Annotated in this window: 37 protein-coding genes; 21 read left to right on the top strand and 16 right to left on the bottom strand. The window is 43.5% G+C overall.

What is annotated here, in order from left to right; genetic code table 11:
• From ABN764_RS02515 to ABN764_RS02490, 6 genes are all read right to left on the bottom strand, one after another.
• A partial coding sequence (locus ABN764_RS02515) for an HflX-like GTP-binding protein (protein ID WP_446670808.1) occupies nt 1-441 on the bottom strand: 441 nt, incomplete at its 3' end.
• A gap of 556 nt (nt 442-997) precedes the next feature.
• Complete coding sequence (locus tag ABN764_RS02510) at nt 998-1,144, bottom strand: hypothetical protein (RefSeq protein ID WP_161627385.1); 147 nt, start codon at nt 1,142-1,144, stop codon at nt 998-1,000.
• A 30-nt stretch (nt 1,145-1,174) separates the two neighbouring features.
• Nucleotides 1,175-1,810, bottom strand: a complete 636-nt coding sequence (locus ABN764_RS02505) for a transglycosylase SLT domain-containing protein (RefSeq protein ID WP_446670807.1) — start codon at nt 1,808-1,810, stop codon at nt 1,175-1,177.
• Nucleotides 1,811-1,864: 54 nt separating this feature from the next.
• Nucleotides 1,865-2,242: a hypothetical protein gene (locus tag ABN764_RS02500; protein ID WP_142542915.1), complete on the bottom strand. Its 378-nt coding sequence runs from the start codon at nt 2,240-2,242 to the stop codon at nt 1,865-1,867.
• Between the two features lie 361 nt (nt 2,243-2,603).
• On the bottom strand, nt 2,604-3,605 hold the full coding sequence (locus ABN764_RS02495; RefSeq protein WP_446670806.1) for a phage lytic cycle repressor MrpR family protein: 1,002 nt from the start codon (nt 3,603-3,605) through the stop codon (nt 2,604-2,606).
• A 5-nt stretch (nt 3,606-3,610) separates the two neighbouring features.
• The gene (locus ABN764_RS02490) at nt 3,611-4,912 is read right to left on the bottom strand and encodes a DNA sulfur modification protein DndB (protein ID WP_446670805.1); all 1,302 of its coding nucleotides are present in this window, start codon (nt 4,910-4,912) and stop codon (nt 3,611-3,613) included.
• 406 nt (nt 4,913-5,318) lie between these two features.
• On the opposite strand from ABN764_RS02490, the gene ABN764_RS02485 reads away from it, so the two are divergent.
• The 21 genes from ABN764_RS02485 (at nt 5,319) to ABN764_RS02385 (ending at nt 34,281) form a co-directional block, all read left to right on the top strand.
• Entirely contained in the window at nt 5,319-8,105 is a 2,787-nt protein-coding gene (locus ABN764_RS02485) for an RNA dependent RNA polymerase (protein WP_446670804.1), read from the top strand.
• Nucleotides 8,105-8,902, top strand: a complete 798-nt coding sequence (locus ABN764_RS02480) for a hypothetical protein (protein WP_446670803.1) — start codon at nt 8,105-8,107, stop codon at nt 8,900-8,902. The genes ABN764_RS02485 and ABN764_RS02480 overlap by 1 nt, the downstream gene beginning before the upstream one ends.
• A 109-nt stretch (nt 8,903-9,011) precedes the next feature.
• Nucleotides 9,012-9,284 carry an HU family DNA-binding protein gene (locus tag ABN764_RS02475; protein ID WP_021261376.1) on the top strand — a complete coding sequence of 91 codons (273 nt, stop codon included), beginning with the start codon at nt 9,012-9,014 and terminating at the stop codon, nt 9,282-9,284.
• 21 nt (nt 9,285-9,305) lie between these two features.
• Nucleotides 9,306-10,022: a hypothetical protein gene (locus ABN764_RS02470; protein WP_446670802.1), complete on the top strand. Its 717-nt coding sequence runs from the start codon at nt 9,306-9,308 to the stop codon at nt 10,020-10,022.
• 48 nt (nt 10,023-10,070) lie between these two features.
• Nucleotides 10,071-10,838 (top strand): YomU family phage tail tube protein, encoded by a 768-nt coding sequence (locus ABN764_RS02465; protein WP_268623404.1) that lies wholly within the window; start codon nt 10,071-10,073, stop codon nt 10,836-10,838.
• A 96-nt stretch (nt 10,839-10,934) separates the two neighbouring features.
• The gene (locus ABN764_RS02460) at nt 10,935-11,420 is read left to right on the top strand and encodes a YomO family phage-derived protein (protein WP_251483184.1); all 486 of its coding nucleotides are present in this window, start codon (nt 10,935-10,937) and stop codon (nt 11,418-11,420) included.
• 72 nt (nt 11,421-11,492) lie between these two features.
• Complete coding sequence (locus tag ABN764_RS02455) at nt 11,493-11,903, top strand: hypothetical protein (protein WP_446670801.1); 411 nt, start codon at nt 11,493-11,495, stop codon at nt 11,901-11,903.
• A gap of 76 nt (nt 11,904-11,979) precedes the next feature.
• Complete coding sequence (locus ABN764_RS02450; RefSeq protein WP_446670800.1) at nt 11,980-17,379, top strand: phage tail tape measure protein; 5,400 nt, start codon at nt 11,980-11,982, stop codon at nt 17,377-17,379.
• 47 nt (nt 17,380-17,426) lie between these two features.
• Entirely contained in the window at nt 17,427-20,906 is a 3,480-nt protein-coding gene (locus ABN764_RS02445; RefSeq protein WP_446670799.1) for a phage tail spike protein, read from the top strand.
• Nucleotides 20,907-20,963: 57 nt separating this feature from the next.
• Nucleotides 20,964-21,416, top strand: a complete 453-nt coding sequence (locus tag ABN764_RS02440) for a hypothetical protein (protein ID WP_446670798.1) — start codon at nt 20,964-20,966, stop codon at nt 21,414-21,416.
• Nucleotides 21,417-21,437: 21 nt separating this feature from the next.
• Entirely contained in the window at nt 21,438-22,043 is a 606-nt protein-coding gene (locus tag ABN764_RS02435) for a phage tail domain-containing protein (RefSeq protein ID WP_268623399.1), read from the top strand.
• Nucleotides 22,044-22,058: 15 nt separating this feature from the next.
• Entirely contained in the window at nt 22,059-22,694 is a 636-nt protein-coding gene (locus ABN764_RS02430) for a hypothetical protein (protein ID WP_268623398.1), read from the top strand.
• Between the two features lie 15 nt (nt 22,695-22,709).
• Nucleotides 22,710-23,348 carry a hypothetical protein gene (locus ABN764_RS02425; protein WP_446670797.1) on the top strand — a complete coding sequence of 213 codons (639 nt, stop codon included), beginning with the start codon at nt 22,710-22,712 and terminating at the stop codon, nt 23,346-23,348.
• Between the two features lie 14 nt (nt 23,349-23,362).
• Nucleotides 23,363-24,514: a PspA/IM30 family protein gene (locus tag ABN764_RS02420; RefSeq protein WP_446670796.1), complete on the top strand. Its 1,152-nt coding sequence runs from the start codon at nt 23,363-23,365 to the stop codon at nt 24,512-24,514.
• Between the two features lie 39 nt (nt 24,515-24,553).
• Nucleotides 24,554-25,015, top strand: coding sequence for a hypothetical protein (locus tag ABN764_RS02415; protein ID WP_446670795.1), 462 nt, complete (start codon nt 24,554-24,556; stop codon nt 25,013-25,015).
• Nucleotides 25,016-25,089: 74 nt separating this feature from the next.
• Entirely contained in the window at nt 25,090-25,707 is a 618-nt protein-coding gene (locus ABN764_RS02410; RefSeq protein WP_446670794.1) for a hypothetical protein, read from the top strand.
• Nucleotides 25,704-27,806 carry a hypothetical protein gene (locus ABN764_RS02405; protein WP_446670793.1) on the top strand — a complete coding sequence of 701 codons (2,103 nt, stop codon included), beginning with the start codon at nt 25,704-25,706 and terminating at the stop codon, nt 27,804-27,806. The genes ABN764_RS02410 and ABN764_RS02405 overlap by 4 nt, the downstream gene beginning before the upstream one ends.
• A 56-nt stretch (nt 27,807-27,862) precedes the next feature.
• Entirely contained in the window at nt 27,863-30,001 is a 2,139-nt protein-coding gene (locus ABN764_RS02400; protein WP_446670792.1) for a WD40 repeat domain-containing protein, read from the top strand.
• Between the two features lie 41 nt (nt 30,002-30,042).
• Nucleotides 30,043-32,997, top strand: a complete 2,955-nt coding sequence (locus tag ABN764_RS02395) for a DNRLRE domain-containing protein (RefSeq protein ID WP_446670791.1) — start codon at nt 30,043-30,045, stop codon at nt 32,995-32,997.
• Nucleotides 32,998-33,092: 95 nt separating this feature from the next.
• Nucleotides 33,093-33,542: a phage holin family protein gene (locus ABN764_RS02390; RefSeq protein WP_446670790.1), complete on the top strand. Its 450-nt coding sequence runs from the start codon at nt 33,093-33,095 to the stop codon at nt 33,540-33,542.
• Nucleotides 33,529-34,281 (top strand): peptidoglycan DD-metalloendopeptidase family protein, encoded by a 753-nt coding sequence (locus tag ABN764_RS02385; RefSeq protein WP_446670789.1) that lies wholly within the window; start codon nt 33,529-33,531, stop codon nt 34,279-34,281. Before ABN764_RS02390 ends, ABN764_RS02385 begins: the two co-directional genes overlap by 14 nt.
• Nucleotides 34,282-34,346: 65 nt before the next feature.
• Here ABN764_RS02385 and ABN764_RS02380 read toward each other — a convergent pair whose 3' ends face one another.
• The 10 genes from ABN764_RS02380 to ABN764_RS02335 all read right to left on the bottom strand — a co-directional run bounded on the left by ABN764_RS02380 (nt 34,347) and on the right by ABN764_RS02335 (nt 49,428).
• Nucleotides 34,347-35,324, bottom strand: coding sequence for an AAA family ATPase (locus ABN764_RS02380; protein ID WP_446670788.1), 978 nt, complete (start codon nt 35,322-35,324; stop codon nt 34,347-34,349).
• Nucleotides 35,325-35,581: 257 nt separating this feature from the next.
• Entirely contained in the window at nt 35,582-38,299 is a 2,718-nt protein-coding gene (locus ABN764_RS02375; RefSeq protein ID WP_446670787.1) for a transglycosylase domain-containing protein, read from the bottom strand.
• A 207-nt stretch (nt 38,300-38,506) separates the two neighbouring features.
• A complete protein-coding gene (hfq, locus tag ABN764_RS02370; RefSeq protein WP_005549853.1) occupies nt 38,507-38,746 on the bottom strand; it encodes an RNA chaperone Hfq in 240 nt (79 codons plus the stop codon).
• Nucleotides 38,747-38,796: 50 nt separating this feature from the next.
• Nucleotides 38,797-39,738 (bottom strand): tRNA (adenosine(37)-N6)-dimethylallyltransferase MiaA, encoded by a 942-nt coding sequence (gene miaA / locus ABN764_RS02365; protein ID WP_268623387.1) that lies wholly within the window; start codon nt 39,736-39,738, stop codon nt 38,797-38,799.
• Entirely contained in the window at nt 39,731-40,522 is a 792-nt protein-coding gene (locus ABN764_RS02360) for a class I SAM-dependent methyltransferase (protein ID WP_065293007.1), read from the bottom strand. Before ABN764_RS02360 ends, miaA begins: the two co-directional genes overlap by 8 nt.
• Before the next feature lie 56 nt (nt 40,523-40,578).
• Nucleotides 40,579-42,927 carry a DNA mismatch repair endonuclease MutL gene (gene mutL, locus ABN764_RS02355; RefSeq protein ID WP_446670786.1) on the bottom strand — a complete coding sequence of 783 codons (2,349 nt, stop codon included), beginning with the start codon at nt 42,925-42,927 and terminating at the stop codon, nt 40,579-40,581.
• 42 nt (nt 42,928-42,969) lie between these two features.
• Nucleotides 42,970-45,753 carry a DNA mismatch repair protein MutS gene (gene mutS / locus ABN764_RS02350; RefSeq protein WP_446670785.1) on the bottom strand — a complete coding sequence of 928 codons (2,784 nt, stop codon included), beginning with the start codon at nt 45,751-45,753 and terminating at the stop codon, nt 42,970-42,972.
• A gap of 75 nt (nt 45,754-45,828) precedes the next feature.
• Nucleotides 45,829-47,469 carry a putative amidoligase domain-containing protein gene (locus tag ABN764_RS02345; RefSeq protein ID WP_446670784.1) on the bottom strand — a complete coding sequence of 547 codons (1,641 nt, stop codon included), beginning with the start codon at nt 47,467-47,469 and terminating at the stop codon, nt 45,829-45,831.
• A 287-nt stretch (nt 47,470-47,756) separates the two neighbouring features.
• Entirely contained in the window at nt 47,757-48,317 is a 561-nt protein-coding gene (locus ABN764_RS02340) for an outer spore coat protein CotE (RefSeq protein WP_021253939.1), read from the bottom strand.
• A 124-nt stretch (nt 48,318-48,441) separates the two neighbouring features.
• Entirely contained in the window at nt 48,442-49,428 is a 987-nt protein-coding gene (locus tag ABN764_RS02335) for an aromatic acid exporter family protein (RefSeq protein ID WP_028533063.1), read from the bottom strand.
• Nucleotides 49,429-49,453 lie beyond the last annotated feature (25 nt).

The raw sequence follows: 49,453 nt of genomic DNA, 5'->3' as shown, positions 1-49,453 counted from the left end.
GGATAGACGAGGGAGCAGATATGATAATTGTGCCAGCTCCACCTGAATGATACCTTCTCTCGTTTTTGCTCGTTGTGCGAAAATATCAAGAATCAACTGCGTACGGTCTACAATCTTCACATCCAACGCTTGTTCCAGGTTGCGAACTTGAGCTCCTGACAGCTCTTGATCAAAAATAGCGGTCGTTGCACCCATCTCATCAATGACCGCCTTGAGTTCTTGTACCTTGCCTTTCCCTATGAACCATCTAGGATCACGGAATTCACGCTGCTGTGTCATCGTGGTCAACACCTCAACGCCAGCCGTTTCCGCCAGCTGCACCAGCTCGTCAAGCGAATATTGGGGATCAACCCCGCTCCGCTTGACATCATCTGTTATTAAAGTCACGAGCACCGCTCGATCGGGTATATTTTGATTCGTTTGGTGAGGCTCTTTTCGCATTCGCGTACATTCTCCTTATCGGTTCATCATCCATCGTTCCATTGATCTATGATCATTGACCATATACGTTGTTCAGTATACCTCATTTTCGCTCCCATTTTAAATGCTTTGGAGCAGGAACGAATGATAATAAACACGCTTTTTCATTGCCTATTTTGTTGCTTGCAATATTTCTCATCAAATCTTCCTTGCCTATATGCGATATGGTAATGAACTTGTCTAACATCTTTAAACATTCGACTCCAGAACATGACCTCTACCACTCTTTCAAATAGTTTTATCAAAATAATTACTCCTGATTTGTATATTTTTATTTTATTGTTTTTTCATTTCCCATATCGCATATGTAAGAAAACCTATTTTGTGATAATCATTTTTCATCTCAATTAATTTATCAATACTTTGCGTATCTAATATTTGATCTAAAATTCTCTTTTTGGATTGTTCTGCTATCGTATTCAGTATACATTCTAGCTCTTCTTCACTTAAGTAATCGATCAAGCATTTAAATAATAACTCACACATAATATCACCCTAGTTCCTATTTTTATTGTCTTTACATCCTATAATGCCTGTCAATCAATCGCTCAACTTCATCCAACAAATCAATTAATATCTCCTTAAATTCACCCATATCACTAAGTGTCAATTCTCCTCTGCAATAATCTTCAAGCAGTTCTAACAAAATACTTATATTAATCACGCCAAAACACCTCATTATTTATGTATATTTTTATTTTATTAAAGTCTTCAATAATGTCTCTCTATTTTTCTTAAGCTTTTTTATATATTGACTGTCTATTAATCCATGTTTTTTTATAAACTTTCTACTTCCGTAATTGCCCATATTGTACGACATATACATAACCAAATCTAAGTTGTCTCCAGCATACTCTCGTTTCCAATACTTTCGAGATTCCATGAGTTCCTCTAATCCGAGCATAATATTATGATATGGATTGAACACATCCACTTTTTTAATATCTATTTTTTTGGACAAACGTTTTATATTGGCGGAGTTTATCTGAACAAGCCCATAGTCAATGGTACCATTATCATTATAATAAATAAGTTCTGGATTGAAATTGCTTTCGGTTTTTATTAGAGCAAGAAAAGATAAATAATCGACGCCTTTTTCATTTGTCTTTTCCCAAATAAATTTCAAAATATCCGCTGACAACGGTACGGAGGATATATTGGGCTGCCTATGATTAATTTCATCGGTGTTATCTACATGAACGATTTGTTTATTCCCTACCCCACGATTAATGCGAGTTAAATAATCTTTGTACCCTAACCATATATCATGATGATATAAAACAATATATCCTGCGTAAAAAGCGATAATTACAACTTTTATTCCTTTCATCCATTCCTCCATAAAATAAATCATTACTGTAATCAAATTCTATTTACTACCTACTCAAAGATATAGCAAAAACTTCATGAACCTAATATCACATGGTTGCTTACTATGTATTTGGAAAATTCGTTCTGAATGATCAATATTCATTTTCCTTAACTTACTCTCATGCAGCGGTTCTTGAAATAGACGCTCAAGCGCTTTTTTTCGACTTTCATTCCAGTATTCATTAAACTCTGTTATCGAAAAATACATTGTACTCTTTATTTTTTGTTTTCGATACTCAAATACATACTTATTAATATCCTTCATATTCATCTCCGCACACTCATGTATGAGTCTCTCCTTCTCGCCATTGGTTGGGAATAAGAATGTAATCATTGCGATTAGTTCCGTTGCTTTTGCATCGATTTTCAGACTCTTCATTACGCGCTCCATGTTTTGTCTCCCCTTCTACGAAGTAAGCACATGATGTCGTTTGTGATCAAGTATTCATATATATTGCCCCCATATCAATTACTATCTTGTAACATCCACATGTTTCCTTCATTCAAGCAGCTTATGTATGTATTGTACGTCAATTTGGACCCATTTTTTTAAACAATTATTCTAATAGATTTATAAATATTTTATTTGTTTATTTTTGGTTTATAGACTTTTTTTAAAAATTTTTTTCTCTTCCCCACAATTACATAAGCATATTTCTGTATTATATAAATAAATATATACATATTTAATATGTTATGAATATACCATTTCTATGTTATTCTGTCAACAAAAAAGAAGAATAAGTTTCCACCTATTCTTCTTCGTACACTTGTATTATTTTTTCGATGCTAAGAAACTCTTTTTTCAACCGTGACACATTATAAAATTCAGAGCCTTTCAGCTTGGCTATATTAAATTTATGGCATACATAGTCAATTTCATTCTTCTCCAGCTTTCCATTCTCTTTGTATAGCTGATATGCTGAATACAACATGCCGGAATTACGGATATTTATCGCGGTTAACGTCGGCTGGCCAAACCATTCAGCAACATTTTTCAGTCTGCGAAGAACAAGATGCTTGTCTGCCCGTTCGTAGCTCTTCACATTTAAAATAGATGACCGAAATACAAAATCATTGTCAACAAGCTTTGAGGTAGGCGCCTTGATATTAGGACTCGGGTTGCCGTTATTTTTGTAATATTCCGATTCTTCTGCCGCCTTGATAAGCATAAGCATTAATTCTTCAGAAATTTGTACTTCACGGTGAGTAGTCCTGTCCTTCTCTTCATTAACGAGCTGTAATAATAAGTGATGTGGATCCAATTGAACTTTTTTTAGATTTAGCAGCTCCGAGTATCCGTGCCCCATAATTCCTTCAAATATGCCCCTAATCATCGCAGCGTCTTGAAAATTCACTAAGCCACCAGTTATATTCTCAATTTCCTCCAAGGTAAATAAGTTCTTCCTTGATACGTCGATGACATTTTTGTAGAATTCATCCCCTACTACTGCATCCAGAGGATTCATATTTGAAACCCGTAATCCTTGTTCAATCGACCATCGTATATAATTTTGAATGATAGATGAAGAGGACAACGCAGAAGCATAAGATGTAGGTGACAGAAATCTAAGAAGCTGGACGATCTCATGTAGATTGAAGTCATACAAATCTTTTGATACCTGATCCTCTAAATACTTTGCTCTCTTCAAAACACGCGAATATGCCAAACGGGTGTTTTCTGGATAATCCTTTAGAAACATATTTTTTATATTTTGATTGAACATTTCGTCGCTGTATATTCGATTCGACACATGCTTCACCCTTTTTGGAAATAATCGATCATCATATCCCTGTTTTTCTTGTGATTTGGACCTTTAGGGCTTTCAAAGATAGCTACTAGTCGTTCGTCTTTAAAATTGATAGCATCGACATATTTCTTTATCTCATTTAGACGCTTATTCTCATCCAAAAAGTTCTTGGCAATCTGAATGTATCCAGCAAACATTAGGGGATGATTCAAATAAGTGTACTTATATTTGTCCGGATTCGTAATAAATTCCTCTGTAAAATTACCTACTAAGTAAGTAAAAAAATGAATCAAATAATTCGAGCACTCTCTAGCCTCTAGCGTGGTGGTGGGCCGAAAAACATTGTCAATAGCATAACTTAAAATATCAAAAGTAGTCAATTGCCCCGCTAACTTGCTTACCTTCGCCGCAGAGGCAATTTTGCCCTTCAAATCTGATTTCTGCTGCAAATCTCTCACAACGATATCCGAATATTTTTCTTGCTTAAGCTCACGAAGCCTTTCGGGTTTTACTACGTTGATTGTGTTGATTTGTCCAAAGTACTTCTTTGCCTTCTCCGTATCATAAGAACGTATCGATAGAATGAGTTCCAGGTCAAGCTCTGGATTGATTTCCATTGCTCTTACCCCACCGGTCAAACGATGGAATCCATCCAAGATAGATATGACCGCTCCTTCATTGATGGTAAGCTCCATGTTCTTCGCATGATACTGCACAGGTTCGACTTCATCTGAGTACACATTAAGCGTGATCATGTCCGATAAATATGTCTCATCTATCATTTTACGTGAAATTTCTTCTACACTTCTTCTATTTACATCAGGAACGGGAACGACACCGTCACTTCCTCTTTTGAATTTGGCGCTACGTTGTGTTTCAAAATCGTATAGGATGAGTTGAGAGTGATACATTTTCACTAAATATGACAATTTAATTTTCGTAATATAATGCTCTAAATCAACCATTATGACATTTTGAATTTTTAATGGGAGAAATAAATTATTTTTATTAAAAACAAATTCATTTTTGCTTTTATGTGCGATTTGCAACTCGGTCTCCGTAAAATATTCAAAAGGAGATAGTTCCATGTTTTCTGTTTCTTTATATATACTTAAACAAAGTTGGCAAAGTTGAATATTGCTCAATTCTTCCAGTTCCATCATGCCTGTTGCAATGGATTGTAGCGTCCCGACGGGTATATTGAAAAAAAGGGTGTTCTCATTTATCCGATGCATTGATTTTCTGCTTTGCGCTATCCGTTGCATTTCTTCATATATGCGCTCCTCGAGCATAACTCTATCTTTCTTCATACCGTTCCACCTCATATGTATACTATGTAATACAATGTAATACAATTGTATCACACAACCGAGAAAATAAAAATAATACATCATTCCTACTTTTCTTAAAGTTATTATTCATTATGGATTACAGCAAGATCACTTATAACAATTCAACATCAATATTCATATTCAATATCATTCGCGATTTTTCTTTTGTTTATAAAGTAAAAATAATGATTGACTACTTTTTGTTAAAATGCTATATTGAACTCGTCAACAATTGATTTTTATTTGAATTTTGATAAGGAGGGTAAGGGAATTTGGACTATATAGACTGCATTAACGCAACTAGGCATAGTAAAAACCATTCGTCTTGATTTGTCGAAAATTTTTATAGCTATTTAATAAAGTAAAAATAATAAGGATTGATAATATGAAAAGCAAACAATTTTATGTCATGAAGTTCAAGTCTTCCCGTCTCAAAGAGTTCAAGTATTCAATTGAGAATTTGACTCTTGAGCAGGCAAAAGATTACGGGGAATTAATTGCACTATTCGATAATCAATTTCTTCGCACAATTCGCCGTATTACGAACCGAAACATAGACATGCGAAAACTTGAGAAGTTGTGTGCGGAACGGGATAATCTGAAGAAGCAGAAGAAATCATCTACGAACTCTTCGAGAATTGAGAAGCTCCAATCTGATATCGACAATATGATGTTTATACCTGAATATATTGCGATCGTAATGGAGCATCCCGCTCATTATAAATATTTGCATCAACACGGTCTCCAGCTTAATGGAAAAAGATACATACGATTATCCTGTTCGGCAGGTCAAGCGCGATCGTCTACAGTCGTGTTCTGTGAGGAACAAACCTGCGCAAAGCTGATATCAATATTGGACAATGGAAGAAATCTATCCAAGCCGCTGACGCCATCCAAGTACAATGCCTATCTAGGGTTATATGGCTCGGCTACTAAGGTTGTCAGCCCTCCCCGGTTCTGTGTTGTGCCGGACTACCACAGTCCTCAAGATGTGCAAGTTAACTATGTCACGGAAACAACGGGGACGGAAGACGATATGATTGATGTCCGAACCATTACAGAGTACTTCAATCGATTCGATGGACAAGGATTAATTAGTTATGATAAAGCGAAGCAATGGGCCGAAGAACTAAAATTGGACTACGTACCTTCTACCTGGTGTATACGCCAAAGCTTCATGAAGGGAATGCTCTGCACCTTCCCAATTCACGAATTTTGCGACAAGTACAATAACGGGAGCTATATAATCCAGACGTCCTATAAAAATGAAGACGGTAGTCCCAAGTTAGTGGATCTGCGGAACATCGATGTCATCTTAACGGAAAGTCAGTTCAAACTGTGGGACTCCTTCGATAGTTCAGAAATATATGAAGAGAATTGCCGTAAAAATGAGCTGCATTGGGGAGTGTCCCTGTTCAGTCCGAAACAAGATAACGATATCTTGAAACTGAACTACCAATTTCTCCAAACGTTGAATCTAGATCGTACCGACATTGAAGACGTATGCCGTAAATTTGTAGATTGGATTAGCGGCGTGACTCTCGATAACATCTACTATACACTGCTTTTCTTGCTTGGCCGCAACGCTCATGCTGATAAGATCGCGGATTTTTTGCAAAATAGCGAAAATTATTGGGTCAAGAGCTTAATCATGAACCATGATTTGATCAAAGACCCTTACATACAGAAGAAAATCTACGATTTGATAAAAACACGAATTAATCAAGGTGCTTTAGGCCAAATCATCGTAGACGGCAACTTTCAAACCATTATTAGCGATCCCTTTGCCTTCATGCAGCATGCATGCGGCTTGCCTGTTACCGGATTGCTCGGACGTAAGCAATATTACTCTCATTATTGGAATCAGAAAAACGTCAACATTGTAAATTCGATGCGTGCTCCCCTCACCTATCGAAGCGAGCACGTCAAGCTGAACCTCATCCAAAACGAGATGACTTCATATTGGTACCGCTATTGTTACAGCGGAATTATTGTTAACGTTTTCGGCGAAGAAACAATGAAATGGGCAGGATCCGATTTCGACTATGATATTTTAGCGACTACATCGGATGCAACAATCATCAAAGGCATATATGAATCCGAGCTGCCTGTAGCTTATGAAGCACCGAAGCCGCAAGCAAAGCAAATATCGGAGGAGGATTTGTACCAAGCGGATCTATTCGCGTTCGGCTCTATCATCGGTTCGATAACAAACAAAAGTACGTCCGCCTATGCCCTACTGCCTATGTTCGATCCGGAGAGCACAGAACACCACACTTTATTAAATCGGTTAAAAATGTGTACGAAGCTGCAGTCAGCTCAAATCGACAAGGCCAAAATCGGAAGGAACGTTAAGGGCATACCTGAACATTGGACACAGTACAATCGAATACAAGAACATGATCCAAAGGAAACCGCAAGCGTCAAGCAATTCCATAATTCTATATTGCTAAATAAATATCCTTATTTCTTTATTTACTTGTACAAAGATACGAAAAATAAGTATGCCCAGCATGTAAACGGCTATGAGCTGTCATGCCAGCAAAAATTCGGTATTGAGCTTCAGCAGTTAATAGAGAAAGAAAATAAAACTGAGGACGAAAGAGCATTCGTAAATAAGTATAAAGAATTCATGCCAGTTATCGACAGCGATTGCGTCATGAATATGCTGTGCAAACATATTGAAGCTGTCCATTCACAAATTAAAACTAAACATAATGATAATAAATTAAAGAAATTCGATTATCAGGTGTATCTTGCCCCCAACGTGGAGGAACATGACAAAACCTATCTTGCCGTTAAGCGAGAAATGGCCAACTACAATAAACTTGTCAAGGAGATGGGCAATATAGGTGCACTACCGAATCATTACGGTGCCAAATATATCGAAGATATCGGAACACAAATCAATAACCGCTATGAATTGCTTAAGAACAGAATGAACCGGGTGTGTTCGAATGAGAGTGAACACGTCAATTATTTAATCAGGCTTTTTTATGAAGAAAAGAAGAATTCCAATAAGGACGTACTATGGAATACTTACGGAGATGTGATTTTTGAGAATGTTAAGCATAACAGAGCCGACTCTCCAATCCTGTTCCCTAGCCCGTCTCCATCTGGAGACATTAAATATTTGAATAAAACTTATTCCTTAAAGCAGGTGACCTTATAATGAATTATAAATATGATGAAGAAGCCTATGCCAAGTATCTCCTGGAGCATGGATTCATGACCAACTCGCATAATTACGAATTGAAAATTCTTGTGAAATATTTGAAATACTTAGGCTTCAAACCGAAAGAACGCAAGCAATGGCTGCTTGATTTCTGTGAGAAGCATATGGAAGGCTACGACTATGTGAAGCACTATAAATTGATTAACTCCGTGCTTGCTTATGGAAGCAAAAAGACGAATCAATTGATTGTTATTAAAAGCATGGATGTCACCGAGGATGAAATGGACTTTATCGGCAATACCGGACTTGATGAGTCTCATCAAAAAGTGCTGCTATCCCTGCTTGTCCTGCATAAAGTAAAGGTCGAGATTTGCAGAATTTGCTTCGATAAGGACAGCATTCAGAACCACTTTGGAGGCACGAAAAAAGCCTACCGGGAGCTAGCCGAAACAGCAGGCCTATCCTCCAAACAAAAAATTAACGCCATCATTAATGAATGTTCCAATACTGGCCTGCTGACCGTCCTTGATCGAGGTAAAATACAGCTTTCCTTCCTTGATTTGATTGGAACTCGATCGGCAAATACCGTATTGACTGTTAACAGCTTCGATAATATCGGCGATTATCTAGATTACTATAATGGAAGCAAGCGAATCGGGACATGCCACAATTGCGGCAAACTCATTCGACTGACTTCTAACCGTATGAAACACTGTAAAGCATGCGCCTTAGAATTAGAACGGCTGCAAACGAGGGCCCGAGTAGAAAAATTCAGACAACCGCGGAATGCGTAACGATTTAGAAATGACCAAAAATCCTTTATTTTTACTAGCTTTTTCATAACGTGCATATCGTTTTATATTATGATATTAAACTAAAAATAAGCATTATGGAGGTGATAATATGAACAAGCGTCAATTGATTTCATTAGTAGCAGAACATACAGGCTACAAGAAAAAAGAAGTCGAGGCTATCATCACATCATCATTAGATCATATCATTTCAAGTTTGGCATCTAATGATGATGTGAGCATTACGAACTTCGGCAAATTTTCGGTCAAGAATCGCGCGGAACGCACCGCTCGCAATCCCAAAACGGGAGCGACGGTCAAGGTCTCCGCCAAGCGAGTACCGGCCTTCACATTTGCCACTGCCGTTAAGCAAGCAGTTCAATAACAGATTCCTTAGGTGGCCGTTATGGTGATTGATCGTCTACAAGCATTCCTTGGCTATCCGTACATAACGGATACCGGAATTAAGCTTTACTCGCCTACAATTGCAGAGATTGCCGACATGGGCTACTTGGATTATATGATCCATCTGCAATTGAGCCTGTTCGACAAGAGCAAAATCTTGCTCGAGCTGTTTCGAATCAACTTCGAAAAATATGAATCATTGAAGGATGAAAACGATTATGATGTTCTCATCCAGAATCAAGCCATTCGCGATTACATTGCGAAGTCCTTATCGGTGTTCGTGAAGGATACTGTAGAATTTGATGAGAACAGACTTGCTTTTTATGTTGGCGAAGTTGAATTTATTAATAAAAATAATTATACAAAAATAAGTTCAGCGATTCAGGAGCTCAATGCGATCGTAGATGCCGCTAATCCGAATCCGAAGTTCAAAAACGGTAAGGCAAAGGAAATTCTCGACAAGCTGAATCATTACCGCAACCAGCATAAGCAGAAGGACAGTCTGGATCTTAAGGATATTCTGTCGATCCTGTGCGCAGCCGACGGCAATGGCATCAACGTGTTCAATGTTCATCAGCTTACCATCTATCAAGCGTATGAGCATTTTGAACGTACGATAGTAAAAGACAAATACCAAAGACTTCTTCCAGTCTGGGCAAACGGCTATTTGCAAGAAAATGCGCAGTTGCCCGAATGGATAAGCAAAACCAAATTTTAAAATACACAAACTACTACATTACAGTGTTGATATGGAGGAAATATTACTATGGCATTTAATCTTGGTCGTTACGGTTCCCGCGATGTTTTGAATCTTCAATTTTTCGATGCAGCTACGAACGCTCCGCTTATGACGATGGACTATGCGAAAACAAGCTCGCAAGAAATTCAATCGACTCGCGTCTATGCAATGGGTGCAGGCTCCCGCCGAATCGCTTGGGACGGCGAGAAAACAGCGACGCTTAAAGTGGATACGCAAATCTTCTCGATGGAACACCTTGCGATGCTTGCGGGCGAGGACATCAAAGAAGCCGCGCAAAACATTTACCGCACGGAAATCGCCAAAGTCGAAGATGACGGCTCCAATGGAATGATTGTGAATCTGCAGAAGGCTCCGGTTGGCGACATCGTCATCTATCCGTTCGTGAACGGCGTTGCCGTGAAGCAGAACCAAAAAGGCGCCGCAACCGGCAGAGTCGTGAAGTTGGATGCTTCTGCTACCGTTAAAATCGGTGACGAGGTCGAAGTATTCTATCAATCCGAAGTGAAATCCGCCCACAAGCTGTCCTTCACGGCGAAAAGCTTCCCGAAATACGTGAAGCTTGTCGGCGACACAATTTTCATGGACGAGGTGTCCACAGAAGCAGCAGCCGTGCAAACGGTATTCTATAAAGCGAAGCTGCAGCCTAACTTCACGCTCAGCTCCGGTTCCGAAGGAGATCCAACGACATTGAGCCTTGTCTTCGATCTGTTCCCACAAAAAATTAACGGAGAAGACACGATTGCGGACATGATCGTCTACGACTCCAAAGAATAATAATATTTGATGCATTGAGCGATTAGGAGAGGGCCTGTCCCTCCCCTAATCCTTCTCATGATACGAAACCATATCTTACATAAGGAGTGATTTGGCATGGCTAAAAAATTGACAGTCACAGGTCTGAAAAAAGCGGAATCCAAGTTTAATGAACGTAAAAAAATTATGGTTCACGATAATGAATATGAGGTCACTATTCATACGGTATTCAGAGAATCTCTTATTGAGAAGACTGTATTCGCCTACTTAACACTGCTCCATGATCTGAAGTCAAGATCGGAAGTCGACGATGAATTGATTCGGGGAACATTGGCACTTCTCTACACCTTGATTTTGCGGGAATTCTCGAACCTGCCGATCCCGAAGGAAAATCAAATCGAGGAATTGGTAACGGTATCGAAGTCCCTGCTCGACACCGGAATTATGAAAGAAGTATTCGATGCGTATCCAAAGGAAGAGCTTGCTAAGATAGACAAGAAGCTAACAGATGTTAGCAATAATATGGGCAGCATGATTGGGGAGATGGCCATTTCCTCCACTCTGCAAGATAGCAAGGCGGACGAATCAGAAGCTGCATTATAACGTAAACCTTCATATAGCATTGATAAGATGTTCACTCCCCTTCCCAATCATATCTTTTAAAAGGAGTTCTGCATGAAGCTATTTAAATACGAACTAGAGCCTTTTATTCAATTTCTCCATCGATTGCAGCTTGAACGGGAGCACAGTAGAATGCGCACCCGGTTTAAGAAGCTGCTTATGGAGCAATACCAACAGTTTACAGCGGATCTGAACGAAATCAACCAGTATTACCTTACAAGAGACGATGATGGCAATCCCCTATTGATCGATGATAAATATCAATTCTCTGACAATGACCAGCGCATTCAGGAGATTGAACAATTAGCTCGTGAAGAAGTCATCATCGAACAGAACGATAGCAATGCAACAATGCTCCAATCCATTCGGGAATCGGTTCTGCACCGTTCCCCTCTGGAATATGCCGGCGACGAAGCCGATCATTACGATCGCTTCTGCGAGATCGTGGAACAAATTCATGCGTAGGCAATAACACAACCAGCATCTCACAGGATGCTGGTTGTGTTATTTCTTAACGAACAAAAAGGAGGGATCATATATCGTGAACACTGCCGACTTAATAAGAGCATTGGGAAGACATCAATTAAATATGAATGTTAATCTCAACTTCAATATTCAATCCATTTTCCAAATCTTCGACCAAATAGAAGAACAAGCAGATAAATCGAGTGATAAATTAAAAGCTGCTTTCTCCAAAACGTTAACCTGGTTGTCCTCAACTACGACTGCGGCGTTGAAAAACACCATCTCCACCATCGAGCAAGTTGATAAAAAAATGAGCCAATTGAAAAAGGTAATGAGCACCGATACCAACTTTAATCGAATGCTCACTGAGTCAATCAAAACAGCGAAACAGTACGGCAGTACATTGAACGACGTATTGGATACTACCAAGGAGTTTGCACGCAAAGGGTTCGACGGGAATCAGTCAACGAAAATCACCAGGACGGCCATGCTTGCCCAGAACGTGACCGATCTTTCTTCGGAAGAAGCAATCACAACAATAACCGGCGCAATGGAAAACTTCAATATCGAAGCAAGTAAAAGCACCCACATTCTGGATGCATTAAATGAAGTCAACAATAAATTCTCTTATTCTACGAAGGATCTCGGTCTTGCCATGAATCAAGCTGGAGCAAACGCCAACAAATATGGCGTAAGCATGGAACAATTGCTTGGGCATGCAACTGCGATCGGAGCTGTTACTCAAGAATCGGGAGATAGCATCGGCAAGGCATTAAGTACGATTTATGCACAGGCAAATAACAAAGCTTCAGCCGAAGACCTAAGCGATGTCGGCGTATCCATTCGGGATCAAGTAACGGGAGAATTGAAAACCGCCTCTGATATTTTGGATCAGCTGGCGAATAAATGGAGCTCTCTCTCCCCTGGGAAACAATTTGACATTGCCAAATCATTGGGCGGAGATCAAATCAAGCCGTTTATTGCACTCATGTCAAACTACCAAATGGCCGTTGGTGCTACGGAGACCGCGTTGAATAGTCAAGGATCAGCCATGCGCGACAATGAAACGCACATGGATTCCCTTGAAGGACGAATCAATCGCATGCAAACTGCATGGCAAGAGCTTGCCCTCACCATGGGAGATGCCTTCTTGACAGATTCTCTTATCGGTTTGATTAATGCCGCTACTTCAGCAGGTACAAGCATATCCTGGTTAACCGAGCATTTCGGAACACTCCCTGTTGTGATATTTGCAGTAACTACGACACTGACCGTGCTTAATCTCGCTTTTAAATCTCTCATTATAGAAAATGCAAAAGCAGTTGCGGCGATGTTCGGCATTGTCCCCGCTGCAAACGCGGCATCAGCAGGCGTTGGCAGACTAGCCGCAGTAGCAAACGTATTAAAAGTAGGGTTAAAGGGACTTCTCATTTCGAGCGGTATTGGAATAGCATTTGCTGCAATTGGCTGGGTAGCAGAAAAGGTTATTGGCCTCTTTGGCGACACCAAAACCGAAATGGAAAGCGTAACCGAAACTTCGGATAAAATGATCCAGTCCATTTCCGATCAAAAAAATCTTGAAAAGTTAGCGCAAGGCTATGAGCAGCTTGCAAAAAAACAAAGCTTGACAACCGAAGAAAGAATGAAATTGTCAAGTCTCGAAAGTGAGCTCCAGTCTAAATATGGACTTACCTTAAACGCGTTAGATGGCAGCAATTCTGCTTATCAAGAGAATATTGAGTTTATAAAAATGAAGCTCTCTCTCTTAAAAGAAGAGACAGAAGCTTTGAAAGAAAAAGCAACCCTGGAATATAGAAGTAATCAAACAGAAATAGATTCAGAAATTGAGAAACAACTCGATAAAGTAGGAAAAGCTCGAGAGAAACAAACCGAGGCGCAAAGAACTTACCTCGATTTCCAAAAACAAAAGAATAGTCTTCCCAAGGAAGAGCTTGAGAAATACGGTACAGAAGCATATCTAAAGGATATGGGCGAAGGGCTTGCCCAGAAATTAAAAGAAGCCAATGAGGAACTTAGCAAAGAGAATAATGCCTTAAGCTCAGCTGTAGCAAAAAAAAGAGAGGCTCTAGCCAATGAATTTGCAACTTACCTTGACGAAATAGAAGCAAACGGAACTAAAGTCAGTGAGTCTACCCGAGGACTGTTCAATGTTTTTGCAGAGATTGCCGCAAATTCGAAAGAAGATATTTCACCAATACAATTTGATCAACTCTTTAGTACTTTTAAAAACTCCGATATTCAGACGGTGGATGACTTCAGAGCAGCTATTGAAAAAACATTTCCATCTATAAATTTTACAGATGATCTGTTAAATAAAATCAAGGTATCTCTCGCACAGATGCGAATGAATCCGGAATTACTTAATGATCTGGATAAGCTTAAAGAAAAAGCATCAAGCAATCCCTTCAAAACAGCATATAATGGATATTCTTCTGAGATTAAGAAACTAAATCTAACGATTAATGATCTGACAAATTCCCAGACATTATCTGCAGAACAAGTAGCAGAATTAATAAGCACTTATCCTGAACTAACAGACAAAATAATCAAAAATGCTAATGGTTACACAATTGAGAAGAAAGAACTTCAAGAATTGCAACAGGAACGAATCGATAAAGCAATTACTAGTATGGAGAGTGAATATAACGAGTCTGTCACTACGTTAAATAATACTTTAGCTCGTATAGGTTCGTATGGTGCCGAGTTGAGTACTATTACAAGCGTGAGTGAAGCCCGCAAAAAACTAGAGCAAGCAAAAAAAAAGAAAGACGACTGGGAAAAACTATATAACAATATGCCTTCTTCCTTTCATTTAGACCCATCTGTAATTAGGCATACCAACGAACTAAATGATGTACACGATACTCTTCAAAATTTTGTAGTTGACGCAGATAAACAAAAAGACTTTGTGAAGGGTTTATTTAATCAATTAAGCAATTCAAATACACGTTCATCTTCAAAATCATCATCTACTTCTCCGTCCAGTACTTCCTCTGGAAAGGATAGTCAGGAAAAAGAAGAAACCTTTACATCCAGCATTAAATTCAACAAAGAGGAGGAGGCCGTCAATAAGGTCAACACCTCCTTGGAAACGAACCAGCGGCAAATCGATGAGGCGATCTCATCGGGGAAAAGCTACAATCAGCATTTAACCAAACGCATCTCCTTATATAACGACCTGCTTACCGTGCTGAACAACCTACGCAAAGTTCAAAATGATGAGAAGTTTGCATTGAAGCAAAAGCTGGCCGCACATGGACTCGTTGACAAAAACGGCGAGGTTGTAGCAGATGTCGGGGGCAAGCTTGAGAAAATCGCAAAAGATAAAAAGAACGCTGAATTCGCCAAGAAGCTAGAACAGGATGTTGAGGATTATATCTCTGTCACCAATTCTTTAAATGAAACGAGATCCAAAATCGATCAAGCGGTCATGAGTTTGTCGGAGGGCTACAGCAAGAAATGGGAGGCCAATCAGAACAAGCACAAGAAGAAGCAGGATGACATCAAGCATAACATCGCCATGCTGGGTGAGATCGATACTCCGGAAGAGAAGAAAAAGTATGCCCAGTATGTTGAGTCAGGCTATCAGGATTCGCTCCAAGAGCGCCGTGAGCTCAATAATGAAATATACACCGCTCAACGTACTTTGAACAATCCCCAAAACACAGCAGAGCAAAAGCGCGCCGCTGCAGTTTATCTAGAAAGCCTCACGGGATTGATGAAGGGAAAAGATGAGGAACTCGTTAAGCAAGCGGAAGATACCGGTAAAGCGCAGGCTGAGGCGATGGTCGCTGGATATGAGCAAAACATCGAAGAGCTAAAGCAGAAGAAAGAACTGCTTGGTAACCTGGATACGGAAGAAAAGAAAAAAAGTGCGATTGAAATCGATAAGCAAATTGCCGAGCAGTATGTCCAAATGAATCTCAACATCAATACGCAATTAATCGAGCTCGAACGAAAATTGGGCACTGATCTGGGTCCCGCTGAAAAAGCAAGAATACAATTCAAGCTCCAACTCCTGCAAAAATACCATCAGGATGCCCGCAAGCAAATCGTAGACTTTCATGACGCCGAGGTTAGAACAAAATCCGAGCAGGCCGATAAGATCATTGATAATCTGAAAAAATTGTATCAGAAAGAAAAAGAACTTAAAGAACAGGCCGTCGAGGAAGAGATCAGAAAAGAAAATGAACGTTACGAAAAACGCACGAAGCTGCTGGACAAAGATCTCAAAAACTATGAGAAATATATCAATGCTCAGTTAAAATCCTTTGATCGGGCGAATGCGGAAGATGACTATGAGGAGCAGCTCAAAAAGCTGATTCAGGAAAGACAATTGCTGCAGGACAAGCTCAATGTGCTTGCAATGGACAGCTCGTTCGAAGCAAAGGTCAAGCGAAAAAACATTCAGGAGCAACTGGACGCGAAAAACGAGGAAATCTCGAAATATAAGCTGGATCATGAGCGTGAGCAGCGCAAAAACAGCTTGCAGGATCAACTCGAGGATCGACGAGAAATCATTGAGAAGCAAAAGGAAGTAGAAGAAGAAACACACAAAATAGAGCTTGAGAAGCTGGATAAAAAAAAGAAAGAGTATGATCAGTATTATAAAGGGCTTCTCGAGGATGAGGTAGGATTTCATAATTTGAAGGTCATACTGATGGGCAATGATACGGTTAAGATGAATGAAGAGCTCAGTAAAATTCGAGAATCTTATAACATATTCTTTAATTATCTCACTACTCAGAGTAAAACAATCGGTGAGAAAATGTTCGAAAATCTTAATAATTCCTTTAAACAAGATTTCAATGATTTTAACAAATTCACCAATCACGATAGCAAATCTAGTAGCGGCGCCCCTTCAACCAGTAACGGGAATTCGGGACAAAGCGGCGGCAGCTCCGATCAAAGTCAGCAGCTCAGGGATTGGAATCAATATTTGGACAATAAAAAAGAGGCGGAAGCACTCGCTCAGAAGGTAATTAAGAATAAAAATGATCCCAATATTAAAACTTGGAAGCAGGATATCGATAAACTTCGCAAAGCGAATGATATATTACGTGCCAAGCATCATTTTCTCGACGGTTCCTTTAAAGAGCTAGAGAACAAAAAACCACCATTTTCAGCTGAATCAGGCGGCATAACACCGCAGTTCTCTGGACCGAAGTGGCTCCTCGCCCATGAAAAAGAAATTGTTCTCAATAAATCGGATACCTCCAACATGCTGAAGATCGTGGACATGACACGCAATATCGTCGGATCGATGAAGGCATGGAAACCCGATGCTTTCTCTTTGAAGATGCCGAATCAAGGTGCCAGCATGAACTCCAGCAGTAGCAGCAGCATTAACATCAGCAAGGTCGAGATTAACGCTAACGACAGAGATACGGGTGAGAGCCTGCTGGACAAATTCAAGTCCGCACTCAATACAAGCCTGCGTCATCGTACTATATAACATATCTTTCTCTCCCCTACTTTTAACAATGAAAGGATGTGAGACAATTGCTAGGAGATATAGATTGGCAGCGCAAGCCGGATAAGCCTCAATACTTCATCGCCAAGCCTAACCGCGAAATTATCGCCAAACTCAGCGAAGCAACTGATGACCATATCCGGAGGAAGCTGAATGATGTGGACGAGCTTGAGCTATCCGTCCCTTATAAACTAGACGTGAACCATTTGTGGATCGATAACCGTAATATTGAACTCCTGAAGGAGCGTTATTTGATCAAGGTTGTGCACCAGAATCAGACAGAATGGTTCATAATTAATGAAATCAGCGAAAATGTAGGCACTGATAAAGACAGCAAAACAATCAAATGTTATTCAGCCGCCCATGAGCTGACCGACAAAGCCATCCGCATGTATGAAGCGGAATCGTATCATGCAGAACAAGTGCTTACCGATCTCTTGAAAAATACGATATGGAGCATCGATTATTTAGATGCCGATTTCAAGCTTACTTACCGGGCGTTCGAGTTCCCGAACACCAACGTCTTGTCAGCAGTGCTTTCCGTTGCCGAGACCTATAACGCAATCGTACATTTCGATACGGACAAACGCATGATTAGCATGACGAAGCCGGAACTAACCGGCATCAACCGCGGACTTACCTTCTCTTACGGCAAATACATGAAGGCATTGGGGAAAAACATAAAGACCGACGAGATGGTTACTCGTCTGTCGGCAACGGGTCATGACGGCCTTGGCATTCAGCGAGTAAATCCGACAGGGCAAAATTATATCGAGAATTTCGGCTTCTTCATGTACCCATTCGAACGTGATCAACAGCATCGGGTTCTCTCCTCCAGCTATCATATGAGTGACTCATTGTGCCATGCTCTTAAGGACTATGAGGCCTTAGTGGAATCGAAGAGAGGACAGTTTGATGCTTTTTTAAAAGAGAGGAAATCGCTAGAACTGCAGCTTGGCAGTCTTGAAGTAGAATTGGATCGCCTGAAAAACAATGAGGTCGTCGTCACGGACAGAGTCATTAGTCAGCAATTCGACCAAAAGATGTTCTTCGAGCGATACCTTCACAGCGGCAGCAGCACCCGCTCCTTCACGTTGAATCCCATTTACCCCTACGCTATATTAGCAAAAATAGACAATGCGCAAGGCGTGAACATACAGATTAATGGTACATCCGTATCCTCTTCGTCGGGTAAATGGGTTCTTCTTCACAAAGTTAAGGGCGATGATCAGGTTACCGTCAGCTTCGATGGCGGCAATGCCAGCGTTTTTCTTCAAATTGCGAGCATTACACTAGATGAATGGAATCTTGCTGGAGCCGACCGCGACATCGTGGAACGGTATAGTCTCGATAATACAGAGAATCAGATTCGACTGAAGCAACTGGAGATCGACTCTGTAAACCGTCAATTGCAAGCGGTGCAAACCAAGATAAGCGAACTTCAGGCAACGCTTGCTCATGATCAGAACTTCACCCCGGAGCAGCTGCAGGAGCTTAACTTGTTCGTCATCGAAAGAGAATTCAGCGATGAGAAATACATCGAAGAGGAAGATCTATATAAGGCAGGGCTGGAAAAATTCAAGGAGTTGCAGCAGCCGTCGCTTTCCATCGACATCGATATCGTAAACTTCCTGGAAGTCATCGAGGAGCAGCACAATTGGGATAAGCTCAAACTGGGGGATTTCGTCAATATCAAGTACGAGCCTACGAAAACCTCTGTTGTCGCGCGTATCTCTGAAATCAATTATGATTTCGAATCTTCCAATATCGGCATCGTCTTAAGCAATTTTAAAAATGTGAATGATGAAGCTTCACGCATTGAAAAATTCCTTAATGAATCCAAAAACACTTCCATCATCGTTGACGCAAGCAAAAATAAGTGGGGCAAGGCCGTAGTGGATACATCGAGTATGAGCAAGCTGTTCGATAACTTCTGGGATAAAATTACGAACCAAATCAACATGAGCATCAACAATACGGTCGACATCAACAACAAGGGAATTACCATTACCGACCCAAATGATCCGCTGCGCTTCCTTCGCTTGACGAACGGTCAGGTCGGCTTGACCCGCTCTGGTGGGCTCCGCTACGAGACGGCTATCTCCGCAGATGGCGTCATTGCCGAGATGGTGCTCGGCAAAATCATTCTAGGTCAACGCGTCGTAATCGGCGATACGACTGGTGTGTTTACGATTGAGGGCTCGCGCCTCATGATTGACGACCGCTGCGGCCGGGAAGTCGTGAAGCTCGGGCTTCTTTCAGAGACACCGGACAAATTCGGATTCTATCTAAATCGCTATGCCAGTAAGAACTGCGGAGATACGAGCATCATGAACCGAGTATCGATGACCGCAGATGAAGGCTTTGTCATTGAACGCAAGCGAGACGGCGATTACCAGAAAACATTGTACACCACCCTGGATGGAGACTTGATGTTCATTGGCGATTTGCAGGTCGGCGAGGGAGATAAAGTTTTCAAGGTCAACAAGCAGCAAGGCTTGAGCCTAGGGGCTTCCACCTGGTCTTCCGCACCGTTCCGGGCCGATATGTACGGCAATGTCTGGATGAACAAGCTATTTGCGGATGACGCGCAAATCGAAAACTCATTTTTCAAAAACGGCGAAATTGAAGGTTCTAAGCTCACCCTGCGAGACGGCGGCGGCATCATGAAAATGTACCCACAAACCGGATTTTGGGCAGGTGCCGAAGAGGCAATTGACGCCCCTGTATGGATCAAAATGGACGGTACTGCCATTGTTAAAAAGCTGATCGTGACGGATAAAAATAACACCCTGCTCATGGATTCCGAGAACAAGAAAATTTTCATGAACCAATGGGACGTAATTGGAGCCGGTGCAATCGACGCCGGGCTTATAGCGGCCAATATCATTACGAGTCAGGACGGATTTATTTCCGATCTGACGGCAGGCAAGCTATCTACATTGACCAATGTGGCTAAAAATGAGTGGACGAACTATATTCGCGTCGAAGGCAACAGCATCAAATTCATTACAGGCAAGGTCAAGGATGGGAGCGAAAAGCACAAAACACTTGAGGATGGACGCTATCTGTACTGGAAAAACCCCGAACAAAAAGGGCAAATGACCATAGAAAAGACAAATTATCCGGTCATGGAATATGAGATGGACGAAAAGATTAAGCAAGAGATTTCGTTCGATGGCACCGGTGATCAGGCAGAGCCTAGAAGATTCATTGGCTTAGGCGACGGTTCCCCTAATGACGGCGGCAGAGCCATTGAAAGAAAGTACAAAGGCGGCTACGAACTGAAATACGGGGCCAGCAATACGGGAAGGGAAAGAAGCATCAATCTGTCAGACCAAGGAATATTCCTTAAAGTGGAATCCGGCGGAGCAAAAATTAGCCACAGCTCCGGTTCCTTCATCGAAATTACGTCAGACGGCGCCATTCATATTAAATCGACTAAGGACATGAAGTTCGAATCCGCCGGCAACATGAAATTCATTGCGCCTAGAATCGATCTGAATTAATTGGTTTATTACGAATCCCGCTTTTGTGGGATTATTTTATGTTGAGGAGGTAACGATATGGCGGCAATCGCGCTGAATGGCCATCGAACCGTACAATCTATTAAGTCAGGACATGTCACGTATGATATTGAACGATATACAGTAGGAACTTTCAATTCGAGATGGGAGTACGATGGTTCCGAAAGTACCGATGCGTTGATTAAAGGAAATATACAATCTTCCTTGACCTCTATTTGTGCGAATGGCACTCCGATATGCGTTGCTGGCGATTCCGTTGATGAAAATTGGACAGCTTCCCCACCTGTCCCATCCAATACGTCACGTACCCGCTACTACAATATTCGCCCCGGAACATCTGATAGCGGTCGAGGATATATCGCGGCAGGGAACAATTCTAATGTCTATGCCAACGGCAAGCTCATTGCTGTCCAAGGCTCGACAGTAACTACACACCTGAACACTTCAACGACCATCCAAGAAGGAAATCAGTCTGTCCATATTGGAGGTTAAACGAAAGGAGGGATAACGATCATGATACGAGACTCGATGTACTTCTCCTATGCAGGGAAGAAATCAAGCGATTTCGGCATTATCAACGTAACCATCGGTGACAACATGATGCTGGAAGAACCGCTCGCCAGCTCACGCGAAATATTGGAAGAGTCGATCAAAGGCAGCACTCGCCCCTACTTTCAGGGAATGAAAAAGAGCCCGCTCCGATTCAGCGTCTCCTTCGCCTTTGAAGATCGATTTAACACCGCAAAAATTAGAGAAGTTGCACGCTGGTTGACGGAGCACGATTACTATCAGCCTCTTTATTTCACGAACGACCTGGGTAAAGAACCGGAAAAAATCTATTATGCGCTCGTGATTGACGAGCCGACTTTGATCCATAACGGTCTTCAGCATGGCTATATAACGATTTCCTTCCGATGCGATTCACCTTACGCCTACTCACCACCAATCTCTTCGCGAGTTTATGAGTGGAAAGATGCACCCTACAGTCTAAAAATTGATGATTTTTCAACGCATACACTGGAACGTACCACGATAGACAACAGTGGTGATTTAATTTTGCAGCCTTATGCTCCGCGCTGGAGTGATATACCTGCGGGAACCCGCTGGAAAGACCTATAACGAAAGGAGCGCAATATGTCAACATTAACGAACAAGCTCAAGCTCATTAAACCCGAGCATACTGATGAAACGTACCAAACCATATTGGACTTGGCGTCCAACTTCCAGAAGATAGACGACGAATCCGAAATCTACGCCACCTCATATCCGATTAGCGGTCATCATCCCGTAGCAGGACGGGTATGGAATCTGAAACCTGATACAGGGGACTATGCGGGCTGGATTTGCACGAGGGCCGGAATAGCCGCACCGAAATGGACAGGCATTACCTCATTTTCAATCGGTAATCGGATCGTTCCTTCTGTTGATAACGGCCATGTCTATGAATGTACTCAGGCCGGTTACTCCGCCGTCCTGGAGCCGACTTTCCCCGTTGCCAGCGGCTCAGAAGTTCAGGACACGAAGGGAGCTGCCGTATGGAAGCCTTCCACGATCTATAAGCATCATGATGTAGTCTTCCCTACGATCGATAACGGACGTTTTTACGTATGCGTCGTTGCGGGAGAGTCCGGAATATTTGAACCTACATGGGCAGCCTCGAACGGCATTACGACGAATGATGGGAATGCCGTATGGTCTAGCTACAGAATTGCTAAATGGAAGGAAGCCGGAGTCGCATCCATGTTTCGCCCATTTGGCAAAATAGATTAGAGGTGCTTACCCGATATGGCTACTTGGCTTTCATTAAGCAATTTGAAGGGTATTTCAACCTCCTCTCCCCTAACGATACCTGTCGATACGGATGGTAGCATCACGAGAATAGCTTGGGATGCGGACGTACCCAATCATACGCAAGTTATCATCCAAACAAAAATATCTTTCGATCAGGGACGAAGCTGGACGGAATGGCGAACCTGCACCATTGGAGGTTCTATTCCCGATCTTGATCCAACCACGAAGCTCAATCAAATCCAACTTATGTACCGCCTGCTTATGCAGTCGGCTGGCTATTCTGCAACACCTAAGTTAAAGCAGCTCTCATTGTACGTTGAACCTGTCATTATAGTGAACAACAAGGGCGACCTTCCCTTAAAGCCGGAATTATGGATAACAAAGCAAGGCCATGGCTCGATTACTATTCATAATCTGTCCTTGAAACAATCAGATTTTATGATGCGTGATCTTACCGATCAGGAGACTGTTTATATCAATAATGACACGCAGCTTATTGAGTCATCCTTACCAGTTACATACCGGTATACCAATTTTAACGATCAATATTTGGAGCTGCCTGCCGGCATCAATATGCTGAGGGTGAATGGTAATGCGCGACTACAATTCCGGTACGAATATAAATTCTTATAAGGAGGTGATAGAATATGACGCAACTTCAAACCTATCTCGAGTACAATGATCCGCTAACGATTATTTGGAGGACTCCCCCTTACGCGGATCGGGCGGATTCGCTTCCCATTATTAACGGAATGATTACGTTGCTTGAAATTCCATCCACTCAGGAGCGCGTCCGCATTGCAGGCATGATCGAAGTTGATGCTGAAGATTTTGCCTACAAACCATCATTGGAAGAAAATGAATATCTAGTAAATTACGCTGTCGGTACAATCCAATTCCATCCGGCGCACGAAGGAAAAACGCTCCTATGCCAATATAAAGGCAAAGGAATGATCATGTACCCTGCCTCTCGCATCTATGCAATGGTTGAACGAAGTCCCGATGTAGTGAAAACATTGCAAGACATCATCGATGACATGCTAGCGCATCTTCAGCAATACAACCAAAAGCTGGTAGAGATCAATCAAGCGATTACAAATGCCACCCAGGCAGCGCTCGAAGCGAATATCGCCACTGATAATGCAAAAAGTGCCGCACAAACTGCCCTTGATGCAGCAGATCAAGCACTTATCGCGATCCGCAATGCAATGAAGATTTACAAGCCTCCGGTCAATACGTATGACGGATTACTAATTACGTACCCGAAGCCCGAAATCGGATGGACGGTCATGGTTCGATCAACCGGTAATATATATCGCTGGGATGGCTCCAGTTGGATGCTCATCGAGAACTTTACACAGACAGCTTTCCCTCTCGCTTCCAGAGCCTTGAATGGCTTGATGAGCAAAGAAGATTACGCCAAATTTCACGACAAGCTCGAACTCAAATCGATCATGTTCGTCGTCGGGAAACCGAGAATGGCCGGCGTTCCCCCACTGCTTACGTCTTTTCCTTTTGACGGAGAAATAAAAAACGTAAAGGCATTTTGCCTTCAGGGCGGGATATTAAACCGTACAGAAATTGAAATTCAAAAAATATCGGAAAAAGAGTTCAAAAATAATGGGGCATGGAACAATATCTTATCTGACAATATCCTTTTCCAACCTGGAGAGACGAATTCGATCGGACATGTCCTCAAGAACGTCAAGGTAAATGCAAATGATTATTTCCGCTTGAATATCACGAATCTGGATCAGGACATTCAAGGTGTCACGATTCAACTTGATGTTCAAATTTAATATAACAACTTTAACTATTAATTTGGAGGAGATTTAATTATGGCAGCACCAATTGTAGAATTTACAAATGAGAACGGCACTTCACAAGTTAACTCGTGGGACATCGGGACAGTAGATGCAGGCTCGAAGACGAATGGAGATACATTTCTTATCTGGAATAACAAAGGGAAAAATACCGCTGTTTCCGATATGAAAAATTGCATAATCACTACAAAAGACTTCTCTGGTGGAGACACGGGACCGTTAGTTACGGGCAAATGGATTGAAGTGAGAGTGGATTCCATGAACGAATCTACCTTTACCCCTATTGGCGGAACGAATGCGAAAACCATCCAAGCCGAAGGAGTAGGCGCGGGCATCATTTCAGGTGGCGTAAATGACGGCAGTGTCAATGGCGCAAAAGCAAACTACGCAAAAGTGACACTCCGCGCTAATGTACCAGCCCTTGCCCCTGCCGGCAGTATTGATTTCTTAACTCGTGTTACATACCATCACGAATAATAACAAACATAATGGTAATACGGGCAATCATATATGATTGCCCGTTATTTTTCCAATACAATGGGAGGCTTCTTATGTTTCAACACATTCATCCTTGTTCCCCGGTTGAACAAGGATTCATTTGGCTGTCGGAATATGATGATGGGACGTTTCTGAGCGAATATAATTTCGAGGATAAGCAAGAAAACCCGTTTTCAGCAATAAATAAGGAGAGATTGGCACGCTTCGGATTGATTGGCCACGGTCTACGATTTTATTACGAAATAAGCGGTGGCTCATTCAAACTTGACGGCAAAATGTATGAACTCACCTACGTTATGCAAGATGAGGAGATACCATTAACGGGACAACAAATCAAATATAACGATATTATTTCATACAAAACCTCGGAAATGTACATTCATCCTGGTACTCTGGAAACCATCGTCCCCTCCACCATTACAGCCTATACTTTTGGCTACAAGACTACTCTAACGGCTTGTAAGGACATGAATCTACAATTTAAGGCTTTAACGGTCATTCCTTATGATCATCCGGCCTACCTGCATCTTCGACTCGTATCATCCAAAGAGCTAGACGGTGACTTGCTTATTACATGCAATGGTGAGACTGTCCACCGAGTTCATGCCCCGCTCCGGAAAAATGTTGCCGGCGAGCTGCAATGGATCATCCAAGAGGGAGGGATACGATGAGCGCGTTTGGAATCAAAACGGAAGCTGTTGAACAACCAACATCTATATGCGTTGAAGATCAAGGAAATAAAGAAGAGATAAATTTTACGATCCTGCCCAGTAGCCGCAAATCATACGCATACGAAAATGTTAGAAATTCGATAAGGACGTATTTTAAAGAAGATATTTGCGAATCCTCCCCCGTAATAGTTGAAGGGAATAATTTCGAGTTAGAGTGGAGCCCGATAGGAGCAGGTTTTCAGGACGAGCATGGAAACATTACAAAGCTGGGCACTATCAGCAGCAGTGAAGCATTGAAAATAGAAAGTAACAAAATCGTATATCCGGAGGTCTTCCCTGATATTGACGAGGAATTCATAATTTATGAGGGGCAAGTAAAACATAATACGATCCTTCATTCTCTACCACAAGCACCTCTAAGTGAGAATCACCTGGCATTTTTCACAGAAGGAAAAATTGATGTTACAGCCCCATTCTCTATGTTTATCAAAGATCAGTTGCAAGAGGATCAACAATTTGTGACTTCGGAAAGTATTGTGTTTCGAAATAATCGCGGAGAACTCATGTTTCAGCTTCCTGCACCCATAACCTATGAAGTGCAAACAAAGAAAAATATTATTTGTAAGTATGAAGTTTCTAGAAAGAATAATGTTCTTTACATTAAAACCATTGTTCCTTATGCTTGGCTTGCCCACCCTGATCGACAATATCCAATCGCGATTGACCCTACGGTTGAAGCTGTAGTGTCAGATAATGTAGCAACATTAAATAGCGCTTGGTACACAACATTTGCAAATCAGAGCAATATGTTCGCAATTGGAAAAAGAAGCACCGCAAATATTTTCCATATAAATGAAGCGACGAATAAAGCAGAAGAACTCCCGCAACCAATATCCGGTTATAAAATAGATAGATGCATGTCTCTCATGTTCTCTAATGATGATTCTTATTTCTTTCTAGGTGGGTATAATTCACTCAAAGTGTACAAATATGAACAGAATAGTAATGGCTATACTGCCGAAATTGTTCAGAAAAACTTTTCCAATCCACAAGAATATATAGAAGCAATGGCAATGGATCCCTCGGGAAACAGGATAGCGTTTGGTGCTGGTTATTTTTTATATATTTGCAATTTTGATAACCAAACAGGCCAGCTTACGAAACTAACGACCAAAGGGATTCCTTATCGACTCAACAAGATTCAATTCTTTGAAGATACTATAAGTTATCAATCCGGAGCTAATCTCTACATATGTAAATATATTGATGGTCGTATTGATAAAGAGCTTGAAGTACCTTCCGCGCTGAAGAATAACAACCTAACATCCTTCGATATATCAAGCGATGGAAAATATATTGCAGTCGGCGTTAACGGTAATGCTAAACTTTCGGTTTATGATTTCGACGCTAACAAAGGGATTATAGGTTCCCCTGAAATCACCACCTATACCGATAACACGATAAACGCTGTTTCCTTTTCTAAAAAACAGAAGTACATTGCAACCTTCCAATATGAAGCTTGGAAAAAGGATCCTAGGATCGTATTTTATAAATTCGATAGACGAACGAAGAAGCTGGGCGCCAGAATGGCCATCGATTCCACGATAAGGCAACCTGACCCTACTTACAACAGAGAATGCAAAAGTATGCACTTTTCGTACACTGGGCGTTATCTTTCTGCCGTTTCATGGGACGAGTCGGCCTTTGTATATAAGTTTTTTTATGAGCCGGAAAACAATATTTTTTTTAAAGACGAAGCCACTGATGATTACTATTCCGATGATAGCGGTCAGGTCTTGAAATTGGTTGACTTGGAGACCATTATCGCGGGACAAACAACGCCACCAAAAAAAATATTGCTAGAGAATGCATTCAAATTCGACGTGAACAATCTTCAATTATTCATTGATAACCCTTCACAGGAATTTCTGGTTGAATTAAGTAAAACGGAAGTCCCATTTACTCCAGAAAAAATCCTACTCTTTCCAATTACTCTTACCCCAAGTGAAACATGCTCGTTCTTCCTCAGAGTAACATCGTCCGAAAAAACCAAAAGCGGTGGCATGTTTGATATACGGGTAAAATGCGATAAAGTATAGGAGAATTTCAACTTCATCAAATTTTCTGAACGATTGACATGAGGGGAGGATAAGAAATGAGTCCAATTAAAATAAACATAAATAAGTTTGAAATGATGAATTCAAATCGCCATATTTATTCAGATGTGAATGGCAAAGAACATGATGCAAATCCATCAATTAAACCAAGTAGGTTATATCCGTACGCCTACGAAAATGTTTCAGATACGATGAAGGCGTATTTTAAACGAAATGTTTGTGATTACGCTCCCATTCGAGTTGAAGCTGGCGATCATTTCTTTGAGTGGACTCCGTTTGGCATCGGATTTGCAGATGAATTCGGCAACGAGGAGTGGCTTGGTCGCATTAACGATGCTCCGGCGGGGATTGAAGATGATAATCGCATTCTTTATAAAAATATAGTCCCACATGTAGATGATGAGTTCATTGTGGAGGCAGGCTCATTAAAGCACAACACCATTTTGCATTCTAGATTAGAATCACACGGTACTTTGCTTGGTGGTCAGAATTATTTAGTAGTAGAAGGAAAAATCGATTTTTCCTCGGGCATCAACTTGTATGTGGAAAATGAAATTCAACCCGATCAGTTTACTACGATGTCTTCGATCGTATGTAAAGACGAAAATGGCAAAGAAGTATTTTCACTACCCTCACCTATAGCCTTTGAGAGCTACGGATCGGAAAGCATCCTGTGCTCTTATAAGGTGAGTAAGCATGATAATATGGCAACATTACAAATACGCGTACCATGGTCTTGGTTATCGCATAAGGACCGCAGCTATCCAATAGCCATTGATCCAACGCTTCGTGTAGTCGGCTCACCTAATGCGCCGCGGAATCGAATTCGAAATGTTAACTTTTCACCGTCTTCCTCTTACCTATCCGTTAACTACTTATACAAACCTACCATCTACAAGATGGATCAATCAACTAAATCCTTTATAGAACTTCCTGAACCGACAGGAGGATATAATGGAAGAGGAGAAGCGTTATCTAGGTTTTCTAAATCAGAAAAATATTTTCTCTATTCGGGATATTTCAACTTCCAAATTTACGAATTCGATGCTGGTACCGGGGGATTTACCAAGCCTTCTACCTCAACAATGGCCGACCCCAGAGGCGATATTGCTGATTTTATTTTTTCGCATCACAATGATTATCTTATTTTAGCGGGTTATAAACAAGCTGAGGTATATGCTTGGAACGAAGATACAGGTATGGGGGCTTTAAAATCAAAAAGAGTGCTCACTAATGAAATACGCCGTTTGTTTATTTCATCAGATGACAGTATATTACTTGCATTTCTGTATAACAAAACAATAAAAGCTTGTTCGTTACAAGACGGTGTAGTTATTAACGACTACCCACTCACAATACCAAAAGAACTTTCTGGTAAAATACTGGATGTCGATGTATCCGCTGACTTCAAATATATTACTTTTGCACTGAGTGAAGCTCCTTTCATATGTGTCTGTAAGTTAGATGCAGATTCAGGAATTATTGATTCACCTACTTTTCCTGCACTTCCTGGCGATGTAACTCCCCGAGCCATCAGATTCTCTCCCAAGGAGCGTTTTATTGCAATCGCCCAGTATGACGCATGGAAGAATAAGCCGAAATTGTTTTTTTACCGTTTTCATCGGAATACGGGATTAATCGGGAAAAGAATCGATATTGATCCTTCGATAGCGCCTGACTCCGGTAGAAATTTCTCGAATGAAGTACAGTCGCTCTCCTATTCCATGGACGGTAATTATATTGCTCTAGGGCAAGATACTACAGTTCCGGATTCCCTTTTTATATATCAAGCATTTTATGAAGCAGATAATAACATATTTTTCAAAGACGAGGCCTCACAGGATTATTATTCGGATCATAATGGAATTTCATTGATGTTGATTGATTTTGAGACGATCATCGCTGGCCAGACGACCCCCGCTAAACAGGTAGTACTAGAAAATTTATTTAATTACAGCGTTAAGAATGTCCAACTCTTTGTAGATAATCCGTCTTCGGAGTTTCAAGTTGAGCTAAGTATGACAGAAACACCTTTCATCCCTGAAAAACAATTACATTATCCGGCAACGACGTTGGCTCCATATGACACTCTTCCATTCTATATTAGAGTAACGTCATCAGAGCTTGCGAAAGGCGGGGGAACATTCAATGTAAGAGTAAAATCCGATAAAGTATAAATTGAATTACAATATTCCAATGCAATGGAAGTTGGTGACATATGTATAGAATCGTTGAGCAGACGCAAGCTCAAATGCAGCAAGGCTATTTTAGCAATTCAGATATATACGTTGATGCTGTCGGAAAGTTAACTCTCGTCAATCATAATCTACAGACGAACCTGGCATTGAACAAACCATATACGAAAACAAATAATGCAAAGCTCACCACCGGCGATGACAAAAATAAAATGTTTACGGATGGTATACGTGACAAGTGGTTTCGCTATGATTCCACCTCTTTGGAAGAACTCGTGATTGATCTTGGTGTACCGCAACCAATTGGCGGTGCCTCCTTTTTTGTGGGATCGTCAGTTGCGAGTACACCTCACTATGTAGAAGTATTAGGCAGTATAGACAGTGTCACGTTTTCTAGTTTGGCGATCGACGGGGAAGGTAAAAATCGGACACTCTCTTTTAATCATTCTTTCGAATCTCATATCGCAAGATACGTAAAATTCAAACTCATAAGATCAGATTCTTATCCGATTACTGTTAGCGAAGGCGAAGTATATGCCGGTGTGACATATACGGGTTATCGTGAACAAACTTATGATATTTCCTCTATTGGAAAACTTCGTACAAATCATGCGTATTGGTTAGAAGAAACTCCTCTTGGAACTAGTGTAACAATTGAAACCTCCGTTTCCTTAGACGGCGGATCGACATGGACAGGGTGGAAACCTCTTAAGAATGGGGGAACCCTGCAAAATATTACGCTAGGTACAGACATAAGTAACGGCCGATTAAAAATCAGAGTTACACTAACGACAGGCAATATCAATGTGCCTTCATTCTATAATTTCAATTTGTATATAGATGATGTTTTCAAATATGATGAAAATAATATTGTCATACCTAAGGAAAGCCATTCCTTAAAAAGGATAACGCCGGATATGACATCTGCAATATCCCCTGCCCCTTATGAGATTAATGCTATAGGAACCTATAACGGTGATTCTCATCCCTGGAAAGCATTTGACGGAAAAACGGAATCGAATGACCCAATAGACGCATGGCGCTATAAGAGCTCGGATCCAAGCACGATAACAATTGACTTGGGCGAGAATAACAATAGATCGATTTGCGGTTATAAATTACATCGTATTGAAGCGTATTACCCTGTAGATTGGAAACTTGAAGGAAGTATTGATAATAGCAACTGGATTTTGCTAGATAACGTTAGAAACGCCACTTATGAAAAAGTAATTTGCAGCAGAAATTTAGACATTAATAAGTTAGAATCGAAAATAAATTATAGATTTTACAGGTTATCCATCACAAAATCAAATTATCAAAACTTTGCCTATGTAGCTGAAATGCAGCTATTCCTTCTCGATGACAGCTATGGATATCAGGTGCAATCGTCAATCTTAGTTCCGTTTTCTAGCTCTTTCCCCTGCAGTATAGATATACCGCCAAATAATCAGGCTACGGGTGCGGTTCGCATTCTGCCCATTATAACCTATGCCCTACCTTCATCTATTAATGTAAAAATACATGAAAATATGACATGCAGAATCAATGTACCCATTAACAACAGAGCAACGGGCAGCGTACGGATTCTGCCGATTATCAACTATGTAATGCCCTCTACGCTCAATGTCAAAATCCATGATAACTTGACATGCAGAATTAACGTCCCTATCAACAATCGCGCGCAAGCAATCATAAGCATCGTGAAGCAGCCTACTAAGGTCGTATCGCTCACCCCCGTCAAAGATGCATTCGTACGTAAAAGCATTCCTAAATTGAACTATGGTACCGAGCAGGATATGTACGCCGGCTTTAATACCGATTTCAATGAGCTCTACCGTTCCTTTGTCAGCTTTGACTTGTCGTCCATTCCCCCAGATCAGACGATTAAATCGGCTCACCTAAACATTTACTGTGAAGCGGATACCAACCCGAATCAGATTGTGAACCTTTATGAATTAAATCGTGATTGGACGGAAAAAGGAATTACTTGGGACAATCAGCCTTTCTCAACAGAAAAAATTGCTGAAATGGATGTAGGCACAATCAGTGGCTATCAATCTGTCGATTTTACGAACGTTGTAGTTGACTGGTATAGCGGCAATAAAGTGAATAATGGCTTTATGCTGCAAATGGCAGATGAAAGCGAAAAATTCTTTAAGCGGTTTTATGCCAGAGAAAGCCATTATAGCCCTAAACTCGAGATCGAATACGCAGATAAGACCGTTTACACATTTGGCAGGGCAGATCTAAAGAACTGCCGCATTATTGTTCGTAGAACCGAAAGCAAAGATATCGCCTCAACCTTGAATGTCAAACAAATATGGTTCGATCATGCGATTGCCTGCCGCCTAAAAGTTGCAGTTATGGGTACGATAGATTCACACATGGCCGTCAAAAACCCGAATCTCGGTTGCTTCATCACGGTCAGACGGGAAGAAGATTCAGACCTAAACGGGCATCTCGTTGTACGATGCAAAGGGCTTGCGCTGATATCCTGCATGACACACATCAGTCAACCACGTTTAAAGGGTAGGATCAGGGTAAGACGGACAGAACAACTTTCAATTCCGTGCAAGATTCGCATCAGGGTCGAAGGTAAATCATCCCTCCCTTCTCGGATTACCGTAAATAGGAAGTTCATCTTCGGCAAACTGACCGTTGTAAAGAGTGTATCCCTTCCTTGTCGTATAGGCATCGTTGCTAAGGATAAAAAACAAGCACATGGCAAAATCATCGTTCGTCGAACCGAAAATAAGGGAATTCGCTCTTTAGTTCGAGTAGTGGAAAAAGCGGTTTTACGTTCCAGCATATTCGTACTGTCAGGTAATTTGCCGTGCCAAATTCGAATTCCTTATCAGAAATATATGGATCATCCTTCGAGAATTAAAGTTCGTGCGAAAATGGCCGGTGACATGAATTCCAGAATTAGGATTGGGGATCCGTTCGAGGATTCTGAGGGTTACATCTATATCATGTAGAATTAATAATTTGCAATTTACAGTAGAGCGCCGTTTCGGTAGGCGCTCTATTTTTTATTGTCAATCATCATTTCGTAAAGAAAAGAGGAGAGGGCGTGTACGAAAAATTTATAAACGTGATCGTAGGAGGTGTCGGAAGCTCGCTGAGCTACTTCTACGGAGGGTGGAACGCTTCGCTTGAATTTCTGTCTCTGCTTGTGCTCGCCGACTTCGTTAGCGGCCTAATTGCATCGATTGTAGAAGCCGGGCTGGATGTACAAGGGGGCTTAAGCAGCCGCAAAGGATTTAAGGGCCTTGCCAAAAAAGGGCTCATGTTTCTGATAATCATGATCGCCCATCGTGCGGACATCGTGCTGGAGAAGGATTTCCTAATGTTTGGAGCCATCTGGTTCTATATCTCCAATGAGTTGATTAGCATCACCGAAAATTATGGGCGAATCGGGTTCCCTCTTCCCCCTCAGGTTAAGCAAATCATCGCCATACTCAAGAGCAAGGAAGCTGCAAATATGAAAAACGGCAAGGAGAATGAAAGTGGAAAAAATTGATTGGAATAACTATGGATTTCGAGTAACAAGCCCTTATGGCTGGAGAAATGACCCCTTTACCGGTTCGAAGTCCTGGCATACCGGCATTGATTTGGTTAAGTCACATCAAGCTCCGATTTACGCATTTGCGGCCGGTGAGGTTGTCCATGCCAAAATGGGTCAACACGGAACCGGATTTGGCGGCTTCGGCAATGTCGTAGCAGTTAAGGGCGCATCTGGTCATCTTCACTGCTATGCCCATCTGGACAGCTTTACGGTTAAGGTGGGGGATAAGGTAGCCCAAGGTCAAGAAGTCGGCAGACAGGGCACCACAGGTCGTTCTACAGGCTCCCACCTTCATTATGAAGTACGAAGCGTCTCTTCCCCGAGCTTCGGATTCGGAAAAGACATAAATCCGGTAGAATACTTGGCTACATGTACAACTCACGCCCAACAGAAAGAAAATAAACAACCTCTTACCCCAAAATATAAAAAGGTACCTGTATTCGTAAATGGGAAAGCACTCGGAGAGGGCTTACTACTGTCCGGCGTTACTTATATTCCTTTACGAGAATACTGCAACCGGCTTGGAGGGAGCATCAGCATACAAGGAAAAGAAGTGTATGTAAATCATAAAAAAGTGTCTGATCCCCTCATGATTAACGGCTCTACGTACGTTCCAGTCCGCACGCTTGCAAAATATATGGACGTGACAGTCAATTGGACCGGCAAAGAGGTAACCATCACTACTAAGAAATAAACGGGCTCTGTATTCGAAAGGACAGGATGCTGTATCGTATTGATCAGCATCCCGCTCCATTCCTGTTAGATCCCCGCAAACTTCTCCTCAATAGCCGGAGTGGCTTTTGACTCTATAAAATCCTCAAATGTTAAATGCAGCAGCGATTCTTTCGTTAGTTTTCCAGGTTTTTTCATAAGCCTTACCGCTTGATTGCGAATCGCCTTCTCAACTAAGTTTCGAATGAAGCGTGCATTACTAAAGTTAAAGTTCATGTGTTTTTCATTGGCAATCAGTTCGCGAATTTTTATCATGGCTTCTGGCATGATGACGTACTCTTTTTCGAAAGCCATTTTATGCGCTATCTTGTTCAACTGCTCAATCGTATAGTCCGGGAAATCAATATGCATGGAAAAGCGCGAAGGCAATCCAGAGTTTGCTTGCAATAAATCATCCAATTCCCTCGGATACCCTGCTAAGATTAAAATAAAGTCGTTCTTGTAATCTTCCATTGCTTTTACCAGGCAATCTATGCACTCCTTGCCAAAATCCTTTTCTCCTCCGCGAACTAAGCTGTATGCTTCATCAATGAATAATATCCCGCCCATCGCTTTTTTTATAACCTCTCGGGTACGTTGTGCCGTGTGACCGATGTATTCCCCAACCAAATCTGCTCTTTCTACCTCCACTAAGTGCCCCTTGGTCAATAGTCCCATCGAACGAAACAACTTTCCAAGAATGCGTGCCACTGTTGTCTTTCCCGTTCCGGGGTTTCCTTTGAACAACATGTGATATACTTGCGAATCAATTTGCAGTCCTTCTTTTTCCCGATGCTTTTTTATTTGCAGCATAGCGTAAATTTGAAACACCAACTCCTTTACTTTTTCAAGTCCGATCATATCATCAAGCTCTTTGCAAATTTCAATGAAGTCATCAGATTGTTTTGCAAATTCAGATTTAGGAAGTTCTTCAATCGGCGCTGCCGATTCTGGTGAAGTTGAACTTTTAAATACAACGTTAATTTTACGTGCTTGAGCGGTAATTACACGACCATCACCATTCATTGATGTCACCTCGCGTCTTTCAATAACGTAACAGCACATCGGTTGTTCCAATATATTCTATCTCTGTACAGGTTATTAGAAGTTTATCCTGCTATAACGGACATTCTATTTACTCCACCATTAATCCATTGCAGAATGCAAAAAAAGGTGCGCAATCAAATTCATTGCGCACCCTACTACATTTCTCACGCTGTTTTGGCTTCGATCTAATCGATGTACGATTGATTATCACCTATCAGCGCATATTCCCATTTAGCTTAAGCAGCCTTATTCGAATTCTTATTCTGCTTGTGATTCATTATCTTCCCAGTAACAGATTGAATTTCTACCGAAGAATCCTCTGCCCCGTTGCCTGCAGACTTATCTTTGCTGCTGTTGTCTTTATCCTTCTGACCGCCAGAGTTAATAATGCGATCCGACCCTTTCGTTCCGAAGCTATTCATTCCCGAAGTTCCATTCGTCGCATTGGAACCAGACGTATCTGTAGATCCTGAAGAACCATCCCCACTAGATGTCCCTGTAGAATCGCCGTCTCCATTGCCTGTACCATTATCGCCTGTTTCCGGCTGATTATTATTCGAATCTGGATTTTCTGGTACAGTTGGCGGTGTCGGCTCTTCCGGGTTCGTAGGCTGTTCCGTTGTCGGCGGCTCAACGACCGGTGGATCTACTGCCGGAGGATCAATTGGCGTTTCCGGTGTCTCCTCCTTAATCGTGACGGAAGATTGATTCGATCTTCCTGACTCTTCGGATGCATTTACCGCTGTAACATAGTACGTGTACGTTTCTCCAGGGAAGACACCAACATCTTCAGCGCTGTTGCCCTTCAAGCCTCTGAGCAGCTGCGTGAATGTGTTGTCCTTAGAAGACTTCCGATAAACATGGTAAGAAATATTATCACCAGATACGCTGTTCCAGCTCAGTGCCACACTCTTTGTATTCTCAGAGTACGATGCACTCAACCCGCTAGGCGCCCGCAGCTCTTCCGGCTTTTGTTCCACTTTATCCGGCTTCTTGAAGGAACCCGACTTCTTGCTTTGCAGCGCCTTACCCATAACCTCGCTGAACATTTTCGATGCTCTGCGGCTGCTCTCATGGATAAGGTGATTTTTGTCAGTCTTGTCATACCCCATCCAGACAGCTGCGGTCCATTCCGGTGTATAGCCGACGAACCACGCATCACGGTCGCCCTTGCCAGTGTAGCCTGGCACAGAATACTGCGTCGTACCCGTTTTACCTGCAACAGTACGACCACTAATTTGTGCATTTTTACCCGTACCATTCGTAACGACTTCGCGCATCATTTCAGTCATATAGTAAGCCGTTTTCTCACTCATGACCTTTTTGCCTTTCGGCACGTGATACACATAATAGTCATTGTTTTTGCGGTCTGTAATCTTTGCAATCGCATAGGAATCATAATAATTCCCTCCGTTAGCGAATGCATTATAAGCCTCTGACATATTGATCGGAGTAACCCCGTACGTCATCCCGCCCAATGCGATTGACAAGTTATAATCGTCATTCGTCAGAGGGAAGCCGAGGCTTTTCGCAAATTCAAACCCTTTTTTCATTCCGATTTCATTCAATGTCCATACAGCAGGGATATTGATGGACCGTCTAACCGCTTCCGTCATCTCTACTGATGTCGTGTAGCCCCCAAGGTTCGTAGGACAATATTTGCCGAAGCACTGCTTCTCATTGCTCAATTTCGACCACGGGAAGTACTTGCCCGTCTCCAGCGCTGGCGCATAGGACACGATTGGCTTGAAGGACGATCCCGGCTGACGCTTTACAGTAGCACGATTCAATCCTTTGCGAGCATAATCCCGCCCACCTACCATCGCGATGATGGAGCCATTGCTATGATCTGTAATAACCATTGCGCCTTGCATTTTCGTATCATCCGGGCTCTGCTCGAACATATCGTCATTGTTGAACGCATCGTACATAATGCGCTGAGCATTCGCGTCCATCGTCGTATAAATGTGATATCCTCCGCGATACAGCTCATCCTCGGTAAGACCCGTTTTCTCAGTCGCTTCCTCTACCATGTAGTCAATGAATGCGTTGTATGCTTCATTTTGCTTATCCTCCGACTTAGCCGCGTGCCCCGACATTTTCGGATCATATTCCACCGCTGCAGCACTCTTCGCCTCTTCAGCCGTAATATAACCTTGTTCATACATCAGCTGAAGAACAACAGCCCGGCGTTCCTTCGATCGCTCTGGACTCGACAGCGGATTATATCGGGACGGCGCTTTCGGGATAGCTGCCAAAGTCGCAACTTCCCATAGCTTCAGATCATTCAAGTCATCCTTATTGAAATACACCTTAGCAGCAGCTTTAAGGCCATATGCACCTTTACCGAAGAAGATCCGGTTTAAGTACATCGTAATAATTTCATCCTTCGTAAAATGATTCTCCAACGAAAGCGCAATCGATACTTCCGTTGCCTTCCGGAAGAACGTCTTATCACTCGTCAGGAACATATTTTTAGCAAGCTGCTGTGTAATGGTACTTCCGCCTTCTGCAAGGCTGCGTGACACAACGTCCTTAACCATCGCACGCCCAATTGACCACAGATCGACCCCGGAGTGCTCCTTGAAGCGTCTGTCTTCCGTCGCTATGAAGGCATTGCTAACGAATTCCGGAATATCTCTTGGCTCCGCAATCTCTCGATGCTCTATGCCTTTACCAAGCTTAGCAAGCTCTGTACCATTCACATCGTATACAGTGGATACCTCAGCCAGCTTGAACATATCAGCATCCTTGTATTCACGCATCAGCCGCTCCCCGTTCAATAATACGAACAAATAACCGCCAACGGCACAGAACACGGCAAATGCCGTCGTGAAAAACATAAGCCAAAACGTCTTTTTCCAAGTCCATTTCTTTTTCTTCTTAGCTTTGCGCTTAGGATTTCCATGTGCCGGCGTGCGCGTACGTTGAGTTGATTCTTTTTCTCTCGTCATCTGCAATCCGACTCCCTTTATTCCTTTGATTGTCTCTCTCTTCATACCTTGTTGAGATACGATTGAAGCATATCCCTCATACTTATACCCAATATGACTACGAATGAAAAGAACAACCCTTCAGGGTTGTTCGGCAGCGACTATATTCCATTAGACGTGATGGAGGGGCAAAAAGTTTCATTGGCAATCTGCCCCAATCCATCTAATTTACGCCTCGTTCTGATGATCTTGCATCAGGGATACGTTACGTTGTGGCGTGAATGTGGAAATGGCGTGTTTATACACCATTTGTTGACGTCCCTCGCTATCGATGACAATGGTAAAGTTATCGAATGCTCGAATGACACCACGAATCTGGAATCCGTTCGTCAAATATACGGTCACTGGAATACTTTCCTTGCGCAATTGATTCAAAAAAGTGTCCTGAATGTTAATAGATTTATTCATCGTCCGTACCCCCAATAATCATGAGATTGTGTTGAAATATATTCAACCTGTTATCGAAACTTTCCTGCTATGAGCTTACAAATTTGTTCAAATTGTTGATCTGCACAATCTGATTCTGTGACATCAACCCAGTGAATATCCTTCATGTGCCGGAACCAAGAGAGCTGGCGCTTCGCAAATCTTCTTGTATCTCGCTTAAGCAGTTCAACGGCAGCATTGAGTGACATGTCACCTTCAATATACGCTGCGATTTCCTTGTAGCCAAGGCCTTGCATCGATACGAGATTTCGCGAGTAGCCCTGTTCGAGCAGCCGGCGAACTTCTTCCACCAGCCCCTCCTCCATCATCATATCAACTCTTGCCTCTATTCGTTTATATAGCATCTGCCTATCCATTGTCAAACCTATGATACACAGATCGAACGGCGATTCCTTTTTCTGACGGCCTAATTGCTTCGAAAATGGCTCGCCTGTAAGATGATATACTTCCAAGGCTCTAATTACTCTGCGCTGATCATTGGCATGCAGTTTGTCAGCAGTTTCCGGATCCACTCCCCGCAAGCGCTCCAGAAGCGCTTCTGCACCGTGAGAAGCTGCAAATTCCACCATTTCTTGACGGAATGCTTCATCTGCACCGTGTTCACTGAATTCATACCCGTAGCATACTGATTCAACATAGAGCCCAGTTCCCCCGACGATAAATGGGGTATGATTGCGGTTCGCGATCTCGTCGATAAGTGTCCGGCACTGAAGTTGAAAATCAGCGACCGAATACGGCTCATCGGGATCTAATATATCCATTAAATGGTGTGGAATGCCCTCTCGCTGCTCTACTGGCAGCTTAGCTGTACCAATATCCATTTGCCGATATACCTGCATGCTGTCACCGGATATAACCTCACATTGGAATTTCTTAGCCAAGTCAAGACTAAGCTTCGTCTTTCCAACCGCAGTCGGTCCAATGAGTACAAGCAGCCTCGGTTTATTACTCATCGTTGCCTCCAGCAATGTCAATCACCCCATATGCCAATTTCGCTCCGGATGGTAACACACGGGTGAATCCTAGCCGGGCAAATTCTTCGCTGTTCTTTACTTCCTTCATGACCACTCTCTTGCGCGCCACACGGCAAGCTTCCGCAATCGCTTCATGCGTCAAGGCTTTATGGTTCGCCATCGTACGCAGCGGATCAATCGATGCCGAGCTTGTAACGGGAGAGCGGAACATCGGATCAAAGTATACCACATCGACGGAACGGCTTGGCAGTGAACTGAGCATGCTTAGATGTTCAGCCTGCTTCATCACAATACGGCGCATCGCTCCCGTAACCTCGTCCACACCACTCTCATACAGCTGCAGCCCTTCGTGCACAAGCGCAAACAGTGACGGCTCACTCTCCAGCGCTGTAACCTTCCCATTAGGGCCTACCGCGACGGCAAACACCAGAGAATCCCCTGCTAGGCCTGCCGTACAGTCTAACACCTCATCGCCAGGCGTAACACCACTCGCTGTAATCATCCCGTCCGCATCTCCGGACAAAATCCGCTTCGCCCGCACATAGGCCATACTCGGATGATAAGTCAGCTCTGTGACCCCTAACTTCAAATAGCGAACACAATCGTTCAGGTAGACGAGAAATTCATCGTCGCCATATCTACGCTGCATACGAGGCAAAGTCTGATCGCGCCGCTCAGCATAGAACCATCCGAACAGCTTGGCCATCTTCCGCGCCCGCTCCTTAAGCTCTGGTGACGTATACTCGCCTGTCGTGACTATCATTTGCTCCTCCTCATTATATACGCTGTGGAAAGGGAATTACAAATCCCCAGCTATTCTTACATTACCCGCTTAAACATTTTCTCCAGATCGTAAGTTGTAAATCGAATGACGATCGGCCTGCCATGCGGACATGTAAACGGCTGGCGGCATGTTCCCAATCGGACGAATAGCGTCTCCGCCTCAGCTGCTGTCAAGCGCTGATTCGCTTTAATCGATGCCTTACAAGAGCACATCGTCGCTGAGGCCTCTCTTAATTTCGCAATATCGGGCGCCTTCTCGCTCAACACCCAGTCCGTCATTTCTTGAATAATATCCGTTTCTTCCCCTTTAGGGAACCAGTATGGATGGGAACGAACTAGGAATGTTTGGCCCCCAAATGGCTCCATGATGATCCCGACCTGCTCCAGCAAATGCATACGAGATCGAATCCGCTCCGCATCAGCAGGGGTAAACTCTAATGTGATCGGCAGAAGCAGCTCTTGAGAGGCTTCTACCGGCTTGCCGAATCGCTCAAAATAATATTCATAATTGATTCGTTCATGCGCTGCATGCTGATCAATTAAATAGAGCCCCTCTTCATTCGAAGCGATCAAGTATGTTCCGTGCAGCTGACCAATGTAAGAAAGTGCTGGGAACTTCGGCAATGCAGCGTTGTCCGTACTACCTTCCTCCGTCAGCCATTCCTTCCATTTCTCCGCACCGGCCTTCACTGCGGCTTGCCCTGCTTGCTGCTTAGCATTCGAATAAGGATTCGAATAAGCACTCGTATTGGAACTTTCCGCATTGCGGCTACCATAAGAAGGAGACGTCTCTCGAACTCTCTCTCTCGCCTCTTGACCGCTCGCAATCGAGGATTTCTCTGCATCATAGGAAGTTGATGGAATCAATTCGTGATCCACTGTTTGCTTGAGTTTCGCCGGACTGTCTACGGCGTCCTCGTTACTAGAAGTCGATTCAGCGGACTTAATAGCCACTGGATCTGCACTTGCAGCTACAGCCAGCTCATCCTCGTTCTTGCGACCTATCTCTTGCAGTTGTTGCTGCTCCGTCTTCTTCTGTTCTACCGAGCCACTTAGAGCAATAGAATCAATAACGGATTCATTTGGAGGTTGCAAGGCCTCTGGAGCAACACGAGACATTTCGGTTGCTGCGGGCTGATTCCATTTCCCCGTTCGTTCAGGTTGTCGCTGCACGTTAGGTTGATGGGATGTTTCAGCATTGCTTCGTGACTGCTCCCGATCTTCCTTCGCTAATTGCGTGGCAGAGGACGGATCAGACTCAATGACTAGCGCCCCCATTGGCTTTAATTGCTTCTCTTGATTGGCCGCTATCGTCTCCGCAGCTTCCCATTGAAGCTCTGCTTGCTCGACATATGTTCGCACCTTCGCCTTCTTCGGAGCCGCTTCAGGAATAAGACGCTGCTTATGCAGCAATTGCTTCACGGTCTCTTCGATGAAAGCGCACAACTCTGCCTCTTTGCTGAAGCGAACCTCAAGCTTGGCAGGATGCACATTCACATCCACGAGAGAAGGGTGCATCGTCACATGAAGCACGAGCATCGGGTAGCGATTGATCGGCAAGAACGTATGGTACGCACGAAGTATCGCTTGATTCAGCGGAAAGCTTCTGACATATCTGCCATTGATCATCCATGACATCGCATTGCGGTTTGAGCGCGTTAATTCAGGCTTGCCAATATAGCCTTGCACCTCGAAGTCCAAGTGTTCTCCCTTGACCTGCAGCATTCCTTTCGCTGTCTGAACGCCATATACAGAGGCAATAACCTGCAATAAGTCTCCATTGCCAATCGTTTGCAGCAGAGTGTGCTCATTATGCTTCAAGGTAAACGCTATACTTGGATACGATAACGCCAAACGATAGATGAGATCAGAGATATGCCCCAGCTCCGTCTGGATTGTTTTCATATACTTTAACCGTGCAGGCGTATTATAGAACAGTTCACGTACCGTAATCTCCGTCCCTTGCATGGACTGTGCGGGCTCATACGATTTGATCGCACCGCCTTCAATAACAAGCCGCCTGCCTAACCCGCTAGATTCTGTCGACGTTACCAACTCAACCTTGGCAACAGCCGCAATACTCGGAAGTGCCTCTCCTCGGAACCCTAGACTGCGAATCGAGAATAGATCTTTCCCTGTCTGGATCTTGCTCGTCGCATGCCGCAAAAAGGCATTTTCCGCATCATCATCCGCTATACCAGAACCATTGTCCTTTACTCGGATGAGCTGCAGGCCCCCTTCTTCAACGGATACATCAATACGTGTAGCTCCTGCATCTATCGAATTCTCAACCAGCTCCTTCACAACCGATGAAGGACGCTCCACCACTTCGCCTGCGGCAATCTGGTTGGCAATGTGCTCGTCCAATATTTTAATAATTGCCATCTCTCACACCTCCTTAACTCTCGATTTCTCATGCTCTATTCATTAGGATTCACGAGTAATTTCACGTGCCCGCTTCATCAGATCATGCAGTTGATTCATTGCTTCCAATGGAGTCATTGACATCACATCTACATCTGTCAAAGTGCCGATGAACTCCTTCATTGCTATTACTTCAGCACTGTGTTGAATGGAACGATCCGGCCCCTCTTGCTGTGCCGCTTGATGGGTCTCGGCAGTACTTGCCATACTCATGACAGATTGCTCGTCATCTGTCTTACCGTCTTGTACAGGCTTCACATACTGTACGGGTGCCTGAACGGGACTATCCGCAGATACCGCAGTCTGATCCCATCCGAATAAGGACAGCTGTTCCACATGATTGACAGGAATCTCTTGCTGCGAACTCGAAGGGGATGCATGTGTCCCTTCACGATCCGTTGTCTCATACTGCTTCAACAGGTCGTATGCACGATCAATAATTTGATCAGGGAGACCCGCAAGGCGTGCACAATAGATACCATAACTTGTGCTGGCTGCGCCTGAAATCAACTTACGCAGGAAGGTAACTTGATTGCCGCTTTCCTGCACGGCCATGCATACATTCTTCAATCTTGGCAGACGATCCGCCATATGCGCCAATTCATGGAAATGGGTCGAAACGAGCGCCTTACAGCCGATTCGATCGTGGACATACTCAACTACAGCCTGTGCAATGGACATCCCTTCACTCGTTGATGTGCCCCGACCAAGCTCGTCAATGATGACCAAACTGCGGCGCGTTGCCTTCTCTGTCATCACCTGTATATCCATCATTTCCACCATAAACGTACTCTGACCGCCAATTAGATCATCTGCAGCTCCAATTCTCGTGAAGATCCGATCGACAATCGGCATAGACGCTCGTTCAGCTGGAACGAAGCAGCCAATCTGCGCCATGATCGATATCAGGGCTACTTGACGCATGTACGTACTCTTACCTGCCATATTCGGCCCTGTTATGAGCAGCATCGTCTCATTCTGCTCTGTCAGCTCCGTATCGTTCGCCATGAAGTCTCCACCCTGCATGACGGCCTCCACAACGGGATGACGTCCCTCAGCAATATGCATATCCAATTGCTCCGTGAATGCCGGACGAACATATCTCCTAGCTGCACTGACTGCAGCGAGTGATTGGTAGACGTCTATTTCAGCAACTGCTTCTGCCAATGCCTGCAGGCGGCGAATCTCGCCTCCAATGCGCTGACGCAGCTCGCTAAAGCGCTCGTACTCCAAGCCGAGCATCTTATCCTCAGCCTCGAGAATTAGCGCTTCCTTCTCCTTCAATTCAGGCGTTACGAATCGTTCTGCATTCGCCAGCGTCTGCTTACGCTCATATCGTCCTTCCGGCAGGGATGACAAATTCGACTTCGTTACCTCGATATAATAGCCGAATACCTTGTTGTATCCGATCTTAAGCGACTTGATTCCGGTCGCTTCCTTCTCTCTGCGCTCCAGTTCAGCGATCCAGCGCTTGCCGTTCACACTTGCTTCTCGGAGCTGATCAAGATATTCATCGTATCCTGGCTTAATCAGTCCACCGTCACGTACCGATACCGGAGGCTCGTCCACCACCGCACGTTCAATCCAATCGTGGATATCTCCACATGCATCCAATTCACTAACAAGATTGTGAAGTGTTGCAGACGATGTCTGCTCGCATAACTGCTTCAGCATCGGAATCTGACTCAGTGAAGATTTCAGTGCAACGAGATCACGACCGTTCGCCGTACCGAAGGCAATCCGGCCTACAAGACGCTCCAGATCATATACCGAGGACAACTGCTCACGCAGCTCTTCTCGCCATATGAGATGATGATACAGCGTATCAACGGCCTCTAAGCGCTCCTCAATGGCCTGCCGATTCATGAGCGGCTTATCAATCCAGCGACGAAGCAGCCTTGCCCCCATCGACGTCTCGGTGCGATCAAGCAGCCAGAGCAGGGAACCTTTCGTCGCACGCTCACGCACGGTTTCCGTAAGCTCCAAATTACGACGTGTAAAAGCATCTAACACCAGATATTGATCCGGGTCGTAAGTTCGAATATTCGTCAGCTGACTCAATGAGCGCTTCTGTGTTTCTTGCAAATACCCCATCAGCATAGCAAGCGCCTGCTGCCGCTCATCCTCAAGTCGAGTCCAGACGGCTTCGCCGAACTGCTGCCTTGCCAATGCTTCATCCTTGCGGCTCCATTCGGTAAACAGAACAGAACGATTCCACGCCTTCGTAAGCGGCTCCGCCTCCTGCAGCAATGCAGGAGGGCCAATAACTTCTGTCGGCATATAGACATTCAGCTCATCAATAAGCCAAGATTGCCCGATCGGTGCTGAAGTAACAATCAGTTCCCCTGTGGACAGGTCACAGGCAGCCAGTGCATTGCTGGTACTCCCTTGGGATAGACAGACTAGATAATGATTCGACTTATCGTCGATCAGCTTGCCTTCCATTACTGTGCCTGGCGTCACAATGCGGACTATTTCCCGGCGGACGACTCCCTTAGCTTCCGCTGGATCCTCCACCTGTTCACAGATAGCAACCTTATATCCCTTTTCAATTAATCGCTGAATATAATTATCTGCCGAATGATAAGGCACACCGCACATTGGGATACGATCCTCTGCACCGCTGCTGCCTCTACCCGTCAGTGTAATCTCCAATTCCTTCGATGCTTGAATCGCATCGTCAAAGAACATCTCGTAAAAATCCCCGAGGCGGAAAAACAAAAAGGCATCCTTAACCTGCTCCTTGATGCTCAAATATTGTTCCATCATCGGTGTCAGCTTCACCATAAACACCCTCCGATAACATAAGTAGAACTCTATTATATCAAAAAAAGAGCGGGGACTCACGCGCATTTCACGCGGTCACCGCTCACTCGTTCCCAGCCATGTACTCCGCAAATCCTCATGCTCATCCCATATCCATTGTGCACGTATGCGATGAGACAGCGCTTGAATAGCATGCTCGGCCTGCACCGATAGGCTGTCATCTAACCATTCATTTCTGCTCCTCCTCACTTCTTTCAACAAGTCGTCCATAAGCTCTAACGCCAGCATGCGCATAGGTTGTCTTCCCGCATCTGTGAGATAATTATCGCGCCTTGTCGGATAAGCATGGAATGCTTGAATCACCTCTTCACGCACACTATCGCGCCTAGTCAGCTTTGGATAAACCACTGCAACCGTACGGAATAAGGTTAGAACCTCTAACGTCAGGACCGGCGTCATAATAAAGCATGGAAGTGTTCGGTATTCAAATCCGCCCTCACCGCCATGATCATGTTCGCGCACATCCCCATACGTCCCATACCCTGGACGCCTCCTTAATGAACCCGCTGGATTCTCAAGAAGAGCCAGCGGCAGAGCTACATAAGTATCCAACGCTCTTATCAAGTCTGAGGTTAGCCAAATTCCACTAACATGGATATGCCCTCCGAGCGAGAATTTTCCTGCTGGATGCGATCCACCCAGCCATACGAGCTTGGAATCCTGCATGTGAGAAGCACGCTTCTCTGCAATGATACGGTCTGCAAGCTGCATGGCCCTGCACAAATGCTCCACAAGCTGGGCAGGACGCTCAGCAGGTTCCGGACGAAGCTCCATAAGAGGATAGATGACACGTCCTTGCAGACGCACGGCATCACAACCTGCGGCCCCACCCTTGGGCAAGTACCGAACAGCGGGGACGATCTTCTCGGCATGGGCATCATATAGAAGTAATTCTACATCCATCCCAAGCTTCAGTTGTGTTCCCTTGTTCCGAATTCGTGAATGCTGTATTGTCTCCTCATGCCATGCTGCAGCATACCTCTCCCGTACCCATGATGGAATTCGCTGCGGTATAGGGTCGATATGCACGATTACATCACCCAACTGGGGCTCATCCAGCACACCCGCTGGCAAGTCTGTCATTCCCTCCACGGCAGAAGATGGTGTGCAGCGCAGCGTAACTGCAGCGATGTCCCAGCCTACTGCATATGCAGCTCGCAGAGCCAGCCGGGCAAGCCGGCGATAAGGCGGCTTGGACCAATCATCAAGCGCACGATACATGGGAAGACCCTGCGGAGGAGTTGAACTCTGTGCGGCAGCAACGATACGACAGCCATTGACCCAGAAGCATATAGAACGAACGTAATGCTGGCCCGAATTCGGCGGCAATTCATCTGCCCACGCAGCCCATTCGGCCACAGGCAACCCCCATAGCTTCAAGCGTTCACGCATGGTGCTTGAGCGCCAACTCGCAGCATAGCGATTGAGTACGATTGCGCCCTCTTCCTCCTGACGATCCACTACTCTCTCCGCATCCTCCCGATTCCGCTGTGCCATACTGCGTTTCCACCATACGATTAATTTCCCAAGCTCCTGAACAGCAATTGACCTAGCTCCGGCTCGCACATATCTCGTATTGGAGACCGCCTTCACTTTATACTGCTTCCACATGTTGGCGGCTTCCCGGTCATCCGTTATGACAACCACGCTATCTTCACAAGCAAGGTCTCGGCTCACGTCGCCTCCCCCCCTTCGCATCCAGCATATAGGATTGCTTCCTACTTAGATTCCCGTTGCAGCTATGAGGCCAACCAACAACATGATCTGAATTTTTGTTACGAATCCAAAAAAAAGGAGGGCTCCCGCCCTCTACAATCTTTCCATTACTGCATATCCTGTGGGTATATCATCAAGTTTGTAAGCACAGGTTTTGCAGCAGCTCACCCACCATGCGCATGTTGGTTGAGAGTATCCTCAATAGGAAATGAGAAACCGCCGCAAGCGGTCAGGGCCTGCGGCGATGATTACAACTCCTCATCCGTCAAGTCCGGTTCCAAGTCGTCGAAGCTCTCATCCTGAACACTAAAGTCAAAATCCTTGTCTTCGAAATCATTGCACCCGTCCTTACAAACGAGAACACATACCTTTGTCTCTGCAACCATTTCCACAACGAATTCCCGCTCAACACGAATAGTCACACCGCGTCCATGCGAAGATACACTCGCTTCAACGCAGTTCGGTTCCTGAACTGCTTCCGCAGATACCTCAACAGTGGAAGAACGATGCTTCGGATCAACATACGACAGCGGAACGAGATCTACATACGACACCGTTTCTTTCGCAACGTCAGTTTGGGAATTGTTGTCGTATGAATACCAGATGTTGATATCGTAAGTACCAATTACTTCAATGCCGTCTCCTGCCCGCACCGATTCATATTGATGGTTTATGAGCCAAGCCCCCAATATGCTTGTCGGATGATTAGGCGGAGAGACGGTATGTGTGACGACAGAGAACTTACGACCTTTGCCGCAGACTGCTTTCGTGATGATTTCCCGGCAGTGGTGTTTTTCTGTGTTTGCCATCCTGTGGACCTCCTCCATACAATCATTCAATTAAAGTGTATGCAGGACAGTCGTCTAGGGTGACAACAATTTTTTAAGAGTGAACGCATTTTTTGAGAGTCAACATATGCTGGCCTGACGCGGGTTACACGCCAAGTCGAAGTTGTTTCTTATCTCTTTTCGCTATCTTCAAATATTGTTGAAGCTCGCGAATTACTTGCAAGACGGCTGCACGCACTTCAAATTCTCCACGTGTAACAGGCAAATCCATTTGACGGAATACCTCGTCCAAATCATTCAGAAGCTGTTCTGTCTTGCCCGTATAATGCGGCTCCTTCACATCCTCGCTCAATTGATCGAATACATCTGCTACTAAATAGCACTGAGGGAATGATTGATACACTTGAGAGAGCAGCTGAAGGATTCCCTGCACATTTTCCAGCTGTGCCTTGCGCATGTAGAAATAAATCAGCCACTGCTCATCGGCATGAATATCATCCGTACGCATGAGTCGATTCTCCAATGCCTTCGAGGCAATAAAGATTCCTTCATTTACTTTTTCATCCGCATCAATAATTTCGTGTCCATCCCATACATAGGTTGTATCCCTCAGATTGGAACTAATTTGTGTGAAAATCAGGGAAAAGTAAGCATCGACTTCCTTCTTAATTCGGACAAGCTTATCCTCTTCATTCGGCATATACACCAGATTGACGACACTGGCTGCACCAAGTCCAATGGCCAACAGAAGCACTTCGTTCAACACGCCATGCAGCGTTAAGGTTCCTGCGCCATAGATATGGAACACAACGACTGAGCTTGTTACGATTCCTTCCTTGAAATTAAGCTTAGCGATAATCGGGAATGCAACTAATATGTATAAAGCCAGCACCCATAGCTCGAAACCGAGAAGCCCGAACAATAATGAAGCTAGCAGCAAGCCGACAACCGATGCCAGAAATCGCGCCGACACGGTCTTTATGCTGCGCTTGCGGGTAACATCCACTCCTAATATAGCTAGCAAGCCCGCTCCTAGCGGATTCACTGCTCCTGCAAGGTTAGCAACGATTATCGCCAATATTGACGCGATCGCTGTCTTAATGACACGAATACCAACAAATCCGAACACCATGTGCGAGTACGCTCCTTCAATGAGA

It is taken from the genome of Paenibacillus wuxiensis, assembly GCF_040195695.1.
Classification (GTDB): domain Bacteria; phylum Bacillota; class Bacilli; order Paenibacillales; family Paenibacillaceae; genus Paenibacillus_B; species Paenibacillus_B suaedae.
This window is presented reverse-complemented; position numbering and strand designations above follow the sequence as displayed.

What these genes read in the sequence shown, in the direction of transcription:
- ABN764_RS02505 (WP_446670807.1), bottom strand. Translation starts at nt 1,810, where the DNA reads ATGAAAGGAATAAAAGTTGTAATTATCGCTTTTTACGCAGGATATATT.
- ABN764_RS02500 (WP_142542915.1), bottom strand. Translation starts at nt 2,242, where the DNA reads ATGGAGCGCGTAATGAAGAGTCTGAAAATCGATGCAAAAGCAACGGAA.
- ABN764_RS02490 (WP_446670805.1), bottom strand. Translation starts at nt 4,912, where the DNA reads ATGAAGAAAGATAGAGTTATGCTCGAGGAGCGCATATATGAAGAAATG.
- ABN764_RS02485 (WP_446670804.1), top strand. Translation starts at nt 5,319, where the DNA reads ATGAAAAGCAAACAATTTTATGTCATGAAGTTCAAGTCTTCCCGTCTC.
- ABN764_RS02480 (WP_446670803.1), top strand. Translation starts at nt 8,105, where the DNA reads ATGAATTATAAATATGATGAAGAAGCCTATGCCAAGTATCTCCTGGAG.
- ABN764_RS02475 (WP_021261376.1), top strand. Translation starts at nt 9,012, where the DNA reads ATGAACAAGCGTCAATTGATTTCATTAGTAGCAGAACATACAGGCTAC.
- ABN764_RS02470 (WP_446670802.1), top strand. Translation starts at nt 9,306, where the DNA reads ATGGTGATTGATCGTCTACAAGCATTCCTTGGCTATCCGTACATAACG.
- ABN764_RS02465 (WP_268623404.1), top strand. Translation starts at nt 10,071, where the DNA reads ATGGCATTTAATCTTGGTCGTTACGGTTCCCGCGATGTTTTGAATCTT.
- ABN764_RS02460 (WP_251483184.1), top strand. Translation starts at nt 10,935, where the DNA reads ATGGCTAAAAAATTGACAGTCACAGGTCTGAAAAAAGCGGAATCCAAG.
- ABN764_RS02455 (WP_446670801.1), top strand. Translation starts at nt 11,493, where the DNA reads ATGAAGCTATTTAAATACGAACTAGAGCCTTTTATTCAATTTCTCCAT.
- ABN764_RS02440 (WP_446670798.1), top strand. Translation starts at nt 20,964, where the DNA reads ATGGCGGCAATCGCGCTGAATGGCCATCGAACCGTACAATCTATTAAG.
- ABN764_RS02435 (WP_268623399.1), top strand. Translation starts at nt 21,438, where the DNA reads ATGATACGAGACTCGATGTACTTCTCCTATGCAGGGAAGAAATCAAGC.
- ABN764_RS02430 (WP_268623398.1), top strand. Translation starts at nt 22,059, where the DNA reads ATGTCAACATTAACGAACAAGCTCAAGCTCATTAAACCCGAGCATACT.
- ABN764_RS02425 (WP_446670797.1), top strand. Translation starts at nt 22,710, where the DNA reads ATGGCTACTTGGCTTTCATTAAGCAATTTGAAGGGTATTTCAACCTCC.
- ABN764_RS02420 (WP_446670796.1), top strand. Translation starts at nt 23,363, where the DNA reads ATGACGCAACTTCAAACCTATCTCGAGTACAATGATCCGCTAACGATT.
- ABN764_RS02415 (WP_446670795.1), top strand. Translation starts at nt 24,554, where the DNA reads ATGGCAGCACCAATTGTAGAATTTACAAATGAGAACGGCACTTCACAA.
- ABN764_RS02410 (WP_446670794.1), top strand. Translation starts at nt 25,090, where the DNA reads ATGTTTCAACACATTCATCCTTGTTCCCCGGTTGAACAAGGATTCATT.
- ABN764_RS02405 (WP_446670793.1), top strand. Translation starts at nt 25,704, where the DNA reads ATGAGCGCGTTTGGAATCAAAACGGAAGCTGTTGAACAACCAACATCT.
- ABN764_RS02400 (WP_446670792.1), top strand. Translation starts at nt 27,863, where the DNA reads ATGAGTCCAATTAAAATAAACATAAATAAGTTTGAAATGATGAATTCA.
- ABN764_RS02395 (WP_446670791.1), top strand. Translation starts at nt 30,043, where the DNA reads ATGTATAGAATCGTTGAGCAGACGCAAGCTCAAATGCAGCAAGGCTAT.
- ABN764_RS02380 (WP_446670788.1), bottom strand. Translation starts at nt 35,324, where the DNA reads ATGAATGGTGATGGTCGTGTAATTACCGCTCAAGCACGTAAAATTAAC.
- ABN764_RS02375 (WP_446670787.1), bottom strand. Translation starts at nt 38,299, where the DNA reads ATGACGAGAGAAAAAGAATCAACTCAACGTACGCGCACGCCGGCACAT.
- hfq (WP_005549853.1), bottom strand. Translation starts at nt 38,746, where the DNA reads ATGAATAAATCTATTAACATTCAGGACACTTTTTTGAATCAATTGCGC.
- miaA (WP_268623387.1), bottom strand. Translation starts at nt 39,738, where the DNA reads ATGAGTAATAAACCGAGGCTGCTTGTACTCATTGGACCGACTGCGGTT.
- ABN764_RS02360 (WP_065293007.1), bottom strand. Translation starts at nt 40,522, where the DNA reads ATGATAGTCACGACAGGCGAGTATACGTCACCAGAGCTTAAGGAGCGG.
- mutL (WP_446670786.1), bottom strand. Translation starts at nt 42,927, where the DNA reads ATGGCAATTATTAAAATATTGGACGAGCACATTGCCAACCAGATTGCC.
- mutS (WP_446670785.1), bottom strand. Translation starts at nt 45,753, where the DNA reads ATGGTGAAGCTGACACCGATGATGGAACAATATTTGAGCATCAAGGAG.
- ABN764_RS02340 (WP_021253939.1), bottom strand. Translation starts at nt 48,317, where the DNA reads ATGGCAAACACAGAAAAACACCACTGCCGGGAAATCATCACGAAAGCA.
- ABN764_RS02335 (WP_028533063.1), bottom strand. Translation starts at nt 49,428, where the DNA reads ATGGTGTTCGGATTTGTTGGTATTCGTGTCATTAAGACAGCGATCGCG.